The 57671-nt window shown below is 31.8% G+C and carries 54 protein-coding genes, 1 pseudogene and 1 other annotated feature (1 of these 56 running past the window's edge); of the genes and pseudogenes, 50 read left to right on the top strand and 5 right to left on the bottom strand.

All coding sequences use genetic code 11. From position 1 onward, the window contains the following. Positions 1–86 precede the first annotated feature (86 nt). The 7 genes from Q6H37_RS27805 (at position 87) to Q6H37_RS27775 (ending at position 3629) form a co-directional block, all read left to right on the top strand. Positions 87–248 (top strand): hypothetical protein, encoded by a 162-nt coding sequence (locus tag Q6H37_RS27805; protein WP_318738195.1) that lies wholly within the window; start codon positions 87–89, stop codon positions 246–248. A gap of 6 nt (positions 249–254) precedes the next feature. After that, on the top strand, positions 255–755 hold the full coding sequence (locus Q6H37_RS27800; protein ID WP_318738193.1) for a hypothetical protein: 501 nt from the start codon (positions 255–257) through the stop codon (positions 753–755). Between the two features lie 18 nt (positions 756–773). Next, positions 774–1211, top strand: coding sequence for a hypothetical protein (locus Q6H37_RS27795; protein WP_318738191.1), 438 nt, complete (start codon positions 774–776; stop codon positions 1209–1211). Between the two features lie 45 nt (positions 1212–1256). After that, positions 1257–1433: a DUF4176 domain-containing protein gene (locus Q6H37_RS27790; RefSeq protein WP_318738189.1), complete on the top strand. Its 177-nt coding sequence runs from the start codon at positions 1257–1259 to the stop codon at positions 1431–1433. A 12-nt stretch (positions 1434–1445) separates the two neighbouring features. After that, positions 1446–1913, top strand: coding sequence for a hypothetical protein (locus Q6H37_RS27785; RefSeq protein WP_318738187.1), 468 nt, complete (start codon positions 1446–1448; stop codon positions 1911–1913). A 132-nt stretch (positions 1914–2045) separates the two neighbouring features. Then, positions 2046–3056: an aldo/keto reductase gene (locus Q6H37_RS27780; RefSeq protein WP_318738185.1), complete on the top strand. Its 1011-nt coding sequence runs from the start codon at positions 2046–2048 to the stop codon at positions 3054–3056. 210 nt (positions 3057–3266) lie between these two features. Continuing rightward, positions 3267–3629 carry a DUF1540 domain-containing protein gene (locus Q6H37_RS27775; protein ID WP_318738183.1) on the top strand — a complete coding sequence of 121 codons (363 nt, stop codon included), beginning with the start codon at positions 3267–3269 and terminating at the stop codon, positions 3627–3629. A gap of 28 nt (positions 3630–3657) precedes the next feature. Here Q6H37_RS27775 and Q6H37_RS27770 read toward each other — a convergent pair whose 3' ends face one another. Beyond that, positions 3658–4275: a LysE/ArgO family amino acid transporter gene (locus Q6H37_RS27770; RefSeq protein WP_318738181.1), complete on the bottom strand. Its 618-nt coding sequence runs from the start codon at positions 4273–4275 to the stop codon at positions 3658–3660. Positions 4276–4437: 162 nt separating this feature from the next. Next, positions 4438–5868 (bottom strand): PLP-dependent aminotransferase family protein, encoded by a 1431-nt coding sequence (locus tag Q6H37_RS27765; protein ID WP_318738179.1) that lies wholly within the window; start codon positions 5866–5868, stop codon positions 4438–4440. A gap of 198 nt (positions 5869–6066) precedes the next feature. Between Q6H37_RS27765 and rlmD the strand changes: the two genes are divergently transcribed. The 3 genes from rlmD to Q6H37_RS27750 all read left to right on the top strand — a co-directional run bounded on the left by rlmD (position 6067) and on the right by Q6H37_RS27750 (position 8378). After that, positions 6067–7443, top strand: coding sequence for a 23S rRNA (uracil(1939)-C(5))-methyltransferase RlmD (gene rlmD / locus Q6H37_RS27760; RefSeq protein WP_318738177.1), 1377 nt, complete (start codon positions 6067–6069; stop codon positions 7441–7443). 17 nt (positions 7444–7460) lie between these two features. Next, positions 7461–7652, top strand: coding sequence for a YwbE family protein (locus tag Q6H37_RS27755; protein WP_318738176.1), 192 nt, complete (start codon positions 7461–7463; stop codon positions 7650–7652). A gap of 168 nt (positions 7653–7820) precedes the next feature. After that, on the top strand, positions 7821–8378 hold the full coding sequence (locus Q6H37_RS27750; protein ID WP_318738174.1) for a nitroreductase: 558 nt from the start codon (positions 7821–7823) through the stop codon (positions 8376–8378). Between the two features lie 305 nt (positions 8379–8683). On the opposite strand, the gene Q6H37_RS27745 is transcribed toward Q6H37_RS27750, so the two are convergent. Together Q6H37_RS27745 and Q6H37_RS27740 are read right to left on the bottom strand one after the other, a co-directional pair. Further along, entirely contained in the window at positions 8684–9631 is a 948-nt protein-coding gene (locus tag Q6H37_RS27745; protein ID WP_318738173.1) for an NAD(P)-dependent oxidoreductase, read from the bottom strand. Between the two features lie 74 nt (positions 9632–9705). Further along, a complete protein-coding gene (locus Q6H37_RS27740; RefSeq protein ID WP_318738172.1) occupies positions 9706–10821 on the bottom strand; it encodes an alkaline phosphatase family protein in 1116 nt (371 codons plus the stop codon). 129 nt (positions 10822–10950) lie between these two features. Between Q6H37_RS27740 and Q6H37_RS27735 the strand changes: the two genes are divergently transcribed. The 13 genes from Q6H37_RS27735 (at position 10951) to Q6H37_RS27675 (ending at position 25656) form a co-directional block, all read left to right on the top strand. After that, positions 10951–11847, top strand: coding sequence for a LysR family transcriptional regulator (locus Q6H37_RS27735; protein WP_318738171.1), 897 nt, complete (start codon positions 10951–10953; stop codon positions 11845–11847). 281 nt (positions 11848–12128) lie between these two features. Beyond that, positions 12129–13544, top strand: coding sequence for a rhamnulokinase (rhaB, locus tag Q6H37_RS27730; protein ID WP_318738169.1), 1416 nt, complete (start codon positions 12129–12131; stop codon positions 13542–13544). Further along, complete coding sequence (gene rhaA, locus Q6H37_RS27725; protein ID WP_318738167.1) at positions 13545–14801, top strand: L-rhamnose isomerase; 1257 nt, start codon at positions 13545–13547, stop codon at positions 14799–14801. A gap of 8 nt (positions 14802–14809) precedes the next feature. Beyond that, a complete protein-coding gene (rhaD, locus tag Q6H37_RS27720; protein ID WP_318738165.1) occupies positions 14810–15631 on the top strand; it encodes a rhamnulose-1-phosphate aldolase in 822 nt (273 codons plus the stop codon). Between the two features lie 25 nt (positions 15632–15656). After that, entirely contained in the window at positions 15657–16817 is a 1161-nt protein-coding gene (fucO, locus tag Q6H37_RS27715) for a lactaldehyde reductase (RefSeq protein WP_318738164.1), read from the top strand. A gap of 81 nt (positions 16818–16898) precedes the next feature. Continuing rightward, a complete protein-coding gene (gene rhaM / locus Q6H37_RS27710) occupies positions 16899–17213 on the top strand; it encodes an L-rhamnose mutarotase (RefSeq protein ID WP_318738162.1) in 315 nt (104 codons plus the stop codon). A gap of 18 nt (positions 17214–17231) precedes the next feature. Further along, positions 17232–18494 (top strand): MFS transporter, encoded by a 1263-nt coding sequence (locus tag Q6H37_RS27705; RefSeq protein WP_318738160.1) that lies wholly within the window; start codon positions 17232–17234, stop codon positions 18492–18494. 341 nt (positions 18495–18835) lie between these two features. Next, positions 18836–19843: an AraC family transcriptional regulator gene (locus Q6H37_RS27700; RefSeq protein WP_318738158.1), complete on the top strand. Its 1008-nt coding sequence runs from the start codon at positions 18836–18838 to the stop codon at positions 19841–19843. 651 nt (positions 19844–20494) lie between these two features. Next, positions 20495–22561 (top strand): methyl-accepting chemotaxis protein, encoded by a 2067-nt coding sequence (locus tag Q6H37_RS27695; RefSeq protein WP_318738156.1) that lies wholly within the window; start codon positions 20495–20497, stop codon positions 22559–22561. A gap of 436 nt (positions 22562–22997) precedes the next feature. Next, positions 22998–23264: a hypothetical protein gene (locus Q6H37_RS27690; RefSeq protein ID WP_318738154.1), complete on the top strand. Its 267-nt coding sequence runs from the start codon at positions 22998–23000 to the stop codon at positions 23262–23264. A 312-nt stretch (positions 23265–23576) separates the two neighbouring features. Continuing rightward, entirely contained in the window at positions 23577–23927 is a 351-nt protein-coding gene (locus tag Q6H37_RS27685; RefSeq protein ID WP_318738153.1) for a metalloregulator ArsR/SmtB family transcription factor, read from the top strand. A 90-nt stretch (positions 23928–24017) separates the two neighbouring features. After that, the gene (locus Q6H37_RS27680) at positions 24018–24992 is read left to right on the top strand and encodes an MBL fold metallo-hydrolase (RefSeq protein ID WP_318738150.1); all 975 of its coding nucleotides are present in this window, start codon (positions 24018–24020) and stop codon (positions 24990–24992) included. 220 nt (positions 24993–25212) lie between these two features. After that, positions 25213–25656 (top strand): CGGC domain-containing protein, encoded by a 444-nt coding sequence (locus Q6H37_RS27675; RefSeq protein ID WP_318738148.1) that lies wholly within the window; start codon positions 25213–25215, stop codon positions 25654–25656. Positions 25657–25765: 109 nt separating this feature from the next. On the opposite strand, the gene Q6H37_RS27670 is transcribed toward Q6H37_RS27675, so the two are convergent. Beyond that, positions 25766–26317 (bottom strand): PadR family transcriptional regulator, encoded by a 552-nt coding sequence (locus Q6H37_RS27670; RefSeq protein WP_318738146.1) that lies wholly within the window; start codon positions 26315–26317, stop codon positions 25766–25768. Positions 26318–26495: 178 nt separating this feature from the next. Between Q6H37_RS27670 and Q6H37_RS27665 the strand changes: the two genes are divergently transcribed. The 27 genes and pseudogenes from Q6H37_RS27665 to Q6H37_RS27535 form a co-directional block, all read left to right on the top strand. Continuing rightward, on the top strand, positions 26496–28490 hold the full coding sequence (locus tag Q6H37_RS27665; protein ID WP_318738145.1) for an FAD-dependent oxidoreductase: 1995 nt from the start codon (positions 26496–26498) through the stop codon (positions 28488–28490). Positions 28491–28791: 301 nt separating this feature from the next. Continuing rightward, positions 28792–31188, top strand: coding sequence for a PAS domain-containing sensor histidine kinase (locus Q6H37_RS27660; protein WP_318738143.1), 2397 nt, complete (start codon positions 28792–28794; stop codon positions 31186–31188). An 83-nt stretch (positions 31189–31271) separates the two neighbouring features. Continuing rightward, positions 31272–31492 (top strand) — a binding site (T-box leader). A gap of 168 nt (positions 31493–31660) precedes the next feature. After that, positions 31661–33097 (top strand): proline--tRNA ligase, encoded by a 1437-nt coding sequence (gene proS / locus Q6H37_RS27655; protein ID WP_318738142.1) that lies wholly within the window; start codon positions 31661–31663, stop codon positions 33095–33097. A 231-nt stretch (positions 33098–33328) separates the two neighbouring features. Continuing rightward, complete coding sequence (locus Q6H37_RS27650; protein ID WP_318738141.1) at positions 33329–34513, top strand: amidohydrolase; 1185 nt, start codon at positions 33329–33331, stop codon at positions 34511–34513. Positions 34514–34608: 95 nt separating this feature from the next. Next, positions 34609–36450: an ATP-dependent zinc metalloprotease FtsH gene (gene ftsH, locus Q6H37_RS27645; RefSeq protein ID WP_318738139.1), complete on the top strand. Its 1842-nt coding sequence runs from the start codon at positions 34609–34611 to the stop codon at positions 36448–36450. A gap of 17 nt (positions 36451–36467) precedes the next feature. After that, positions 36468–38600 carry a HelD family protein gene (locus Q6H37_RS27640; RefSeq protein WP_318738136.1) on the top strand — a complete coding sequence of 711 codons (2133 nt, stop codon included), beginning with the start codon at positions 36468–36470 and terminating at the stop codon, positions 38598–38600. A 70-nt stretch (positions 38601–38670) separates the two neighbouring features. Continuing rightward, positions 38671–39711: a [FeFe] hydrogenase H-cluster radical SAM maturase HydE gene (hydE, locus tag Q6H37_RS27635; protein ID WP_318738135.1), complete on the top strand. Its 1041-nt coding sequence runs from the start codon at positions 38671–38673 to the stop codon at positions 39709–39711. Between the two features lie 99 nt (positions 39712–39810). Further along, positions 39811–41289 (top strand): annotated as a pseudogene (gene malQ, locus Q6H37_RS27630) (4-alpha-glucanotransferase). Positions 41290–41531: 242 nt separating this feature from the next. Next, on the top strand, positions 41532–42674 hold the full coding sequence (locus Q6H37_RS27625) for a 1-propanol dehydrogenase PduQ (protein WP_318738133.1): 1143 nt from the start codon (positions 41532–41534) through the stop codon (positions 42672–42674). Between the two features lie 136 nt (positions 42675–42810). After that, positions 42811–43635 (top strand): MerR family transcriptional regulator, encoded by an 825-nt coding sequence (locus Q6H37_RS27620; RefSeq protein WP_318738132.1) that lies wholly within the window; start codon positions 42811–42813, stop codon positions 43633–43635. Between the two features lie 469 nt (positions 43636–44104). Beyond that, the gene (locus Q6H37_RS27615) at positions 44105–45199 is read left to right on the top strand and encodes a hypothetical protein (RefSeq protein ID WP_318738130.1); all 1095 of its coding nucleotides are present in this window, start codon (positions 44105–44107) and stop codon (positions 45197–45199) included. A 1-nt stretch (position 45200) separates the two neighbouring features. Further along, positions 45201–45464 carry a hypothetical protein gene (locus Q6H37_RS27610; protein ID WP_318738129.1) on the top strand — a complete coding sequence of 88 codons (264 nt, stop codon included), beginning with the start codon at positions 45201–45203 and terminating at the stop codon, positions 45462–45464. A 37-nt stretch (positions 45465–45501) separates the two neighbouring features. After that, on the top strand, positions 45502–46608 hold the full coding sequence (locus Q6H37_RS27605; RefSeq protein ID WP_318738127.1) for a hypothetical protein: 1107 nt from the start codon (positions 45502–45504) through the stop codon (positions 46606–46608). Further along, positions 46595–46861, top strand: coding sequence for a hypothetical protein (locus tag Q6H37_RS27600; RefSeq protein WP_318738125.1), 267 nt, complete (start codon positions 46595–46597; stop codon positions 46859–46861). The genes Q6H37_RS27605 and Q6H37_RS27600 overlap by 14 nt, the downstream gene beginning before the upstream one ends. A 68-nt stretch (positions 46862–46929) precedes the next feature. Continuing rightward, complete coding sequence (locus Q6H37_RS27595; protein WP_007059296.1) at positions 46930–47226, top strand: BMC domain-containing protein; 297 nt, start codon at positions 46930–46932, stop codon at positions 47224–47226. 27 nt (positions 47227–47253) lie between these two features. Next, positions 47254–47556, top strand: coding sequence for a BMC domain-containing protein (locus Q6H37_RS27590; protein ID WP_007059297.1), 303 nt, complete (start codon positions 47254–47256; stop codon positions 47554–47556). 27 nt (positions 47557–47583) lie between these two features. Next, positions 47584–49053: an aldehyde dehydrogenase family protein gene (locus Q6H37_RS27585; RefSeq protein ID WP_318738123.1), complete on the top strand. Its 1470-nt coding sequence runs from the start codon at positions 47584–47586 to the stop codon at positions 49051–49053. Positions 49054–49102: 49 nt separating this feature from the next. Continuing rightward, the gene (cutC, locus tag Q6H37_RS27580) at positions 49103–51643 is read left to right on the top strand and encodes a choline trimethylamine-lyase (protein WP_318738122.1); all 2541 of its coding nucleotides are present in this window, start codon (positions 49103–49105) and stop codon (positions 51641–51643) included. 127 nt (positions 51644–51770) lie between these two features. Continuing rightward, positions 51771–52724, top strand: coding sequence for a choline TMA-lyase-activating enzyme (gene cutD / locus Q6H37_RS27575; RefSeq protein ID WP_318738120.1), 954 nt, complete (start codon positions 51771–51773; stop codon positions 52722–52724). A gap of 111 nt (positions 52725–52835) precedes the next feature. Then, positions 52836–53189, top strand: coding sequence for a BMC domain-containing protein (locus Q6H37_RS27570; RefSeq protein ID WP_007059301.1), 354 nt, complete (start codon positions 52836–52838; stop codon positions 53187–53189). Beyond that, on the top strand, positions 53186–53632 hold the full coding sequence (locus tag Q6H37_RS27565) for a EutP/PduV family microcompartment system protein (RefSeq protein ID WP_318738119.1): 447 nt from the start codon (positions 53186–53188) through the stop codon (positions 53630–53632). The genes Q6H37_RS27570 and Q6H37_RS27565 overlap by 4 nt, the downstream gene beginning before the upstream one ends. 39 nt (positions 53633–53671) lie before the next feature. Beyond that, entirely contained in the window at positions 53672–54373 is a 702-nt protein-coding gene (locus Q6H37_RS27560) for a cobalamin adenosyltransferase (protein ID WP_318738117.1), read from the top strand. Continuing rightward, positions 54355–55200 (top strand): ethanolamine utilization protein EutJ, encoded by an 846-nt coding sequence (gene eutJ / locus Q6H37_RS27555; RefSeq protein ID WP_318738116.1) that lies wholly within the window; start codon positions 54355–54357, stop codon positions 55198–55200. The genes Q6H37_RS27560 and eutJ overlap by 19 nt, the downstream gene beginning before the upstream one ends. An 18-nt stretch (positions 55201–55218) precedes the next feature. Then, positions 55219–55521, top strand: coding sequence for a BMC domain-containing protein (locus tag Q6H37_RS27550; RefSeq protein WP_318738114.1), 303 nt, complete (start codon positions 55219–55221; stop codon positions 55519–55521). Then, complete coding sequence (locus Q6H37_RS27545) at positions 55518–55781, top strand: EutN/CcmL family microcompartment protein (protein WP_318738112.1); 264 nt, start codon at positions 55518–55520, stop codon at positions 55779–55781. The genes Q6H37_RS27550 and Q6H37_RS27545 overlap by 4 nt, the downstream gene beginning before the upstream one ends. 62 nt (positions 55782–55843) lie before the next feature. Further along, entirely contained in the window at positions 55844–57172 is a 1329-nt protein-coding gene (locus Q6H37_RS27540) for a 4Fe-4S dicluster domain-containing protein (protein ID WP_318738110.1), read from the top strand. Position 57173: 1 nt separating this feature from the next. Continuing rightward, positions 57174–57671 carry the 5' portion of a BMC domain-containing protein gene (locus tag Q6H37_RS27535; protein WP_318738108.1) on the top strand. It continues 51 nt past the right edge of the window, so 498 of the gene's 549 nt are visible here — the first part of the coding sequence; its start codon is at positions 57174–57176; its stop codon lies off the right edge, out of view.

Here is a 57671-nt window from a genome sequence, read left to right as displayed (position 1 = left end):
ATAATGAAGGTTTAAAAATGCCTATACTTTCTATAAAATAATGATTTAATGACTCCTTTAATCAGTATTGCAGTGGTGTTAAAACAATGGAAAGCAATATATGTTCAGCATTTGGGAAGATATCTGGAATAACTGATGGGATATCTAAACTTAGAGGAGTTTCTGTTATTTCAGAAGGTGGACAAGTAGATAAGGATAAAGTATCTCAACTACTGTTAAAGAATCCTAGTGGCTTAACTAATGAGTAAAAAGAGATGTTAGCATATTTACAAAAAGTATTAGAAGGTAATAAACCAATTACATTTGATGATGTAGCAACATCACCATGGACAAGTGGTGTATTAGGAGGAATAGATAAGCGTATAAGTCAAAAGATCGATGGAATGGCTTATAATCAACTGAGCGAAAAATTAAAGCAATTTGGTTATGATCGTACTTATAGGCGGAATTTAATGAGAAGTGTTAAGAAAAAATTTGGAGACCTTAAAATTGGAGATGAACTTCCAAAGGGGGTAAAATTTGAACCTCCAAATTGGCTAAAACTTGCTAAAGGTTTTGGAGTTGCATCAACAGCATTAGCTGGAGTTACTGGCACTATTGCTGCTGGTGTTACTGCTGTTGCTGGTGTATTTCTTGCTCCAGAAATTGCAGCAGGAGTAGGAGTCGCAGTAGCTGGTGTGGCAGTTGCAGCTGTAGCTTGTGGTGTAGCATCATATGCAGCAAGTACAGTAAAAGGTTGGTTTGGATTAAAATAGATGAGGAGATTAGTAGACATGGATTCGAAAAATAAAAAGAATATAGGAAGCATAGCAGGTTTTATGTCTATTTTGATGTTTTACATAATGAGTCATTCATCCCCTTATGCAAAATTGATAATGATTGGGGTATTTGTTACAATTATTTTATTAGTTTTTATACAGGGCATTTGTACTAAAAAACTTGGCAATTCAGCAGGACCAATGTTCATTCTTTTACTAATGGGTGTTGTGGCTATGCTAGGTAATTATTTAGATTTAAAAAATATTGATGATAATTTTCTACTTATAATAGCAGCAATTCTTTTTCTTGCACTTCCTATTATGACATATAGGACTGCTGTTAAATCAGGTGATGTAGAATCAATAAGGAAGAGCAAGCAATTTTTTGTAAAGATTTCTCTGGCTATAGGATTAATGATAGTAGGTATTATTGTTGCAATAGTTTTTAAGTAAATGAGGATGAATTATAAAAAATATATATAGAAGGAGAATGGGTTGATGGAAAAGTATTTACCAATAGGATCAATAGTGCTATTAAAAGGTGGACAGAAGAAATTAATGATATATGGAAGAAAACAAATAGATAGTGGAACAAAGAAGGAATGGGATTATGTAGCATGCATTTATCCAGAAGGAAATATTGACTTAAAGTATAATTATTTGTTTTGCTATTGAAAGGAGGTCTCAATGTTTTATTATAATTATATATGTGGTTTAATATTTTTCTCAAGCTTACCATTTATAATTATATATAGTTTAATATATGTAATGTATTGTAAGCTTTGTCATATTGAATATAAAAAATACGATATAAATAAGCATAAACCAAAATATAAAGTAAATAAATATGTATCTTCAGTATTTTTTTTGGCATTACTTATTTTTTGCACTGTAAAATGTATTCCATATTTAGCTGACATTCCAAGAGTAGTAACTGGTAATTATTCTGTTACAGATGGAATAGTTGAAAAAGAAGAAGCTAAATATGGAAGAAGTAGAGCTATAATAGACCATATGGATATAACCATAAACGGCACAATATATTCATATTATGGTAAATACTATCCTAAAATAAATGATAAAATTCAAATATCATATTTACCATACACTAAAATGATATATGATATAGATATAGATAATGTTAATTTGAAGTAAACCCTGAAACTCTCACAACTAAAGTTGATGGCATTATGAGTTGAATTTTAAATTCGTCTTTATTGACATTCATTGAATGTAATAGTAAAATTCCCATTAAGTAAATTATTAAATTGGTAAGGAGAAAAGGGTATGAATTATAGAAATTTAGTTAATTCAGGATTAAAAGTTTCAGTAATAGGTTTTGGAGGAATTCCTGTACAGAGAATAGATAATGAAAGTGCTAAGGAGGTTATAATAGCTGCAGAAGAAAAAGGAATAAACTTTATAGATACAGCTAGAGGTTATTCTGTATCTGAAGAGTACATAGGTGAAGCATTATTGGGAAGAAGAGATAAATGGATTATTGCTACTAAATCTATGTCTAGAGACAAGCAATCTATGACTAATGATGTAAATAAAAGTTTAAGCAATTTAAAAACTGATTACATAGATCTTTATCAATTACATAATGTAAAAACTATGGAAGACTATAATAAAGTTCTAAGTGAAGATGGAGCGTATGAAGCTTTATTAAAATTTAAACAAGAAGGGAAAATAAAGCACATAGGAATAACTTCTCATAGTCTTGAAATTTTAGAACTTGCCATTGAAAGTGGAAAGTTTGAAACAATAATGTATCCATATAATATAGTAGAGGATCAAGCAGAAAAGCTTTTTAAAAGAGCAAAAGAATTAAACATAGGAATAATAGCTATGAAGCCAATGGCAGGTGGGGCTATAAATAATGGAACATTAGCATTGAAATATATATTACAAAATGAAAATGTAACCTGTGCTATACCAGGAATGGGAAAAATAGAAGAGGTAGAAGAAAATGCTGCGGTTGCTTCAAATGATATCAAGTTAACAGAAGATGAAAAACTAGAAATTAAGAAAATATCAGATGAGTTAGGTACTGAATTTTGTAGACGATGCGGATATTGTGCACCATGTACAAAGGGAATAGATATACCAGGAATATTTTTGTTACAAGGTTATAAAGAAAGATACAACTTAAAAAAATGGGCAGAAGATAGATATGAGGCTTTAAATGTTACTGCAAAAGATTGTATAGAATGTGGAAAGTGTGAATCTAGATGTCCATATAATTTACCAATAATGAGGATGTTAAAGGATGTTAAGAGAACTTTTGAAAAATAAAATAAATTTTCATAAAAATTTTTCTTGAAAATTTACATGAAATTATGTATAATAAAATGATTTATGGTTAAAATAACATGATAGAGAAATAAGAGGTAACTGATTCTATTCCTAGCACCTTTGTTTAAAAGGTGCACTTTTTTTAGGTATAAAATTCCTTCAATTAACAAAACATATAATAAATTTATTAATAATTTGGAGGGATATTTAATGAGTGGAAAATTAAGCTGTAATGCAGAAAAGTGTGTAAATAATATAAATGGTCTTTGTTCTGCTAATAATATACATATAACAGGAGATGAATCCCACAGCAGTAGAGAAACTGGATGCGAAACTTTTTCGCCAAAAGGTGTTATAAATGCTATGTCTAATTTTACAAATATGAATTTGGTTGGACAGTTTAAACAGTTATTTAGTACGGAGTCCATAGAAATGAGTCCAGAAATAAAGTGTGAAGCTGAAAACTGTATTTATAATGTAAATGAATTATGTACAGCAAGTAATGTTCAAGTATATGGTCCTGAAGCAAGAACTACTAGGGAAACTGAATGTGAAACTTTTAAAGAACATTAGAATAAGCGGGCTTATCCGCTTATTTTAATTATATAGCTTTTAAAAAGGAATATAATAATTTAATTCCATAAAACATAACTACACATCCACAAAGTATGTTTATTTTTTTTAGAATTTTTTCATTAAAAATATTTTTAAATATAGAAAAAAATGCAGCCAAAGAAGTGAACCATACTAAAGAAGCAGTACATACTCCACCAATAAAAAAGTTGTAGGTATTTAGTGGGAGGGATGCTCTAAAACCCCCTAATAACAGTGTACCATCTAATATAGCTTGAGGGTTAAGCCAAGTTACAGTAAAGCATGCAAGAGCTACTTTTGATATTGGTATATTTGTATCTGTAGAGGCTTGGGTTGATAAACTGGGCTTAGATTTTATAAGGCATATTCCAATGTATGAAACAATAATGCTTCCTAGTAGTAATATTGTTAATTTGAGAAAATTAAATTTGTTTATAAGCAAGCCTATGCCAAAAAAACTTGAAAGAGATAAACTTATATCAAAAAATATAGTTATAAAGGCCACTTCATAAGCTCTTTTTTTATTCATAGATATAGATGAGTTTATTACATATAGATTTTGCATTCCAATGGGTGCAACATAGCTAAGACCTAAAATAAATCCTTGAATTAAATATTTTATCATAGATATTATCCTCCTGAATTAAGATTTCTAATGTAAATTATAGTGTTAGTTAAGGATAATATCTCCAACCAAAAGCATAAAAGTTTTACCAACCAAAGAAAAGCAAGTGGTGTATATATAGAATACAGCAGATTTTTATTTATATTTTCATGAAACTTCTAACTATATGTGATAGTTTTTTAAACCTATTTTCATTTCTTCTAAGGAAGCATAAGAATAAGATATTCTTAAATTTTGATTATTAAGAGAATCGTATATATTTCCTGGATTAATAAGTATATTTTCTTTTACTGCTTCGGAGAATAACCTATTCATTGCTATAGGTGAATTTAATTTTAACCATATATAGAAACCTCCTTTAGGAATATTCCAAGTAGCTATATCGGCAAAATTTTCATTTAAAGTTTTTAAGGCATTATCTCTTTGAATTTTTAATTTAAACTTTACATTATTAAGATGTTCACTATAAAGTCCACTCCTTATCCATTCTGCTAATATTAGTTGAGATAAGGAACTAGAACCGTAGTCTGTTTGCATTTTTATATCGGCTAACCTTTCAACTACTGGTTCAGGACCAATAAGCCATCCAATTCTAAAACCTGGTGCAAGGGATTTTGACACGCTTCCAAGGTAAAGCACATTTCCGTTTTTGTCCCAGGATTTTAATGGTAGAGGAGGTATTTCATCTAACCATAATTCTCTGTATACATCATCTTCAATAATAGGAATTCTATGTTTTTGGCATAAATCTAATATTTCCATGCGCCTATTTTTAGTCATTACAATTCCTGTAGGATTGTGAAAAGTAGGAATTGTATATAATAAAGTATTGACCTTATTATTAATTTCTTTTAGTATTTCAGCAGGAATAATGCCTCTGCTATCCATTTTTGTTCCAATCATATTCATACCCATTGATTGAAATATATGCAGGGATTTTAAATAGGATGGTTTTTCCATTAAAATTTTAGAACCTAAAGGCAAAATTGATAAAGCTATTAATTGTAAGGCTTGAAGTGCTCCAGAAACAATAAGAATGGAAGAGGGTTTAACATTTATCCCATAAATTTTAAGATATTCACTTAAAACAGTTCTTAATTCCAAAAGACCTTTACCTTCAAGATAGCCTAAGGACATAATTTTATTTGAGCATTTATTTAATATTTTATCCATCATATTTTTAGGAAACAATTGAGGTCCAGGCTCACCAGTGCCTAATCGTATAATATCTTTTTTATATTCTAGCTTATTAACCATTTGAATAGTATGAAGATTAGGTTTGTGTATACTTCCTTCAATATAATTTTGCCAGTTCAACTTAGATTTTGATGAAAGAAGGGACCAGGTGCTATTTACTATTCTAGTACCACCGCCGCCGTTCCCTTCAATAAAACCCTTGCTTTTTAATTCATCAAAGGCTTCTACTATAGTACTTCTATTTACCTTGAAGTCTTCAGCTAATTGCCTTTGTGAGGGAAGTTTAGTACCTACAACCCAATTGCCAGTGGATATTTCGTTTATTATATAATCTACAATTTGTTTGTATAAAGGTTTAGAGTTGTTTTTTTGAGGTTTCCAGTTAATGTTTATCAAAAATTAATACACCTCCTGTATAATATATAAAGTTTTTGCTTATCAATAGGTTTCAGCCAATTCCATATAAAAATAAAATATCCTTTAAATTATATTTTAATAGTTAATGTCAATAAAAACAAAATAAAAAACTTAATAGACAAATTTAATACTAAACTGTAGAATAGTGAAAGAAGATTTAATATGGTAGGTGAAAGAATGAATAAAAACATTTCTATAAATAAAAATGAAGAATATGATATGAATATAACAGGAATGGGGTATGAAGGCGAGGGAGTAGGTAAAATAAATGATTTTACAGTCTTTGTGCCTGGTGCTTTATTGAATGAGAGGGTTAAAGTAAAAATAGTTAAAGTAAACAAGAATTTTGCTTTTGCAAAACTTGTAGAGGTTATAGAAGCTTCTGAACACAGAACTGAGCCAGTTTGTAGTATATATAAAAGATGTGGAGGATGTCAGCTTCAACATTACTCTTATCAGGCTCAACTAGATTTTAAAAAGCAGAGAGTTAAAGATTGTATAGAAAGAATAGGAAAACTAAAAATATCAGAATTGATTTTACATGATACTATTGGCATGAATGATCCTTATAGATATAGAAATAAAGTTCAGCTGCCTGTAGGAGAAAAAAGTGGAGAAGTTAATATAGGATTTTATGCTCAGAGAACTCATGAAATAATAAATATGGATACTTGCAATATACAACATGAAGCAGCAGATGAGGTATTAAAATTGATAAAAAGTTGGATGAAAAAATATAATATAAAGCCTTATAATGAGCAATTACATACTGGGACCATAAGACACATAATGGTTAGGAAGGCATTTAAAACAAATGAGGTTATGGTTGTTGTTGTTACTAGAAGTAATGAATTGACTCATAAAGAAGAGCTTGTAGAAATGCTGCTAGAAAGTAAGGAGAATATTGTTAGTATTATACAAAATGTAAATAGCAAAAAAACTAATGTAATTTTAGGAATAGAATGTATAACTTTGTGGGGAAAAGATAATATAAGCGATTATATAGGTGATTTTAAATTTAATATATCTCCATTATCCTTCTTTCAAGTAAATCCAGTACAGACAGAAATTTTATATAATAAGGCATTACAATATGCTTCATTAACCGGAAATGAAACTGTGTTTGACGCATACTGCGGTACAGGTACTATATCTTTATTTTTATCTCAAAGAGCCAAAAAGGTATACGGAATTGAAATAGTTCCACAAGCTATAGAAAATGCCAAGATAAATGCAAAGCAAAACAATATTAATAATGCTGAATTTATAGTAGGAGAATCCGAAAAAGTCATACCTGAATTAATAAAAAGCGGAGTAAAGGCAGATGTAGTGGTTGTAGATCCACCAAGAAAAGGCTGTGAAAAAAAACTTTTAGAGGCTATGGCAGAAATGGCACCTGAAAGAATAGTATATGTTTCTTGTGATCCAGGAACTTTAGCTAGAGACTTGAATATATTAGATGAATTAGGATATAAAACTGTTGATGTTCAACCTGTAGATATGTTTCCACAAACGAGTCATGTGGAAACTGTGGTTAAATTATATAGAAAATAAGAAAGAATGGTAATACTATGGATGGAACGATACGAAAAGATATAAAAATAGGAACGAAAGTATTAGTTGTACAAAAACAAGATCAGCGTTCAGGAAAGTTAACTGAGGGTGTAGTACAAAGAATCCTTACAAACTCAGCGGTTCATCCTCGTGGTATCAAAGTTATGCTTGAGGGTGGAATTGTAGGAAGAGTTAAAAAAGTAAGGTGAATTTTGGTATAATAAATGGTATGTAATTTTTTAAATAAACATAACAAGTATTTAGAAAGAAATATTACTGAATTTGATTACAAATAAAATTTTCATATATAATGAAATTCATTTAAGAACTTGACTGAGTTTAAAAGAATTTAACATATACTGAAAGGAGAAATAAAAATGGATATTTTAGAATGTATTAATAGTAAAAGAAGCATTAGAGCGTATACTGATGAAGTTATATCAGAGGAAACGTTGACAAATCTCATTGAACTTGGCACAAAGGCGTCAACAGGTTCAGGAATGGAACCTTGGGGATTTGTAATTATTAGAGATAAGAATGAAATAGATTCTTTATCTGAAATGACAAAAAAGTATTTACTAGACAACCTTGAAAAGTATCCTTATCTAAATCAATATGAAAACTGGCTAAAAAATCCTCAATATAGTATTTTTAATCATGCAAATACTTTATTAATCGTTTATGGAAATACAGAATCTCATTGGTATGTTTATGATTGCAGTCTTGCTGCTGAAAATATAATGTTAGCTGCTCACAGCATGGGTATTGGAACTTGCTGGATTGGATTTGCAGAACATACTTTAAATACAAAAGAATTTAAAGAAAAGTACGGAATACCAGAGAAATATGAGTTAGTTTGCCCTATGAGTATGGGCTATATGAAAACTAAGCTTACACCACCAAAAAGAAAGTTACCTATAATATTCCACAAGTAAATTATTACAATTTTTTATTTTCTTGGCATTCTTCGTAATCTTCTTATTTAACACAACAACTAAAAAACGAACTATATGCAAAAACACTTCATTATTCAAAGTTGAATTATGTGGTGTTTTTGCGTCACATTACAAATATAAAATGTACTTATTGTAAATTTTAAATAATTTCCATCTTTGCCCCAATAAGTTAATGTATAACCCATAGAACATACTGGTTGAAAGTTTTCATTCAAACTACTTTTCAGTATATGACACTCAGATACAAAATAGAATAAAGGGCGCTTATTTCTATTATATTAAAACTATAATAACTGATTGAGATTGTTTTCAGGTTTTTCACCATTCTCTACGCGTTTTATATTATTCACAAAGAAATCATACCTTTTTTTGTGGAATTTGAGGCCGTCAGGCATGCCTGCCGTATGTGGAGTAAGTATAACATTGCTAAGATTCCGGAGCTCACTATCAATTGGAAGCGGTTCAGATTCAAACACATCCAGGCACGCGCCTGAAATGTCCCTGTTTTTTAATGCATCTATCAAGTCTCTTTCATTGACAATCCCGCCTCGGGCTGTATTGATAAAAAGTGCGGTATTTTTCATTTTCTTGAATACTGCTTTGTTGATCAGCTGTTTGGTCTGCTGATTTAAGGACACATGTACACTTACTATGTCCGATGCGTTTACAAGGGTATCGAAATCCGTCATTTTCACAAAACTGTCAGACTGTACAACGGCATTTCTAGCATAAGCCAGCACATTTATATCAAAAACCCTGCAAAACTCAGCTACTTTTTTACCGACGGAGCCCAAGCCGATAATTCCAATGGTTTTGCCTTTTAATTCACTCCCTGTATAGTCCAATTGATTTTCATCCATCTTGTTTTTCATAAAAGAATCAAGAAACGGTATGTTTTTATAATAAGACAATATCAGTGCCATTACGTGCTCAGCCACTGCCTGTGCATTCACTCCTGCAGCATTGGCCACCCAAATTCCGAACTGCGTGCAGGCATCGATATCTACATTATCAAATCCTGCACCCGTCTGTACCAATTTTAATTTTTTTGCTATAGAAAGCAGGCTGCTGTCCACTTTAATATGTTCAGGTATGATTACCTGACAATCTTCAATATGATGCAGCATTTCTTTTCCTGGAGGGACAATTACAATGTTCCAGTCTTTTGGAAAATGCTTTACAATATTTGATTTTGAGGTCTCGGTAAAATATCCGACTATGAGAATCTTCATTGCTAAACCACCTTTCATGACAATCTATATTTATAAAATTCATCCATTTGATAATTGCTATTTTCACTATACTACTACCTAGATAACAATTGCAAAAGAATTGAAGTTATATCTTTACTGAATTGATACTTTTCTTTTGACGCAGCAGGATTAATTGCTGCTAAAGGTATTTCCCTTTCATAAAGGGAGCCATGAGTTCGTACGTTTTTCGTATTTAAATAAATACCTTTAATTTCGGCAAACGCATAATCTTGAGAGGCAAAAATAACGTAGTCTCCTATACTATTTATTGGCAAATGATAAAGTTCAGCAGCTTCTTCCTTGTTTAAAATTTTGTCAACTGATATTTGAGCAGACACAAATTGAAGATACGTTTCCATTTCATCTGCATTTTTCAGATATACATAAAGTGTTCCGCCTTCCTGATACTCATGGTTTTCAATATATCTATCTTTAATGGGAGGCACGCAAACAACATGAAACCCTGCTTGTTCAGACAAGTTTTGAAAATTTACAAGAGTAGTTTTTTTATTCATTCCATGATCAGCAGTAATATAAATCTGGCGATTGGGTTCCAATCTGTGTATTTTTTTGATACAGTCATCAATGTCGTTTAGTTGCTTCTTAGCCTGTTCAGAGTTAGGTTCATAATGATGCATTATATAATCGTTAGTAGTGCAATACACTATTTCAGGAGATTCTTTTTGTATGCATGTATAGGCTGCATCTAAAACCCATTTGCTGCTTTCTACACTTTGCATTTTTGGCGGCATAGAAATGCCTAGCTGCTCTAAAAGGGTAAGGTTAGGCTTTTCAGCACTTATACCTAAATCAACATTTTCTCCATATACCTCAAGAATTTTCCCTTTTACTGTCAATAGAGCTGTTTTACCACCAATACTTTTGAAGTGCTGCAATATTGTAGGAGCTTTCATAAATCCTTTTTCCTGTACAAATCCAGATTTTCCTGTTGCATGATCATAAAAGAAATTGCCTACCATTTGTGTCTCATTTGGCCAAAGTCCTGACAGAATAGAGGCATGGTTAACGTTGGTTACTGTAGGAACTGAGCCATAAATATTTTTAACAAATCCTCTTTGCTCACATAAAGCATAAATGTTGGGGGCATTTTCCAAAGTAAAATATTCTGGAGAGCACCCATCAATGACAAGAATCATTATTTTTTCCATGATTTACATCTCCTTTAATCAAGACATTTATTCGTATTTAGGTTATCATCAACATAACACTTTGTAAAACATGAATAATATTATATAATCATTAGTAAATACTTAACTATACGGAATGAGGGATTTAAATTGACAATTCGTAATTTAGAGATATTTGTAGAAGTTTGTACTCAAATGAGTATGAGTAAAGCCGCGCAAAAATTATATATATCACCATCATCCATTAGTCAGGCAATATCAGAGCTAGAGAATGAATATGATACAAAGTTATTTGAGCGATTATCGAAAAAACTATATTTGACTTACCATGGAAAGGAATTACTTTTCCATGCAAAACAATTATTATATGATTTAGAGCAAATGAACTTAAAAATGAAAAATCTGTCTTATCAAGGACTTATACGTATTGGGGCTTCTACCACAATTGGTTATAAACTGATTTATCCAATATTAGAGAAATTCCAGAACCTTTATCCTTCTGTCAATGTTCAAGTTGAAATTGGAAATAGCTCCTACATAGAACAAAAGATATTATCATATGATTTGGATATAGCTATTATTCAAATGGATTCTCCTTGCTGTGAGTTAACATATATTGATTTTTTAGATGATAAACTAATGCTTGTTTGTCATCCTGAAAATCCTCTTGCTGGACAAACAGTTAGAATTAAGCAATTGTGTTCAGAACCAATAATAGCCCGTGAACATGGAAGTAGAACTCAAAAAATGATTCAAGATATTTTTGATGAATCACATATTACTCCTAATGTTACATGGGTTTGCAAAAGTATTGATTCTATAAAAGAAGCTGTAAAGCATAATAAAGGAATAGCGCTTTTATCTCAATACGTAATACAAGATGAGCTGAAAAACGGAAAAATCTCAAAAATAAATTTAAAAGAATCTAATTTCATAAGGAAGTTCTATGTTTCTTACCATAAAAATAAAAACTTAACAGAATATATAAATAGTTTTATAACGTTGTGCAGCACGATAAAAGAGGAGATTCCCAAAAGGGCACGATAGCACTCTGGCTATTATTAGCTATATATTGAATTGCTGCACTTGCATTCATTTTTTTATCCTCGTCATTTTTATTTATGTATAAAGAAAAGCATAAAAGGTAAGTATACCCGCGGTGGTGTACCTCTTTTTATGCTTTTTTAAACTCGCATAAAAGATAAATATTGAACGGATTTTGATAATGAGTAAACCTTTTTATGATACTGTGATAACGATTAATTGAAGATATAATTGAATTCAGAGAGTGAAATTTATTATGTATTTTCAATAAGGAGTTATAAGTTATGGAATATTATTTGGGTATAGATATTGGTGCCTCCAGTGGAAGACACATTTTATCTCATATAGAAAATGGAAAATTAAAAATTGAAGAAATATATAGGTTTGAAAACGGAATAAAAAAAATAAATGGTGAATATTGCTGGGACGTTGAGAGATTGTTCAGTGAAGTTAAAAATGGAATAAAAAAATGCAGAACTATTGGTAAAATTCCAAAGACTATAGGAATAGATACTTGGGGTGTTGATTTTGTGCTGTTGGATGAAAAGGATAACTTAATAGGAAATGCAGTATCATACAGGGATGACAGGACTGAAGGCTTTATGGAAAAAGCTTTTGAAAAAATACCAAAAGATATGCTCTATTTATATACTGGAATTCAATTTCAGAGATTTAATACATTGTATCAATTGCTTTCTATAAAGGAAAAACATAGTGATTATCTTAAGAGAGCAAAGACCTTTTTGATGATTCCTGATTATTTAAATTTTTTACTTACAGGCAAAAAAACGGCAGAGTATACTAATGCCTCTACAACTCAGCTTTTGAGTTCTTTTGATAAAACTTGGGATTACAGTATTTTGGATACCTTTGGAATAAATAAAAATATGTTTCCTGAAATAAGGCTTCCTAAAACAAAATTGGGAGGGCTAAGAAAAGAATTTGTTGAAGAGTTTGGCTTTGATTCAGAAGTTATATTGGCAGCATCACATGATACAGGATCAGCTTTTATAGCTTCAGTATGTAATGATGATGACAGTATATTTTTAAGCTCTGGAACATGGTCACTCATCGGTGTTGAAAACCATTTCCCTATATGTGTTCCCCAAGCTATGGATTATAATTTTACAAATGAAGGTGGAATCGATTATAGATATAGATTCTTGAAGAATATAATGGGTCTTTGGATTATTCAAGAAGTTAGGCGAAATATTGATAATAAATACAGTTTTGCAGAAATAGCAGAGATAGCTAGAAAATATAGAAATTTTAAATCAATAATCAATGTAGATGAGGATAGATTTCTGAAACCTAAAAATATGATCCAGGAAATAAAGAATTATTGTTCTGAGACAAATCAAGATATTCCAGAGGATATAGGTGAAATTGCATTTTGTGTTTTCAATAGTTTGGCTTACAGTTATAAAGCTTCAGTAGAATCTCTAGAGGAAATATTTGAAAAAAAATTTAAAAGAATAAATATTTTTGGTGGAGGTTGTAAAAATGATCTGTTAAATGAATTAGTTGCAGAGGTAACTGGAAAAGAAGTTTTTGCGGGACCATCAGAAGCAACTGCAATAGGAAATATTTCAGCACAGATATTAAGTCTTGGGACATGTAAAAATTTAAGTGAAGTAAGAGAATTAATAAAAAAATCTTTTGATATAAAAAAATTCAATAAACAATTGGAGGTAAATTAAATGAGTATTAAGGAAAAATATGAATTGGCAAAAAAGGAATATGAGAAATGGGGAATAGATGTTGACAAAGCTTTAGAAGATCTTAAAAAAGTAAAAATATCAATACACTGTTGGCAAGGCGATGATATTGCAGGATTTGAAGTAAACCAAAAAGAATTGTCAGGAGGAATTGCAGCTACTGGAAATTACCCAGGTAAAGCAAGAAATGCAGAAGAACTTAGAAAAGACCTTGATAAGGCTCTTAGTCTTATTCCTGGAAAACATAAAGTCAATCTTCATGCAATATATGCTGAAACTGATGGAAAGTTTGTAGATCGAGATGAGATAAAACCTGAGCATTTTGGAAACTGGGTTTCATGGGCCAAGAAAAATGGATTGGGACTTGATTTTAATCCTACAATATTTTCTCATGAAAAAGCAGACGATGGTCTTACACTTTCTCATCCAAACAAAGAAATTCGTGATTTTTGGATAAGACACTGTATTGCTTCAAGAAAAATTGGAGAATACCTTGGAAAAGAACTTGGACAACCTTGCTTAACAAATCTATGGATACCAGATGGATATAAAGATATTCCAAGTGACAGACTTGGTCCAAGACAGCGTCTTAAAGATTCTTTAGAACAAATATTCAAGGAAAAAATAGATAAAAAATACAATCTTGATTCTGTAGAATCAAAGGTTTTTGGAATAGGAGCTGAATCTTATACAGTTGGTTCAAGTGAATTTTATATGAACTTTGCAGCTAAAAATGATGTATTGTGCTTAATGGATACAGGGCATTATCATCCAACAGAAGTAGTTTCAGATAAAATTTCATCAATGCTTTTATTCTCTGATAAAATTGCTCTTCATGTAAGTAGACCAGTTCGTTGGGACAGTGACCACGTTATAGTTTTGAATGATGAGCTTAAAGAACTTGCAAAGGAAATAGTAAGAAATGATGCTCTTGATAAAGTAATAATAGGTCTTGATTTCTTTGATGCAAGCATAAACAGAGTAGCTGCATGGATTATGGGAACAAGAAATATGATAAAAGCACTTTTAAATGCAATGCTTCTTCCAAATAAAAAATTAAAGGAACTTCAAGATGAAGGAAATTATACTGACAGACTTGCCTTAATGGAAGAATTCAAGACATATCCAATAGGTGCTATATGGGATTACTATTGTGAGATAAATAACGTACCTGTTAAAGAATCATGGTTGGATGAAGTTAAAAAGTATGAAAAAGAGGAATTATCAAAGAGAAAGTAGGGATAAGAATGAAAGTTGAAAATGCAAAATTTGTAAAGGATTATATAAAGATAACTTATGATGCATGGCTTAAGGGATGGCATGAACGAAATGGAGGAAACTTGAGTTATAGGATAGGAGAAGATGAAATAAAAGATGTGAAGGATCAACTTAGCGAAAACTCTGAGTTTGTTCCAATAGGAGTATCTGTTCCTAATTTGGCTAATGAATACTTTCTTGTAACTGGAAGCGGAAAATATATGAGAAATGTAATACTTGATCCTGAAGCTAATATAGGTATAGCAAAGATAGATGATAAAGGTGAAAACTACAAGATAGTTTGGGGACTTTTAAATGGTGCAAAACCTACAAGTGAATTTCCTTCTCATCTTATGAGCCATTCAGTAAAGAAAGAAGCTACAGGCGGAAAAAACAAAGTCATATATCATTCTCATACTACTAATTTGATTGCACTTACTTTTGTTTTGCCACTTGATAGTAAGGTGTTTACAAGGGAACTTTGGGAAATGGCAACAGAATGTCCTGTAGTATTTCCTTCAGGAGTTGGAGTAGTGCCATGGATGGTTCCTGGTGGAGCAGCAATTGCAAGAGAAACTAGCAAGTTGATGGAAGAATTTGATGTAGTAATATGGGCTCATCATGGAACTTTTGTTGCAGGTGAAACTATGGATCTTGCTTTCGGCCTTATGGATACAGCGGAAAAATCAGCCGAAATCCTTGTAAAAGTATTGTCAATGGGTGGAAAAAGACAGACTATAACTGCAGAGAATTTTAGAGATCTTGCAAAAGAATTTCATGTCACTTTACCTGAGAAATTTTTATATGAATAACTAATTTAATAAGGAGAGATTGTAGATGATAAACCGTATAGTTCTTAATGAAACTTCTTATTTTGGAAAGGGCGCTATAAGTGTAATTACAGAAGAAGTTAAAAAAAGAGAATTCAAAAAAGCTTTTGTTGTTACAGATAAGGATTTACTCAAATTTAATGTAGCACAAAATGTAACCAAAAAACTTGAAGATTCAGGAATTCCCTATGAAATTTATGATAATGTTAAGCCAAATCCTACAATAGAGAATGTTCTTACTGGAGTTAAAAGTTATGCAGATTCAAAAGCTGATTTCATTATTGCAATTGGCGGAGGATCTTCAATGGACACTTCAAAGGCAATAGGCATCATAACAAATAACCCGGAATTTTCAGATGTGAAATCTCTTGAAGGAGTAGCAGAAACAAAAAATAAAGCTGTTCCTATAATAGCAGTCCCAACAACAGCAGGTACAGCTGCAGAAGTTACAATTAACTATGTCATTACTGATACAGAAGCTGTTAAGAAAATGGTATGTGTTGATCCTAAAGATATTCCTATAATGGCAGTTATTGATCCTGAGATGATGGCTTCAATGCCTAAGGGACTCACTGCTTCAACAGGTATGGATGCTCTTACTCATGCTATAGAAGGATATATTACAAAAGGTGCATGGGAACTTACTAATATGTTTGAGCTGAAAGCAATAGAACTTATATCAAAAAATCTTGAAACTGCAGTTTTTGAACCTAAAAATATTGAAGCAAGAGAAGCAATGGGAGTTGCTCAATACATTGCAGGTATGGGATTTTCAAATGTAGGACTTGGAATAGTTCATTCTATGGCACATTCACTAGGTGCATTTTATGATACGCCTCATGGAGTTGCCAACGCTCTTCTTTTGCCGTATGTAATGGAGTATAATGCACCGTCAAGTGGAGAGAAATATAGGGAAATAGCACGTCAGATGGGAGTTTTAGGCGTAGATGAATTAACTGTTGATGAGTATAGAAAAGCAGCTGTGGATGTAGTGAGAAACTTATCTAAAAAAATAGGAATTCCACAGACCTTATCTGAAATTGGAGCAAAGGAAGAAGATCTTCCAAAACTTTCAGAAATTGCTTTCAAGGATGTATGTACCCCTGGAAATCCAAGGGATACTTCTGAAACTGAAATTCTTAATATATACAAAAAAGCTTTTAAATAAATAGTTTTATATTCTGCATCATGTAGTGTGATGCAGAATACTATTCAACAATTATGAAATTAAAAAATTGGAGGGATAAAATTGGTTAGAAAAGGAATTGTAATGAAAGTATATGAAGGTTTTCATGAAGAATATCAGAGAAGGCATAGTCAAATTTGGCCTGAAATGGTTAACATGATACATGAATATGGTGCAAAGAACTATTCCATTTTTCTTGATAAAAAAACTAACACTTTATTTGGTTATCTTGAAATAGAAGACGAGGAAAAATGGAATAAAAGTTCAGAAACAGAAATATGCCAAAAATGGTGGGCTTATATGAAGGACATAATGAAAACGAATGCAGATAACAGTCCTGTATCAGTTGATTTAAAAGAAGTATTTCATATGGATTAATAATTGGGGGGGATTTAAGTGGCTAATGAAAAATCTAAATTTAAGGAAACAATAACTGTTTCTATGTCAAATTTTTTAGATGCAGGTGCAATTGTAGCAGGTGCAAGTGGATTAACGTTATGGATGAATTATTTACATTTAAATGATATGGCACTTGGGCTTTTAGGAGCAGTTAGTGCAAATGGATTTGGCGCAGCACTTGGAGCATTAATAGGTGGTCCTTTATCAGATAAATATGGACGAAAATTTATATATAGATATGATTTAATTGTATATATGATTGGAGTTTTACTTATAACGTTATCAATGAATTTTCCTATGCTTTTGATTGGATATATTATTACAGGTATAGCAGTAGGTGCAGTAGTTCCTGCCTCATGGAGTTATTTAGGAGAACAGGCTCCATCAGGAAAACGTTGTGCAAACATTGGATGGGGGCAATTTTCATGGGGATTTGCACCTATGACTATATTTATTTTATCCATCTTTTTAAACAAACATGGACTTTTAGGAAACAGAATTATGTTTGGAATATTATTTGTAATTGCACTTATTACATGGATTCTACAACAGCAGATTGAGGAATCAAAAATTTGGACAGAACAAAAAGAAAAGGAGAAGTCCACAGATTTCGTAAAAGCTCCTACTAGTGAAATATTTACAATAAAAGCAAACAGACAAGCATTTATTCTTGCTGCAGGTACTTATACTTTATGGAATTTAGTTGCTGGACTACAGGGATATTTTCTACCATTCATTTTCAGCAAAATAGGCAATTTAAATAATTTGCAATCAAATGCATTAAATATACTTATATGGTTCTTAACAATTTTATTTACTTATTTGGTATTCATAAGAAAAGGCGATGAATGGAATCGTAAAGTGGTATTTTCAGTTGCATGTGTTATGGAAGTTTTAGCGTGGGCTGTTCTTGTATTTGCACCTATGGGTTGGGTTTCACTAATAATTTTTGATATTTTATGGGGAATTTCAGCAGGATTTAGTGCACAATGTTTCTTTGCATTATGGAGCGTTGAACTGTTTAAAACTCAATATAGAGGAAAAGCTCAAGGTATTATATTTTTCTTAGTACGTGCTGGAGTTGGTATAGTTTCATTAGTTTTTCCAACTATGTTGACTGCATTTGGATTTCAAAAAACTGGATTGTTTTTGATTTCCGTTTTAGCTATCCAATTAATTATTGGACTAGTTTATACTCCTGAAACTAGAGGAATGAGCGTTGAAGAAATAGAAAGACAAAGATATGCAAGCGGTTATTAATAATTTATATTTTAAGTAACTAAGTATAAAACTCTAGTACTTTATGTTAATGTTATTAAGAGAATAAGATTAATATAAAGTACTAGAGTTTAATTAAAGGTTAACTTTGATTATAGTTTTATATACAACAATATAGAACTATAATCAAAATTATACAATTATTCAATTGCTTTTTTAAAATTTTTTATTATTTAGAGTTTTAAAATTCAAAAAAATTCAAGAGACACTATGACACAAATTTAAATTTTAGTGATAGAAAAAAATAGTTTTAATAAAGTTAAGCAAATGAGTGTCTTAGAAGTAAGATAAAGGCTAATAATTTATATTAGTGGGGTGATATTTTGAATATTAAGGATCTTGATAAAAGTCTTAGAGAATTGAGTCCAAGCGAAATAAAACTTAAAAAATTATTAAAAAATAAGAAAGATAAGGCAAAAATTGAAGAGTGTTTTTCAAATGAAGCATTAAAAGACTATTGGGTTATTAATAACTCTAAACTTATGAAAAATTCAGAAGATATATCGATACATAAACATGATAGGTTTATTGAATTTAAGAAACACAGCCATGATTATCTTGAAATGATGTTTGTTTATTCAGGAAGTATAAAGCAAACTATTGAAGATACTGATGTGGAAATAAAAAAAGGCGAAATACTTCTTATGGATATGAATGTGGAACATAGCATAAAAGAAGCACAAGAAAATGACATAGCAATAAATGTTTTAATAAAAGAAGAATTTTTCAATTGGATATTTATGAATCAAATTGCAGATAATGATTTAATATCAAACTTTATTGTAAAAGCGTTGTATAATAAAAACAAATTCAGACAATTTCTATGTTTTAAAACTTCTAAAAATAAAAGAGTATGGGATTTTATGATAAATATATTAATTGAGTATTATGAAAATAAAAATGGCATGGAAACAGCTATAAGATCTTATATAGTACTAATTTTTAATGAACTTTTAAGATGTTATAATGAATATTTACCATCAAGTGTTATTAATAAAGTAGAGTCTAATATATATGTAGAAATAGTTAAGTATATAGACAAAAATTATAATGATTTAAATCTTAAAGATTTGGCTAATTATTTTAGTTATAGTACAGATTACATGGGAAAATTAATTAAAAAAGTTACTGGCAGTACGTTAACAGAATTACAGAAAAAGATAAAATTGGATAAGGTAAAATATTTATTGAAAAATTCTGATTTTCCAATAGAAGAAATAATCAGAAAAGCAGGATACTCCAACTTAAGCTATTTTTATAAACAATTTAAAGAAGATGTGGGTATGACCCCTGATAAATATAGAAAAAATTCTATAACCCTTAATATATAAAAAAGATTTAAAAAATAATGTAAAAAACTTTATACTAACTAATTTATGATATAGCACAATATAATATAAAGTAAGCCCCTTGTTTTACAGAGAAAATCTTGTTGAACAAGTGGCTTTTTTTATAAATTTTCTTTTTAAACTGATAGCTTGTCTTTATACATGTGGAGGCGGTAGTTAGGATGTCAAGAATAGATAAGTAAACTGTAGAAAAATACTGATAAATAAAAGGTTTTTATGCAACAAAAAATCCATATGATTTTCTTAAAATTATTCAATTGCATATAATGGCTAGTATAGAAAAATTGATAAATCAGGATTTACTAGCTTATAAGATAACTTATGAATCTTAAAAATTCAATAATATTTGACAATAAAAAGAACATAAATTTTTTTATTGGTATAATTTACAAAAAAATGAGAGAAAATTCTGGAAAATGACATATTTGCGTTGACAAAGACAAATATTAACATTATAATTTTAAATAATAATATAAGTGTCTACTTACTTTATTTAAAATATATTGAGTATTCTTAAGCATTTCTTTAGGTTCCTGCATTTTATAACTTTAATTGTCTGAATTTATTGAAAATAAGAAATAGAACAAAAAATGATAAAATATAAAAACTTAGTGAAATAAGGGAGCTGGTATTATGAATAAAAAGGCTATTGGAATAAAGGGAAGAATTTTACTATCTTCAATGGTAGTTCTTTTGATAACCTTAGTAAGTATTAGTAGTATTCTAATCTATCAAATTAATAAAAAGGCTCATGAAGATTATTTTACTAACTCTAACGAGCAAATGAAGATCGTTTCTCAAGCAATTAACATTTTTTATGATCAAATTGACAAAAATATTGATATGCTAACAACAAACCCATCAATAATGATGGCTGATAACAGTATTACAACCTATAAAAATACAACTCAAGATACTCCAATGAAACCTTCAGCTAAAGCAGGAATTGAACAGGAAATTTATAAAGTGTTCGAGCAATATGCAAACAGCCATAAAGGTACAAGCTATGTATATTTAGGAACACAAGATGGAGGATATATACAATGGCCAGAAGAGAGTTTACCAGCAGGGTTTGATCCTTCCAAAAGACCTTGGTTTAATGATGCAATGAGTAAAAAGGGAAGTGTTATTAGAACAGCTCCATACAGTTATAAGTCCCAACTGCTTACAAGTAATGCTCGTACATTTACTGATAAAAATGGGGAAATTATAGGTGCCATAGGAATAGACGTACAGCAAACTAATATTAGCGATATGTTAAATAAGATGAAGATTGGTAAAACAGGATATTCAATGATTGTACATAGTAATGGTCTTATAATGGCAGATGGAAAAAATTCTAAAAACAATTTTAAAAAGGTTGGAGAAGTTGGTATTAACGGATTAGATAAGCTTCTAGCTAAAGATCTAAAATCATTTGATGTTGTTGTTGATGGTGAAAAGTATATTGTTAATCCTTATAAAGTAGAAGGAACTGATTGGATACTAGCATCATTTATGACAGAAAAAGAGTTAAGATCTGGTGCAAAAGAAATAGTAAATATAGTGATATTTTCTGCAGTGGCCATGTTAATATTGGCAACTATTTTATTTAATTTTCTTTCCAGTAGTATAACAAAACCTATCTTAGCAGTGACAAAAAGAGTAAAAGATTTTGCTAATTTGGATTTTTCAGTAGATGAAAAGGCAGACACACTAAAATACTTAAACAGGAAAGATGAAGCAGGAGATATGATAAGAGCCTTTGTAAGTATGAGAGAGAATGTATCAGAATTCATAATGAAAACTGCACATTCAACAGAAAAGGTTGCAGCTTCATCAGAAGAATTAACTGCTACTTCGGAGCAAGTAGCTACTGCATCAAATGAAGTAAGTAAGGCTATTGAGGAAATTGCAAAAGGAGCTACTGATCAAGCTAAAGATACCCAAATGGCAGCCCATAATGTAGAAGATTTAGGTAATTTATTAGAACAAGATTTAAATTATATCGAAGAATTGAATGTTGCGGCAGTTGAAATTGAAAGGCAAAAATCAGAAGGATTTTTAATTTTGAAAGAACTTGTTGAAAAAACTAAGAAAAATAATGATTCTGCAAACAATGTTTATCATATTATTATGAGTAACAATGAAAATGCAGAGAAAATTGAAAATGCTAGTACTATGATTCAAAGTATTGCAGACCAGACAAATCTTTTAGCTTTAAATGCTGCAATAGAAGCTGCAAGAGCAGGAGAAGCAGGTAAAGGCTTTGCAGTTGTTGCTGATGAAATAAGAAAGCTTGCAGAACAATCAAATAGCTTTACAAATGACATTAAAACAGTAATAACTGAGTTAAAGATAAAATCACAAAATGCAGTTGATTTAATGCAGCAAACTAAGCAGATAATTGAGGAACAAGCTTCTAGTGTTGGAGAAACTGAAGGGAAATTTGAAGGGATAGCAGAAGCAATAGATTCTATAAAATCTGTAGTTAATAAACTTAATAATTCTGCCAATTTAATGACAGAAAATAAAAACAAAATCATTGAATTAACTCAAAATTTATCTGCAATTTCTGAAGAGAATGCTGCTGGAACAGAACAAGCATCATCATCTATGCAAGAACAAGTCACTACAATTGAACAAATTGCCAAAGCAGGAGAGAGCTTAGCTACAATTTCAGAAGAATTAAGAGTGTTAGTAGAAAAATTTAAGGCCTAGTTAAAAAATTTTTATACGAATTATATTTAAATCAAGTTTTTGTACTTTTTACATTAATTAATTGCAGAATCTTAAGAAAATTGAATATTTAAAAATTTGCTAATGCTATTTGTGAATTGACTTTTAAATTGTTTTTTTAATTCCATACAGAAAGGGGACAAGAGTAGAAAACTCAAGTCCCCTTTTGTGAATCTAGTTATATTTTCACTAATGATAGTATACCTTGGAAATGCTTTGCGATTATTTCCAAGGTTATTATAGGATTAATGCATATAAATATTACAACATTTTCAGTTGAATTGAGAGTTGTTGCCATAAATATGCCACTCATTTATTAATATTTTATTTATGTGGTATATGCAATACTCTTGCTAAAAGTTATTTTTGTTTAGAAGTTCAGCGATACTTTTATATGATAGTAATAAGGAGGGGTATTATGTCAAAGAAAAAAATTTGGGAAAGCATTGACAGAAATAGTCAAATGCTAACGAAAATGGCCCGAGATATCTGGGAAAATCCCGAAGTCTCACTTGAGGAAGTATATGCTTCAAATCTACAGGCAAAAGTCCTGGAAGATGTGGGATTAAAGGTAACGCTCGTCCTTAATGGTTTACCAACAGCGTTCATAGCTGAATATGAAAACGGAAAACCAGTCATTGGCATCCATCATCAAACAACACCCCTTGGCGTGTGCCATGTCTAGCATCTACTTCTATAGTGTTCAGCTTCAAGGGACTCATGCACCGCAGGCGCATTTAGGTCGCAGCGCTGTTGATGCAGTTGAATTGATGAATGTTGGTGCAAATTATCTGCGTGAGCATCTTCCGCGCGAGGTTATGTTACATTACTCAGTACTTGGCAATGGTAGTGATCCAAACACCGTACCTGACAGATGTCAACTAAAGAAGTTCGATTGCTATCGGACTTCTACATTTAAGTATTTACCAAATTTTACTTGACACAATCTGTACATTATAATATTATAATTATAAACTTATAATTAAGAGGTGTATTAATGAAAGATCATTTAAAAAATACGGCTGAAGTCCTTAAATCCCTTGGTGAGGAGAAAAGACTAAAAATAATAAAAATGCTTGCTTCCAATGCTAATGAAGTCTTTTGTGTTTCAGATGTAGCCCAACAACTTGGTATCTCTCAACCTGCCGCGTCTCAACATATAAAGATTTTAAAGAATATTGGAATTCTCGAGGAGAATCGCAAAGGTTTTAGAGTCTTTTATACAATTAATTTGGGTGTGTTAATTGAATACAAAAAGGATATAGATGACCTGTTTAAGAAAGCCTTTGAGAAATGCCAATATGATTTTTCTTGTGATAAATGTCCATATAATAACAAGTGTAAATAACTACAATATGCCATCCTGACTATAAGTGTATGCTTATTGACTTATTGAAAAACGCAGTAAAAATCAAGAGGAGAGGAAGTGAAGATGTTTATGAAAAAAGACAATCCATTATTAGAAGTTGATGAAGTAAAGATAACGATACTCATGGATAATACCATTGACGCATTTATGACAGGTAATGAAATTGTGCATAGATTTAATATGTCTAAAGCACCACTTATTGCAAAAGATGGTTTTTCAACACTTATAGCAGAGCATGGGTTTTCAGCGATAATCCAGGTTAAATGTGGGAAAAAACAAGCGACTGTATTATTGGATGCAGGTATGAGTTCCAATGGCATCTTACATAACACAGACACATTGGGGATTGATGTAAATGATATACAAGCAATTATACTCAGTCATGGTCACGTTGACCATACCATGGGCTTACCTAGTCTGATTGAAAAATTAGACTCACCTCAAGTACCTATTATATTTCATCCTGACGCTTTTTTAGATAGAAAACTAATAATGCCAGGCGGGTATGAAGTGAATGTTTCCGCTCCAAAATTAACCGCTTCGCAACAGAAAAAAATTGCCTTGGTTAGCAAAACCGACCCAACCTTTCTAGTTGATAACATGGTTCTCGTTTCTGGTGAAATTACTCGAACTACGGACTTTGAAACTGGGTTCCCTGTACACTATACTAAACGTGACGGCCGATGGGAAAACGATCCATTAGTAAAGGATGATCAGTGCGTCATTGTAAATGTCCGTGGAAAGGGGCTGGTTGTGATTACTGGGTGTTGTCATTCTGGGCTTATTAATACTATTAACTATGCTCAAACATTGACTAATTGTCAACAAGTTTATGCCGTATTAGGAGGTTTTCACTTAACAGGTGGGATTTTTGAAAAAATTATTCCTATAACAATCGATGAATTGAAAAAAATCGGGCCAACCTACTTGATGCCTGGCCACTGCACTGGATGGTCTGCTATCCACCAAATTGCCCAAGCAATGCCTAAAGCATTTATACCAAACAATGTTGGTACTACATTAGCATTTCAAGCTGGCCATTGACTTACGACATGCTGTTTGGTTCAGAATTTAGGTTATAACAAAAATCTTCCTAATAGAGACAGATTACACCTCACCGAGGAGTTTTTTGCAGCTGAAGATTTTATAGCCAGTGCTAACCATCGTTAGCTTTAGCGTATCTCTCACAGATATAATATCATTAAATAAATTTTGGAAAATATGACATTGAAATTATCAAATATAAAAAATGGAGGAATAGTTTATGGCTAGAATAGCAATTATAAGTTGCAACAATATAAAGAATGAACTTAGTTGTGCAGCGGCAGGCTGTTTTAAATCATTCAATGAGCGTAAGGGAATGTTTGAGCGTTATAAGGATAATCAAGAATCACAAATTGTAGGTTTCAGCACTTGCGCTGGTTGCCCAACACTCTATGCTTTTGAAAAGATTTTAATTAAAGTAAAACCCCTGGTTGAAATCAGTAAAGCAGATACCATTCATTTTTCAAGTTGCATGGTTAAACTCTGTCCATTCGTCCAAAAGTATAAAAGTGTAATTAATGAAACATATCCCAATGTAGAAGTGGTTATGGGTACAGATGAATCTACGCCGCTGGAGACGATGAAGATAATGTTAAAAAGTATACTTACTGATAACAGCCATGGTATTACTGAAGAATTTAAAAGAAATATGCCATCAGGTTAATACAAGGGGCTAGTGCATTAAGGATAAATACTTACAATATAAGGGAAAAAATAAAAAACGCTGCCACGTTAGCATGCTTTTTATGCTAATGAGACAGCTCTTTGTTATCTTAAGCTTCATTTGTAATTTTTTTTATGCAGTCCTCAAGCCAATCTATATAATTTCTTTCTCTCATAATGGCACCATTTAAAACAATATAGTCACCAAAATCAGAAGAAGATACTTCAGATACATCTTTTTTCTTTAAAAGCTCTTCCATAGAATTTTCTAGATAATTCAGTCTTTCATTATGTTTATTTAATTCACTTTTAAATTGCTTTAATAAAGTATCAATATCCATTTCATCACAAAAATAAGCTTTAAGTCTGAAAATATCTTTAGGTGTTGGTTCTAAAGGTTCATCTTCAGCAAGCCATTTTTGTAAATCCTTTTTTCCACTTTCAGTTATTGTGTATAATTTTTTTTCTAGCTTTTCTCCCTGTATTACTGTCTCATAAGAAATAAGTCCTTCATCTGTGAGCTTTTTCAGTTCGGGATATATTTGACTGTGTTTAGCATACCAAAATTCTACTAAACCCTCGTTAAATTCTTTTGTTATATCATAGCCAGTTAATGGTTTTCTATTAATAAGCCCTAGAATTGCATATTTTAAAGTCCTCATATTATGTAACACCTCATTCTTTCTATACAGTTATTTTATCATTACTTTATAGAAAGTAAAATACAATATGAAAAAACAAACATGTAATCATTGATATGATAGATTGTTAAATATATAATTATCTATATATTAATTAAACGTTTAATTACCCATATTATGTGAAATTAGGAGTGGTTTTATGAATAAGTATAAAAAACTATTTGAACCAATCAAAATTGGAAAGTGCGAAATAAAAAATCGTTTTGCATTAGCGCCAATGGGACCATTAGGATTAGCTGACAGCGAGGGTGGATTTAATCAAAGAGGAATTGATTACTATACTGAAAGAGCAAAAGGCGGTACAGGTTTAATTATTACAGGAGTTACTTTTGTAGATAATGAAGTTGAAGAACACGGTATGCCAAATTGCCCATGTCCTACACATAATCCTGTTCAATTTGTTAGAACTGCAAGAGAAATGACTGAGAGAATACATGCATATAATGCTAAAGTATTTTTACAAATGTCAGGTGGATTTGGTAGAGTTACTATACCAACTAACCTTGGAGAATTTCCGCCAGTGGCACCATCCCCAATTCAACATAGATGGCTTGACAAAACTTGTCGTGAACTTACAGTAGATGAAATCAAATCTATAGTTAAAAAATTTGGAGATGGAGCTTATAATGCAAAAAGAGCTGGTTTTGACGGAGTGCAAATTCATGCTGTTCATGAAGGATATCTTATAGACCAATTTGCTATTTCATTGTTCAACCATAGAACAGATGAATATGGTGGAAGTTTAGAAAATAGACTTCGTTTTGCACATGAAATAGTTGAAGAAATTAAAAATAGATGTGGAGAAGATTTCCCAGTAGCTCTTAGATATTCACCAAAGAGTTTTATTAAAGATTTAAGAGATGGAGCACTTCCAGGTGAAGAGTTTGTTGAAAAGGGAAGAGATTTAGAAGAAGGAATTGAAGCTGCTAAATTACTTGTATCTTACGGATATGATTCATTGGATACAGACGTTGGGTCATATGATTCATGGTGGTGGAGTCACCCACCAATGTATCAAGAAAAAGGACTATACAGACCTTACGCTAAATTAATGAAAGAAACTGTAGAGGTTCCTATTATATGTGCAGGAAGAATGGATGATCCAGATATGGCACTTGAAGCTATTGAAAATGGAACATGTGACATGATAAGTCTTGGAAGACCATTACTTGCAGATCCTGATTATATAAATAAGCTAAGAAGTAATAATTGTAAATCAATTAGACCTTGTATATCATGTCAAGAAGGATGTATGGGAAGAATTCAACATTATTCAATGCTTAACTGTGCTGTAAATCCTCAGGCATGTAAAGAAAAAGATAATGCACTTCTACCTATATTAAAGAAGAAAAAAGTTTTAATAATTGGTGGTGGAGTAGCAGGCTGTGAAGCAGCAAGAGTTTTAGCACTTAGAGGACATGAACCAGTAGTTTATGAAAAGAGTGATAGATTAGGAGGCAACCTTATTCCAAGTGGAGCTCCAGAATTCAAAGAAGATGATATTGCTTTAGCTAACTGGTATGCACATATATTAAAAGAATTAAATGTAGAAGTAAATTTAAATAGTGAAGTTACTAAAGAACAAGTTTTAAATTCTAGTGCAGATAGTATAATAATTGCTACAGGTTCTACACCAAAGGTATTTTCACTTGGAGATGATGATAAAGTATTTACAGCAGCAGATGTGTTAGTAGGAAAGAAAGACTGCGGAAATACTACTGTTGTAGTAGGTGGTGGTTTAGTTGGATGTGAGACTGCACTTGATCTTGCTAAGAAGGGTAAAAAGGTAGTTATAGTAGAAGCATTAAATAAAATACTTGCACTAAATGGACCTTTATGTTCTGCAAATAGTGAAATGCTTGAAAGACTTATTCCATTCAATGGTATTGAGGTAAGAGCAAGTTCAAAAGTTAAATCATATAAAGATGGAATTTTAGAAGTTGAAACAGAAAAGGGAATAGATAAGATACAATGTGATTCAGTAATACTTTCTGTTGGATATAAAGAAGAAAATTCTTTATACAGGGAATTAGAATTTGAAGTTCCAGAAATTCATCTTTTAGGTGATGCTCGTAAGGTTGCAAATATTATGTATGCTATTTGGGATGCTTATGAAGTTGCGAACCATATATAGAAAAACACAGAAAAAAGTAGTTAGTATATATTAAAATCAAGTTCAATTAAATAATAAAGTCCCAATCTTAATAATAGATGGGGACTATTTGTTTTAAGTAAAATACTTGTTAATTAGTGTGTTTTTATAACCGATACAATAGATAAACTTGATATATTGTATAAGATTTCATAATTCTGTAGTTATACAATTATAGTAAAAGTTTTAAAATAAAATGCATTATGGTAAAATATAGTTAAACAATATACGATAAATAAGTATGAAAATGATTATTTATTAATAAACCATGGGGGACTATTCTATGAAATGTACTTTGAAGGATAGAATTAACTTAATTGAGCAGCTTAATCCAAGTAATAAAACTGCAGTTGCTATATGCAGTTTTCCAGATTTAATTGTTTTAGAAACAAATCAGAATTATTTAAATTTCTTGAATAATTCACATAATAAAATTGATAATATTATAGGCAGAAAGCTTGAAAGTATAGCAGAGTGTTATAAGGAAAGCACTTTAGAAAAGGCTTTTAAAAATGTTATTAAAAATGGTAAACCATATTATGTTAATGAATTTAATTTTAAAGAAGAAGTTTATTGGGATTTATCTATAGTTCCGGTATATACTAATGAAAAAATAGAGTATATAATTCAAGCTTATGTGGATGTAACAGAAAGAGTTTTGAACAGGAATATTATAGAAAATCAAGAAAGGATTATTAAAGAACAAAAACAAGAATTAGAAAGTATTGTTGAAAATATGTTTGATGGGGTGCATATTTTTGATAGAAATTATAACTGCTCTATATTAAATAATAGTGGAAAGAAAATATTCTATAATGAAGATTTAATAAAAAACAGTGAGAATGCACTAAAGTGCACAAATTATTATGATTGTGAAGGTAATTTAATTGAAGAGGAAGACTTACCTAGCAGGAAAGCTATAAAAGGAGAACGACTTAAAGGGTACAGATTAATGTGCAAAAAACCAGATGGAGTTTATTATTACGATATAAATTCAAGTCCTATTTATGATAAAGATGGTAACATTATAAAAGCTATTTTTTGTTCACATGATATAACGGAACAGGTAAAAAAAGATGAATTGATAAGGTATCAGAAAGAAAAACTAGAAGGTATTATTGAAAATATATCTGATGCTTTAGTAATTTTTGATGTAAATGGTGATTTTACAATAGTTAATAAAGCAGCTAGAGATTATTTGTTTTATAGTAAGGTACTGAATAATGTAAAAGAAGTTTGTGAACAAGTTGAATGTACTGATACAGATGGAAACTTGATTTCGAGTGAAAACTTACCTGCTGAAAGGGTATTAAAAGGGGAAAAGCTATCCGCATATAAAATTTTTATGAAAATTAATAACAAAAGAGTCAATATTGAATTAAATGGGACTCCAGTATACAATGAACAGGGTGATTTTGTTGCAGGTATATTGTGTTTTCGCGACATTACTGAAAAGGTAAAAAGTGAAGAAGATTTATTAATAAAAACTCAATATGGCTTGTTAAATAGAATGGTGGAAAATTTAGATTTGCCTGTTATAACTTTGTCTTATCCAGATTTAAAAATTACGCATATTAATCAAAAGGCTTATAAGTTTATTAGTGGTTTAAAGCCTGGTATAAAGTCGATATCTTCACTTAAAGGGAAAAATTATTTTGACATTATAACTAATTTTAATAAGTATATGCTGCTTAAGCATATTAAAGATATAGTGAATAAGAAAGAAACTTCTTATTTAAAATATATAAGGTTGGTAGTAGATGGGGAAGAAGTGTTTGTAAAAAAACTATATCAACCGGTTTTGGGACTTAATGGTGAACTAGCACAAGTAGTTGTAATTTTTATGGATGTGACTCAAGAGATAGAGGCTAAGCTTAAAATGGAAAGAACCCTCAAAATGCATGAACAATTTTTAACTAACATATCTCATGAACTTAAAACACCATTAAATGTAATATTTAGTTCTGCTCAACTACTAGAGTTATATTTGAAAAACAAGTCTGTAGCAGAGAATAAAGAAAAAATCATTAAAGATACTTATTTTATAAGACAGAACTGCTATAGGCTTATAAAGCTTATAGGAAATATAATAGATTTGTCAAAGATTGAATCTGGTTTTTTTAAACTAAATTTATCTAATGAAAATATAGTAAGTGTAGTTGAAGATATCGTTCAATCAGTATCAGAATATGTTGAGAGCAAAGAGTTAAGTATTATTTTTGATACAGATGTGGAAGAAAAAATTATTGCTTGTGATCCTGATAAAATTGAGAGAGTTATACTTAATCTTATCTCTAATGCAATTAAATTTTCTGATCCAGGAGATGAAATCTATGTAAATATTGCTGATAAAAATGAAGCTGTTGAAATATCGGTAAAAGATAATGGTATAGGAATTGACAAAAATCATTTAAATGCTATTTTTGAAAGATTTAATCAAGTAGACAAGTCTTTTACTCGTAATGCGGAGGGAAGCGGAATTGGATTATGTTTAGTAAAATCAATAGTTGAATTACATGGTGGAAAAATAAGTGCTGAAAGTAAACTAGGTGAGGGAAGTACATTTAAAATAGAGCTTCCATTAAAGATAATAGAAAATAAAAAAAGTACTGCGGAAAACAAATGTAATAGTAAAATTGAAATGATAAATATTGAATTTTCTGATATATATTCAATGTGATTTTAGAAATATTATCATTATTCTATTGACAATTAGGTTTTTATATTTTATCATATAAAATAAGTTTAAAAAGTAAAAATATTATAAATACAAAGAAAAGGATTAGTAAAAGTGTCAATCTTTTTGAAGAGAGGGAATGGTTGGTGAAAAATTCCTAGAAGATCATTTTGAACCTACCTTGGAGTTCTGTACTGAAGTAATAGTAGGATACAGCGGGTAATAACCGTTAATAATTAAGAGTGAATATGTTTTATAGAAATGTATTAAACAGGGTGGTACCGCCGATATAGTCTTGGTCCCTTATTGGGATTAAGGCTTTTTTTAGTTTAAAAAATCTATAAACGTTCTTCATATTTTTAGAAAGTAAAAAATAATATATAATGCATTATTTTTATTTTAGTTGTCAAGGATGTTAAAGTAAGAAATTAATAGTTATTGAATAAACTTATCATAATTATAGGAGGGTATTAAAATGGAAAAAGATAAGAAATTAGTAGAACAAATTACACCAATGGATGAAGATTTTGCACAATGGTATACAGATATAATAAAAAAAGCAGAACTTGCTGATTACTCAAGTGTTAGAGGTTGTATGATTATACGTCCTTATGCTTACGCAATGTGGGAAAATATTCAAGGTGATTTAGATAGAAGATTTAAAGAAACAGGACATGAAAATGTATATATGCCTATGTTTATACCAGAAGGGCTACTTCAAAAGGAAAAAGACCATGTTGAAGGTTTTGCACCAGAAGTTGCATGGGTAACTCAAGGGGGAAATGAAGAATTAACTGAAAGATTATGCGTACGTCCTACATCAGAAACATTATTCTGTGAGCACTATGCTAAAACAGTTCAATCATATAATGATTTACCAAAACTATACAACCAATGGTGTTCAGTTGTAAGATGGGAAAAAACTACACGTCCTTTCCTTAGAACTACAGAATTCTTATGGAATGAAGGTCATACTGTACATGCAACTCAAGAAGAGTCAGAAGAAGAAACAATTAGAATGCTAAATGTGTATGCAGATCATGTTGAACAAATGCTTGCAATTCCTGTTATAAGAGGTGAAAAAACTGAAAAAGAAAGATTTGCAGGTGCAATTGGAACTTATACTATAGAAGCTTTAATGCATGATGGAAAAGCACTTCAAGCAGCTACTTCTCATAATTTTGGAACTAACTTTGCTGAAGCTTTTAACATGCAATATACAGATAAGAATGGTAAATTACAATATGTTCATCAGACATCATGGGGAATAACTACACGTTTAATAGGTGCAATAATAATGGTTCATGGAGATGACAGTGGTCTTAAACTTCCACCAAGAATAGCACCAATTCAGGTTATTATAGTTCCTATAGCTCAACATAAGGAAGGCGTTTTAGAAAAAGCAGCTGAGTTAAAGGCAAGAATATCTAAGATAGCTAGAGTAAAAGTAGATGATAGTGACAAAATGCCAGGTTGGAAATTTGCTGAATATGAAATGAAAGGTGTTCCAATCCGTTTAGAAGTAGGACCTAAGGATATTGAAAAGAATCAAGTTGTACTTGTAAGAAGAGATAATGGAGAAAAGATAACAGTTTCAATGGATGAAATAGAAACAAAAATACCAGCACTTTTAGATGATATACACAATGCTATGTTTGAAGCTGCTAAAAAAGTTAGAGAACAAAAAACTAGTTCAGCAGTAAATATGGAACAATTTAAAGATATAGTTGAAAATAAAACAGGTTTTGTTAAAGCTATGTGGTGTGGAGATAGAGCTTGTGAAGATAAGATTAAGGAAGAGACTGGTGCAACATCTAGATGTATTCCATTTAAGCAAGAAAAGGTATCAGATACTTGTGTATGCTGTGGTAAAAAGACTGATAAAATGCTTTACTGGGGAAGAGCATACTAAAGATAATTTAAGTATTATAAAATAAAATGTATATTAAAAAGTCTACTGCAAAATATTAAACAGTAGGCTTTTTAAATGCAGAATTTAAAGTTAATCAAGTAATTATTTTTCAACTTGGACCTTTGAATGTTTAAAAAGCTTTTATATAATGTAAAGTATTATTATAATTTAAATATAGGGTATGTAAAAAATGTATTTTGAATACCTAATAAAAGTCAAGGGGAGAATTTTATGTTTAAAAGTGTAGTATTGGAAAAGGCTGAAAAGTTAAAAGATAAACTTATAACAATTAGAAGAGACATACATGCTCATCCTGAAATAGGTATGCACGAAAATAGAACAGCTAAGGTAATAGTAGATAAGTTAAAAGAATATGGAATAGAAGTTCAGGAACATGTAGGTGGTACAGGAGTTGTTGGAATATTGAGAGGCAAGGAGCCAGGAAAAACTGTACTTTTAAGGGCAGACATGGATTGTCTTAGATTAAGAGAGGAAAATGATATAAAGTATAAGTCACAGTACCCTGAATTTATGCATGCTTGTGGACATGATGCGCATATATCTTGGCTTATTGGGGCAGCTTCTATTTTATCAGAGCTTACAGATGAATTTAGTGGAAATGTTAAGTTCTTGTTTCAACCAGCAGAAGAAGGTGCTGGTGGAGCGGAAAAAACTATACATAGTGGAGTTTTAGAAAATCCAAAGGTAGATGTGGTAGTAGGTGCTCATGTATGGCCAGGAATAGCAGCAGGAAAAATAGGTATAAAACCAGGACCTCTTATGGCAGCTTCAGATAATTTTAAGATAGTAATACATGGAAAAGGTGGCCATGGAGGTCAGCCGCAAAAATGCATAGATCCTATAGCTGTAGCATGTGAAATATACATGGCACTGCAAACTGTAATAAGTAGAAAAGTAGATCCGTTGGAGCCAGCTGTTATAAGTATTGGAAAGTTTAATGCTGGTTCGGCTCATAACATAATACCAGATAAGGCGGAATTAGAAGGAACAATAAGAACGTTAACCTATGAAGTGAGAGAAAAAATGCCAGCAATGATAGAATCTATTATAAAAGGGATAAGCGAAGCTAATGGAGCAGAATATGAATTCAAGTTTACTCCTTATCATGCGCCCGTTGTAAATGACTATGAAATTACTACTATGTTAGGAAAAGCTGCTAGTAGAGTAATAGAAACCAAAAATGTAATAATAGTAGATAAACCAACTATGATAGGTGAAGACTTTTCCAGCTTTGAAGAAAAGGTTCCTGGAACATTTTTTTGGGTGGGAAATCTTAATAAAGAAAAAGGGATTACAGAGCCACTTCATAGTCCAGAATTTAATGTAGATGAGGATATAATATACAAAGCTGCTGCCATATTTGCACAATTTGCACTTATATATTTAAATGAGTAAAATTAAATAATTGTTTATAAATACTATAGATAAAATGCATTTATTGATATAATATATAGTGTAAAGTTAAAATGATTGTATAGTGGAGGCTAGATATGTTTAATAATAAAAAGTTCGATGGCAATAAGTTAAAGTATGGTATTTATTATGCCATTGTTGTAGCTATTGTGATCTTTATTTTAAATGATTACGTAGTGAATTTGAAAACACAGCATATTCAATATAGTGAATTTATAAATTATATAAATTCAAACAAAATTGAAGAAGTGCAAATTTCAAAAGATAAATTAATAATTATACCTAAGGTTAAAAGTGGAGAAAGCAAAAAAACATTATATACAGAAAGATTAGATGATAATGATTTAGTAAAAAGACTAGATAATGCAAAAATTACATATGGTGGATTACCTCAAGAAAACAGTCCTATAAGGAGTTTCTTTATAAATTGGATACTGCCGATTGCAATTTTTATATTTTTAGGAAGACTTTTATTTGGAAAACTAGATAAGAAAATGGGAAGCGGTGTTATGTCCTTTGGAAAGAACACGGCTAAAATATATGCAGAAAGTGAAACAGGTGTAAATTTTAGTGATGTGGCTGGTCAGGAAGAAGCTAAAGAATCTTTAATAGAAATAGTTGATTTCTTGCATAATCCTAAAAAGTATACGGATATAGGAGCAAAGTTGCCTAAAGGAGCTCTTTTGGTAGGGCCTCCAGGAACAGGTAAAACACTATTAGCTAAAGCAGTAGCAGGAGAAGCTAAGGTACCCTTCTTCTCAATATCAGGTTCAGCTTTTGTAGAAATGTTTGTAGGCATGGGTGCTTCAAGAGTAAGGGATTTATTTGAACAAGCACAGCAAAAGGCACCATGTATAGTGTTTATAGATGAAATTGATGCTATAGGTAAGAGCAGAGACAATAATGTTAGTGGAAACGATGAAAGAGAGCAAACACTAAATCAATTATTAGCAGAAATGGATGGCTTTGATTCTTCTAAAGGAGTAGTAATTTTAGCAGCAACTAATAGACCTGAAATATTAGATAAGGCTCTTTTAAGACCAGGAAGATTTGATAGAAGGGTCATAGTAGATAGACCGGATCTAAAAGGAAGAGAAGAAATATTAAAAGTACATGCTAAAGGAGTTAAAATAGCTAATGAATCTGATTTGAATTCTGTTGCAAAGGGTACTCCAGGTGCAGTAGGAGCAGATTTAGCTAATATAATAAATGAAGCAGCGCTTAGAGCAGTTAAAAATAATAGAAAAGAAGTAATTCAAGAAGATTTAGAAGAGGCAATAGAAGTAATCATTGCAGGTAAAGAAAAGAAAGATAGAATATTATCAGACAAGGAAAAAAGATCAGTTGCTTTTCATGAAGTTGGTCATGCACTTGTAGCTGCTTTATTAAAAAATACTGATCCAGTACACAAAATAACTATTGTACCAAGAACTATGGGAGCTTTAGGATATACTATGCAGCTACCGGAAGGTGAAAAGTATCTTACAACTAAGGAAGAAATGATGGATCAAATATGTGTAATGTTAGGTGGAAGAGCTGCAGAGGAAATAGAGTTTAATACTATATCTACAGGTGCAGCTAATGATATTGAAAGAGCAACTTCATCTGCAAGAAGCATGGTAACTATGTATGGAATGAGTGAAAGATTTGACATGATGGGACTTGAATCTATTCAAAATAGATACTTAGATGGAAGACCTGTGCAAAACTGCAGTGCTGAAACAGCATCAATAATTGATGAAGAGACTTTAAAAATAATAAGGGCAGGTCATGAAAAATCTAAAAAGATACTTGCAGATAATAGAGAATTGCTTACTAAAATATCAAATAGACTTATGGAAAAAGAAACTCTTATGGGTGATGAGTTTATGGCTATAGTGGAAGAAGAAAAAAATTTAAATGAATCATCATTAGATTAGAATTGGTGGAGAATATTATGGAAAACAATGAACTTGAAAAAGAATTAAAAAAGGAAATAGAATTAAATTTAGAAAAAGAAAAGTTAGAAGAGACTCTTGAGGAAATAAAAAGTGAGACTTTAAATTTTACACAAAAGAGAAAATATATCTCAGACTATATAGTTAGCTTCAGAAAAAAGAAACTTGAAGAATATAAAGATGATGAAGATGAAATAGTAAAGTATTTTGATCATGAAATATTTGTAAAAGAAGAAGCGTTTAAATTTATAGATAGAAAACTCAGAGAGCTTAATATTCTTAGTGTTTCTCCTTATTTTGGAAAGATAATTTTTGAAGATGAATATGGTACTGAAACTGTATACATTGGAAGATTTGGTATGGATAAAGATGAAGATTATGAACCAATTATTGTGGATTGGAGGTCTCCTGTAAGTGCTTTGTTTTATGCAGGAACTTTAGGGGAGGCAGTTTACAAGGCACCAATGGGTGAAATAAAAACTAATATTTTATCTAAGAGACAGTTTATAATAAAAAAGGCTAAACTATTAGGATTATTTGATTCTAGTATTGATGTTAAAGATGAAGTACTTCAAATGGTATTAAGCAAAAATGCTGGTGAAAAGTTAAAAGATATAGTAATGACTATACAGAAGGAACAAGATGAAATAATAAGGCAGTCTAGAAAAGGGACTGTAATAGTTGATGGAGTAGCTGGTAGTGGTAAAACTACTATAGCACTTCATAGAGTTGCATATCTTTTATATAATTATAGAAGTGCATTAGAAGATAAAGTTTTAATACTTGGTCCCAATAGCATATTTATGGACTATATTTCTACAGTTCTGCCAAGTTTGGGTGAGGTTGGAGTAAAACAGTTTACCTTTAAAGAATTTGCAATGGAGCTTTTAGATTTAAATTGCATAATGGATTTTAAAGAATATATGGAAAAAATATTGCAAGAAGATAAAAGTTTTATTGAAGATGTAAAATATAAAGGGTCTGTAAAATACATTGAAGAACTTGATAATTTGATTAAAAAGTTAGATTATCAATATTTTAAAATAAATGAAGTTAAATTTTATGATAAGGTTATAGCAAATAAAGAAGAAATTGAAGAAATGTTTAGTGTCTATTTTAAAGATATGCCTCTATTTAGAAGAAGCAAAAAAATAAAAAGAATATTAATATCTAAAATTAAGGATGAAAGAAACGATTTAGTTAGAAAAGTAGAAAAAGAGTATAAGGAATCAATTGAAAAATTATCTAAAGATGAATTGGCAACTGATCAGAATAACTTAAGCTTCATAAGAAAAAATAAAATAAGAGATATTATAAGACATGTAATAGAAATAAAAAATGAAATGAAGTGGATGAAGGCCCCAGATACTATTGAAATTTATAACGAATTTAACAATAATGAACAGCTTATTTATGATGATTTAGCACCTATATTGTATTTAAAAATCAAGCTTGAAGGTTTAAAATATAAAAAAGAAGTAAAGCATATTGTTATAGATGAAGCACAGGATTATTCAATGCTGCAATTTGAAGTATTAAAGCACCTTACAGAATGTAAATCATTTACTATAGTTGGTGATAGCAATCAAAGAATAGTTCCTGTAGAAGGGGATATTGCTATGCTTCAAATGGATAAAGTATTTAGTGATTTGGATATTTATAATTTCAATTTAAATAAAAGCTATAGGTCCACAAGAGAAATCATGAGTTTTGCAAATAGGTATTTAAAAAGCAATAAAACTATTCCTTTAGTGAGGAACGGTGAGAAAGTTCTGGAAAAACAGGTAAATAACATAAATAATTTAGTAGACAAAATAGTAGAAAGTGTTGTAAAATTAAAGGAGAAAGAATATGAAAGTATAGCAGTTGTTTGCAAAGATTCGGGTACGGTAGAAACTTTGGGGAGACTCATAAAAGAAAGAATCCATATTTCCATATTAAATGAAGAAAATAGGATTTACTCTGGAGGAGAAGTAATACTACCATCTTATTTTGCTAAAGGTTTGGAATTTGATGCTGTTATATTAATAGATGATGAAAAACTTAATAATAAAGAGGACAAATTAAAATATGTAATGGCCACAAGAGCCTTACATGAATTATATGTATATAGAACTTCCTCGATAAAATAAAAAAGCTTTCAATATTTATTGAAAGCTTTTTTACAATATAAAAAGATATAAGAAAGGAAATGATCATCTAATGAATAAAAGTTTGGAATTGATAACAAAAGCTGAAGAAAAGCATAATTTAAGCAAAAGTGAAATAGTGAGCTTACTTAAGGATAATGATTGTAACGAACAACTTTTCAGCGCAGCAGATAGAGTTAGAAAAAAATATGTTGGAGATGAAGTTCATTTAAGAGGTCTTATAGAATTTTCTAATATATGCAAAAGAAACTGTTTATATTGCGGTCTCAGAAGTTCTAATAAAAATATAAAAAGATATAGATTGAATGCGGATGAAATAATAGGTTTAGCTAAGAAGGCTACAGACTATGGTTATAAAACTATAGTGATGCAGTCAGGTGAAGATGAATATTATACAGTGGAAAGATTAAAGTATATAATATCCAATATAAAAAAATTAGATGTAGCTATTACTTTAAGTATAGGCGAGAAAACTATGGAAGAATATAAAGTCTATAAAGAAGCTGGAGCAGATAGATACTTAATAAGAATAGAAACTACTGATAAAAAATTATATGAGGATATGGACCCTGGTATGAGCCATGAAGAAAGAAAAAGGTGTTTAAAAGATCTGAAAAGTTTAGGGTATGAAGTAGGAACAGGATGCCTTATAGGTCTTCCAGGTCAAACTATAGAATCTTTAGCAGATGATATTTTATTTTTTAAAGAAATAGGAGCAGACATGCTGGGAATAGGTCCATTTATTCCTAATGAAGATACGCCTTTAGCTAAAGAGAAGGGTGGAGAGTTAGAGCTTACATTAAAAGTTATGGCAATCATCAGGCTTCTTATGCCAGATACTAATATACCTGCAACTACTGCTATGGAGACAGTAAATAAAAATGGAAGAATTATAGCACTTCAAAGTGGAGCAAATGTAGTTATGCCAAATGTGACAGAAGGTGAATATAGAAGATTGTATGCGCTATATCCTGGAAAGATATGCGTAGGTGATACTCCAGCTCATTGTAGAGGATGTATTACTGGAAGAATAGAAGCAATAGGAAGGACTATCTCAAAGTCAAAAGGCTTTAGGGTTAAAAGAACATTTTAGTAAAATGAATAATAAAATGATTTAAGAAATTAAATATAGAATAGTAATCTTGTACGTTAGGAAAGAAAATTTGTTGATAAAAAGTAAATGAGTAAGAGAATGATTAAAAGAAGTAGTGGTGTTTTAATGCATATTACATCTTTGCCAGGATCATATGGAATTGGAACTTTTGGAAAAGAAGCCTACAAATTTGTGGATTTTTTAGAAAAGTCATCACAAAGTTATTGGCAGGTTTTGCCTTTGGGCATTACTGGAGAAGGTGATTCGCCTTATCAATCATTTTCAGCATTTGCAGGTAATCCTTATTTTATAGACTTGGATTTTCTTACCGAACAAGGATTGCTTAGAAGAGAAGATTATGAAAATGCGGACTTTGGCAGCAATTATACAAAAGTGGATTATGAAAAGATATTTAATAATAAAATGCCTATTTTGAGACTTGCTTTTGAAAGAAGTAAAGGAATATATGAAAGTGAAATAAGTAGGTTCAGACAGGATAATAAATTTTGGGTAGAAGATTACTCGCTATATATGGCTATCAAGTACAAATTTGGATTGAGCTCCTGGCAGAGTTGGGATAGATCTATAAAAGTAAGGAACAAAGAAACAATAGATAATTACAAAGAAGAATTAAAAGAGGAAATAGACTATTGGATATTTTTACAATACTTATTCTTTACCCAATGGTTCAATTTGAAAAAGTATGCCAATGATAAAGAAATTAAAATTATTGGAGATATACCTATTTATGTGGCAGAAGATAGTGCGGATACATGGGCAAATAGTGAGATTTTTGTGCTTGATTAAGATAAAAGACCTATAGTAGTTTCTGGATGTCCTCCTGATGCCTTTTCTACTACGGGTCAGTTGTGGGGAAATCTTATATATAATTGGATTAATTTGGAAAAGATTAATTATAAATGGTGGGTGGAAAGAATTAAATTGAATAGCATTCTATATGATGTAACAAGGGTAGATCATTTTAGAGGATTTGAATCCTTCTGGGAAGTACCTTATGGAGAAAAGACAGCGGTAAATGGTAAATGGGTGAAGGGATCTGGAATAAAACTGTTTGATACAGTGAAGAAAGCTTTAGGAGAAGTAGATATTATAGCGGAAGATTTAGGATATATAACACAGGAGGTTATAGATTTTAGAAATGCCTCAGGATTTCCTGGTATGAAAGTATTGGAGTTTGCTTTTGATACTAGGGAACAAAGTAACTATTTACCGCATAATTATGACAAGAACTGTATAGTTTATACTGGAACTCATGATAATGAAACTGTAATGGGATGGATGGAAAATACCAAAAAAGAAGATGTGGATTTTGCTAAGAAATATTTTAAATTAGATGAGGAAGAAGGATACAATTGGGGATTTATAAGAGGTGCATTAAGCTCTGTAGCCAATTTAGCCATAGCTCAGTTTCAGGATTATTTGGGGCTTGGAAATGAAGCTAGAATGAATATTCCATCAACTATAGGTGGAAATTGGCAGTGGAGAGTGGAGGAAGAAATGTTAACTGATAAATTAGCTGAAAAGATAAATAATATAACAAGATTATATGGAAGGTAGCTTGTAAAAACAATTAGCAACAAAAACTATTAAATAGTTAACAAATAGTACCTTATTAATGTTAAAATTTCAATTATTTATACTTAAAAAGGATTGTATTATTAATATAATATTGGTATAATATTTAACAAAGTTTGTTATAAACTTGTTTTGATTGTTATAATTATGGGATAATTTTATTTTTAAATTAAAGGACAACTAATTCATTCATATCTTAAACTTTTTAATAGGAGATTAAGTATATGAAAGAATTTAGTATCAATACGGAAGTTTATTTTGGAGAAGGCTCTTTAGACAGATTAAGTGAAATTAAAAATAAAAGAGTACTGATTGTATGTGATAAGTTTATGGAAACTTCAGGTATGACTGCAAAAGTGCAAGGAAAACTTGTTGATTGTGAAGTAGCAGTATATAGTGATATAGTACCTGATCCATCTGTAGAAATCATTGCAAGTGGTATTCAAAAGCTACAAGGTTGTAATGCTGAAATTATTATAGCTCTTGGCGGAGGTTCATCAATTGATGGAGCTAAGGCAATAAGAGAATATGCAAAAAAAGTTACTGGAGGAGTTTCTTCTATAAAAGAATTTTATGCTATACCTACTACAAGTGGTACAGGCTCGGAAGTAACAGAATATGCAGTAATTACAAATAAACAAGAACAATTAAAATATGCACTTGCGGATAAATCTCTTCTTCCAACAGTTGCTATTCTTGATCCGGAATTGGTGAAGTCTGTTCCTAAGGCTATAACTGCTGATACAGGAATGGATGTAATAACACATGCCATAGAGGCTTACGTTTCAAAGAATGCTACTGATTTTTCTGATGCCCTTGCAGAGAAAGCCTTTACTTTAGCTTTTAGATTTTTACCACAAGCTTATGCTGATGGAAATGATTTAATGGCAAGAGAAAAGCTTCATAATGCATCATGTCTTGCTGGAATAGCTTTTAATGCTGCTGGACTTGGAATTACTCACAGCTTAGCTCATGCTGTGGGAGGAAAATTACATGTTTCTCATGGTAGAAGCAATGCTATTATACTTCCTCATGTTATTGAATATAATGCTAATTTAAATAAGGGTACTTTCAATGTTGAATATGGGATAGCAGCTAAGAAATATCAAAGGCTTGCTAAATTATTAAAGTTGCATGCACCGAATGTAAGTATTGGAGTTAACAATCTAATTAAAAGTGTTGGAGAGCTTCAAAAGACATTAATGGTTCCAACAACTTTAAAGGAACAGGGCGTTGATATGGAATTAGCTAAGTCATATAGAGAAGAAATTGTTAGTGCAGCTTTTAAGGATATATGTACAACAGCAAACCCTAGGGAAGTAACAAGTGAAGACTTGTTAAATGTTTTAGATAAGGTTTTTGGTTAAAATATTGTATTTTAAACCACTCTTTTATGAGTGGTTTTTTGTGGTACAAAAAAATGTTGAGAAAATGTTTGAAATAAAATGTATTTTTTATTATAATTTAAATTACAATAAAAATTTTAAAAAAAGGAGAACAATTATGGCTGGGGAACTATATTCTATAGGGAAAGTTGAAGAAATTTGTAAAATAACCAAAAAGGCACTAAGATATTACGATACAATGAATATATTATCACCAGATAAAGTAAGTAATGAAAATGGCTATAGATATTACAGCAAGGAAAATTTATTGACTGTACCTGTTATAAGATATTATAAGCAGAGCGGGTTTAAATTGGAGGAAATGAAGGCTTTTTTAGAAGGGACAACCTATGATTTCGTCGACAAAAGCTTCAGGAAAAAGATTGACGAATTAGAAGAACTTGATAAAGAGATAAACTTAAAAATAAGATCAGTGAAAGATTGGCGTGATCTTATAGTTGAGGCACAGATGGTACTTGAAAATAATGTTTGCGATGTGGCTATAAAGTATATAGATAACAAAAAATTAGTATTTTTAGATCAAGATTTTCAATATGATTATATGGATTCTATAATTAATATAGAGTTTAATAATTATATAGATAGTATAAATAATGCAATAACAGGACCTGTGATCATAAGTTTTCCATCATATAAGGACAAAATGAATGGAAAATGCAATAAGATGAGAATAATGCAGCAGAATATTTTAAAATGTAAAGAGGAAGAAACCATTGAGTATGGTGGTTGGATGGTAGCTTGTTGCTATCATATAGGGGCTCATCAGGACATTGATGAAACATATAAAAAGATAGAAAAGTGGACTGAAGAACATGGTTATAAATGCTCTGAGGAATGTTATGAAAGATATGTAACAGATTATTGGACTACTAAAAATACTAGTAAATATGTAACAGAGATTATGATTAAAATTAAAAGATAGAAGGCATAAGCGGTAAATAATCATCTTAAATGATTGCTTACCGCTTATGTTTTTTTATGGAGTATAGTAAAAACATTAACCGTAGGGGAAAGTATATTTATGAAATCTGCTTAGTATTGTGAAAAATATACCAATATTATATCCTATAAATTTCATAGAATGGATGATAATGGGGTTGAAATCGATTAAAAAATTCAAATATAACACTAAATATAGCGGTAAATGTAGAATTTTAGATTTTGTTAGAATATTCTTGTGAAATATGTATTGACTTTGCCCTATAGGGAAAGGAATATAATTTACTTACATAAAAAAATAATCAAAAGATATGAATGAAGAGTTGTTTAATAATTTAAAAACTTGAAATATCCCGAATTATGACAATCATAAAACATTCCCATTACAAGGTTCTATTTTAAAGAACACAGTATAAAAAATATCAATTGAATAGATGAAAGGGGTTCTATTTATGGACAAAGTTTCAAAGGCTATGACCTCAGAAACGATTATTGCAAAAAATAAGTTAAAAGCTAATTTTCTTAAAAAAGGTATTTCAATAGCTCTTTTTTCAGGTCTTATGTACGGATTTTATTCAGCGTTTTTAACCATGGGAATGAAGAAAGGAATATGGGCTGATTGGTATGGTGACAATAGAGCAGGTTTATCCGCAATCGTTATAACATACGTATTAGCTGCACTTGGTAGTGCGGTAAACGATACCTGCAGTGCTCTTTGGGCAGTAGGGTATGCAACTTTAAAGGGCAAACTTGGAGACTTCTTTAGATGTCTTAAGACTAAGCCAGGTGCTGTGATGATATTAGCAGCTCTTATAGGCGGGCCTATCTCAAGTACAGCTTATGTAGTAGCCTTACAAATGGCAGGCTCCATTGTTATTCCGATTACAGCACTTTGTCCAGCAATTGGTGCTATTCTAGGAAGAATATTATTTAAGCAAAAGTTAAACAAACGTATGCTTGTTGGTATTGGCATTTGTGTTTTATCTAGCTTTATGATTGGTAGCACTAGTATTGGAGGCGATGCTCCAAAGGGAATGTTCCTAGGACTTTGTATTGCTTTTATAGCAGCTCTTGGATGGGGATTTGAAGGCTGTGTAGCTGGATATGGTACATCAATGATTGATTCAGAAATTGGTATTACAATTCGTCAAGCAATATCTGGACTTTCAAATTTATTAATATTAGTACCTTTCTTTGGTTTGGTATTTGGTAATGGAATTAAATTCTCAACAGACTTAACTATTCAGGCTTTTACAAGTGGGCCTGCAATGATATGGTTTGCATTAAGTGGTCTTTGTGCTTTTGTTTCTTATATGAGCTGGTACAACGGCAACAGTATGTGTGGTGCTGCTCTTGGTATGGCATGTAATGGTACATATTCCTTTTGGGGACCATTTTGCTGCTGGATAGTTCTTGGAGTAATGGGTGGTATGCAAGGATGGACTTTACCTCCAATAGTCTGGATTGGAGCTGTAATAATGATGTTTGGTATCCTCATAATAGCTATGAATCCAATGGATTTATTTAGCAAAAAGGAGGCAGCATAAAATGATATCTCTTGATTTTGCGGTATTAAAATACTTTACAAAAGTTAAAGAGGCTTGTGCTCAGGATATCACAAATGCTTTAAAAGATGAGTATGACAGTTTTAAGGACTTAAATAAGGGATCAGTAATGATGACTTTAATTACAGCAGAGGCATTTGGTGCTATTGAGAAAACAAAATTTCAGTTAGATGAAAACGGTGAAATAAATGTTTATTATCGGGCACAAGAAGATGATGCTGCAAATTTAATATATAAAAGTAACTAATATATAAAAAAGATTAATTGAAAGGAGTTTTAATTTTATGAAAGAAGTTTCAAAAGCAGCAATAATTGCAAAGAACAAATTAACGAGTAATTTCTTCAAGAAAGGTATATCACTGGCTTTATTTTCAGGACTTACCTATGGAATGTATACAGCATTCTTAACCATGGGAATGACAAAAGGAGTATGGGGAGATTGGTATGGGGCTAATACAGCAGGATTATCAGCATTTGTATTAGCATACTTAGTTGCAGCACTTGGTAATGCAATAAATGACTCAATTAGTGCTGTATGGGCAATTTTGTATTCAGTAATTAAAGGTAAATTTGGAGACTTTATAAGATGTATTAAAACAAAACCAGGGCGTGTCATGATATTAGCAGCTCTAATTGGAGGACCTGTAGCTGGTACAGCTTATGTTATAGCTCTTCAAATGGCTGGCTCAATAGTTGTTCCAATATCAGCACTATGTCCTGCTATTGCAGCAATACTTGGTAAAGTATTATTTAAACAGAAATTAGATAAACGTATGGCTTTTGGTATTTTAATATGTGTATTTGCTAGTTTCGTGATTGGAAGTACAAGCTTTGCGAATGGTGCTGCTTCAACAAAAACTTTTGTTGGATTCTTTATAGCTATTATAGCAGCTCTTGGATGGGGTTTTGAAGGTTGTGTAGCTGGATATGGTACAGCAATGATTGATTATGAAATTGGTATTGCTATTCGTCAAGTAACATCAGGTATAGCAAATTTATTTATTGTAGTTCCAGTTCTAGGAATAATGTCTGGTAAAGCTGGTATTTCTTTTAATCTTGCAGCACAAGCATTTACAAGTGGTCCAGCAATGGGATGGTTTATATTAAGTGGTCTTTTATCAGTTATTACTTTTATGACATGGTATGCTGGAAACAGTATGTGTGGAGCAGGACTTGGTACTGCATGTAATGGTACATATTCCTTCTTTGGACCATTATTCTGCCTACTATTATTAGGAGTTTATGGAGGCAAGGATGGATGGGCATTACCTTCAGTTGCTTGGATTGGAGCTGTAATAATGATGTTTGGTATCCTTACAATATCTATGAATCCACTGGATTTATTTAGAAGAAAAAATGATATGGGAGGTTTTACAGATGAAGCCGCTTAATTATGCTATTTTGAAACATTTTACTAAGGTTGAGGAAGCTTCTGCTGATAATGTTATAGAAGCATTAAAAGGACAATATGGAAGCTTTAGAGCTCTAAAAAAGAAGGCTGTAACTAATGCGATAATGACAGCTGAAGCAAATGGTCTTATTGAAGAAACAAGATTTGAATTAGACGAAGCTGGAGAATTAGTTGTTTATTATCATGCTCATGAAGATGGGGCTGCAACAATAAATAAATATATTAAAGATTAATAAAAGTTAGTTTAGTTGTTTAAATAATTAAAAACATATGTATCGCAAAATAGGGAGGAGAAGATGTAATGAGATATTACGGAGAAGAAGCATTGGGTCTTATTGAAACATTAGGGATGGTTCCTGCAATTGAGGCTGCAGACAAAATGTTAAAGGCAGCTAATGTTGAACTAATATCATATGAAAACGTTGGTTCTACGCTTGTTACAATTATGGTAAAGGGTGATGTTGCTGCTGTTAAGGCTGCTGTAGAAGCAGGAGCTGCTGCAGCTTCAGTAATAGGAAAGCTCACAGCACAAAATGTTATGCCAAGACCAATTAAGGATATTGGAGACATTGTTTCAATATATGATATTGATCTATAAAAATAAATTGGGAGAGAGGAACTATATATGAGCAGATACAAAGCTTTAGGTTTAATAGAAACATTTGGTATAGTCTATGTTTTGGAGGCAGCAGATGCAATGTGCAAAGCTGCAGATGTTGAATTAATTGGTTTTGAAAATGTAGCTTCTGGCTATATTTCAGTGTTAGTTCGTGGAGACGTAGGAGCATGCAAAGCAGCTGTAGAAACTGGTGTAAAAGCCGTTGAAGATATGGGTTCTGAAGTTTACAGCTCAGTTGTTATTGCAAGTCCTCATGAGGATCTTGACAAAATAATAAAACGCTATTCACTTGAAACTTTGAATCCTTAATATAAAACTGAAAAGGGAGAGAGAAAAATGAGAATTATTGATAATGATTTGCTCTCCATGCAAGAAGCGAGAATTCTTGTTGAAAATGCTCGTGAAGCACAAAAAAAGTTAGCAACTTTCTCACAGGAAAAGCTTGATGAGATAGTTGAACGTATGGCTGAAGAGATTGAAAAACATTCAAAGGAACTTGCTAAGATGTCTAATGAAGAAACTGAATATGGAAAGTGGGAAGATAAATATATCAAAAACCGCTTTGTATGCAGATATCTGAAAAATAGACTTAGAGGCATGAAGTGTGTAGGTATAATTAGTGAAGATAAGGTAGGAAAGACAACGGAAGTTGGAGTGCCAATGGGTGTCATTATAGCCTTTTGTCCATCAACTAGTCCTGTTTCTACAACTATATATAAAGCGTTAATTGCAATTAAATCAGGAAACGCAATTATATTTTCACCTCATCATAGAGCTAAAAATACAATTGGTAAAACAATTGACATTTTAATTAGAGCTGCAGAGGGAGTAGGGCTTCCAGAAGGCGCTCTTGCATATTTACACACGGTAACTCCAAGTGGTTCATTAGAGCTTATGAATCATAAAGATACTTCTCTTATAATGAATACGGGAGTTCCGGAAATGCTTGATGCAGCTTATAAATCTGGCAAACCAGTAATTTATGGTGGCAATGGAAACGGTCCAGCCTTTATAGAGCGTACAGCAGATATAGAGAGAGCCGTTAAAGATATTATTGACAGCAAAAATTTTGATTATGGAGTTGTATCCAGTGCAGAGCAATCAATTGTCGTTGATAGTTGTGTTGCAGCTGAAGTAAAAGAAGAACTTCAAAGAAATGGTGCATACTTTATGACAGAAGAGGAAGGCGAAAAATTGGCAGCTACCTTCTTAGAGACGAATGGAAGCATAAATGTGGATATAATAGGTAAACCACCACAATATCTTGCAAAAAATGCTGGGTTCACTGTTCCGGAGGATACAAAGCTTCTTATCTCTAAGCAAAAGTTTGTTTCGCCAAAAAATTCTTATTCAAAGCAGAAGCTATGTCCTGTGTTGGCCTTTTATATAGAAGACGACTGGATGCATGCTTGTGAAAAATGTATAGAATTATTGCTTAGTGAAAGACAGGGACATACCCTTATTATACATTCCAAGGATGAAGAAGTTATTCGACAATTTGCACTAAAAAAACCTGTTGGTAGGGTGCTTGTTAACACTCCAGGTACTTTTGGAAGCATGGGAGCAACTACAAATCTATTTCCATCAATGACATTAGGTAGTGGTTCTGCAGGGGATGGAATGACTTCAGATAACGTTTCACCTATGAACTTAATATATGTACGTAAAGTTGGATATGGAGTTCGCAGAGTAGATGAAATTATTAAAACAGTAGACATTGAAGAAGAAAAAGTAAATTCAAAAGAAATAGACAACATTAAGCTATTAGAGAGTATTTTGAAGAAAGTTATGAAGGACTTAAAATAAAAATCATATTTAAAATATGAAATATCTTAAAGAATGTGAGGTAATAAATTTGGATATTCGTGAATTTTCAAGCAAATTTATGGAAGCCACTAAAAACATGACTGAAGAAGAACGTGCAAGTTTAATGAAGATGTTTTCAAGTGTTTCTAAAGAAATAACAAAAGAAGAACCAGCTCATACATGTGTTACAGGTGATAATAATGGTCAAATTCCAGATGGAATAACAGAGCGTTTAGTTAAGTTAAAGGAAACTTACTTAAAACACGTTCCAAGTATAACAACTCACCGTGCAAGAGCTATTACTAAAATAGCTAAAGAAAACCCTGGTATTCCTAAATCAGTTTTACGTGGTAAATGTTTTAAACACTGTTGTGAAACTGCACCGCTAGTAATCCAAGATAACGAACTTATTGTTGGAGCACCAAATGGACAGCCTCGTGCAGGTGCATTTTCTCCTGATATAGCATGGAGATGGATGGTGGATGAAATTGATACAATAGGAACTCGTCCACAAGATCCATTCTATATATCTGAAGAAGACAAGAAGGTTATGCGTGAAGAGTTATTCCCATATTGGCAAGGTAAATCAGTTGATGAATACTGTGAAGATCAGTATCGTGAAGCTGGAGTATGGGAACTTTCAGGAGAATCCTTTGTTTCAGATTGTTCATATCATGCAGTAAATGGTGGAGGAGACTCTAACCCAGGATATGATGTTATCTTAATGAAAAAAGGTATGCTTGACATAAAGAGAGAAGCAGAAGAGAAATTAGCTGAGCTTAATTATGAAAATCCAGAAGATATAGATAAAATCTATTTTTATAAATCATTAGTTGATACTGCTGAAGGTGTTATGATATATGCTAAACGTATGTCAGACTATGCAGCTGAACTTGCTGCAAAGGAAACTAACCCTAAGCGTAAAGCAGAACTTCAAAAGATTTCTGAAGTAAATGCTAGAGTTCCAGCACATAAACCAAGTACTTACTGGGAAGCAATTCAATCAGTTTGGACTATAGAATCATTACTTGTAGTTGAAGAAAATCAAACAGGTATGTCAATAGGGCGTGTTGACCAATACATGTATTCATTCTATAAAGCTGACATTGAAGCTGGACGTATGACTGATTTTGAAGCATTTGAACTATCAGGTTGTATGCTTATAAAAATGTCTGAAATGATGTGGATAACAAGTGAAGGTGGTTCTAAATTCTTTGCAGGTTATCAGCCATTTGTTAACATGTGTTTGGGTGGCGTTACTAGAGAAGGACGTGATGCTACAAACGACTTAACTTATCTCTTAATGGATGCAGTTCGTCATGTTAAAATATATCAACCATCTTTAGCATGTCGTATACACAAAGCATCACCACAGAAATACCTTAAGAAAATAGTAGATGTTATCCGTGCAGGTATGGGATTCCCAGCATGTCACTTTGATGATGTTCATATAAAAATAATGTTAGCTAAAGGTGTTTCTATAGAAGATGCAAGAGATTACTGCTTAATGGGATGCGTTGAACCTCAGAAGGCAGGAAGATTATATCAATGGACTTCTACAGGATATACTCAATGGCCTATATGTATAGAACTTGTTCTTAACCATGGTGTACCACTATGGTATGGTAAGCAGGTGTGCCCAAATTTAGGAGACTTAGGAAGCTTTAAAACTTATGAACAGTTTGAAGCTGCTGTTAAAGAGCAAATTAAATACATCACTAAATGGACAAGTGTTGCTACAGTAATTTCTCAACGTGTTCACAAAGACCTTGCACCAAAGCCACTTATGTCTATGATGTATGAAGGCTGTATGGAAAAAGGTAGAGGAGTAGAAGCAGGCGGAGCTATGTATAACTTCGGACCTGGAGTAGTATGGAGTGGTCTTGCTACTTATACAGATTCTATGGCAGCTATAAAGAAATTAGTATTCGATGAGAAAAAATATACATTACAACAAATGAATGAAGCTTTAAAAGCAGATTTCGCTGGATATGAACAATTAAGAAAAGATTGTTTAGAAGCACCTAAGTATGGTAACGATGATGATTACGCAGATTTAATTGCTGCTGATTTAATCAACTTTACTGAGCAAGAGCATCGTAAATATAAGACATTATATTCAGTGCTTAGCCACGGTACTTTATCAATCTCAAACAACACTCCATTTGGACAACTTACTGGAGCTACTGCAAATGGACGTAGAGCATGGACTCCATTATCAGATGGTATAAGTCCAACTCAAGGAGCAGATTATAAAGGACCTACTTCTATAATTAAATCTGTTTCTAAGATGAGCTGTGAAGACATGAATATAGGTATGGTTCATAACTTTAAGTTAATAGCTGGTCTTCTTGATACACCAGAGGGTGAGCAAGGAATCATTACACTATTACGTAGTGCATGTGCTCTTCAACTTGGAGAAATGCAATTTAACTATCTAGATAACAAAACTTTACTTGACGCACAAAAACACCCAGAAGAGTATCGTGATTTAATAGTTCGTGTTGCTGGATATAGTGCATTCTTTGTTGAGTTATGTAAAGATGTTCAAGATGAAATCATAAGCAGAACTGTGCTTACACATTTTTAAGCGGATAAGCAGACATCCAAAATCTTTGATTTTGTGATGGTCGCTTACTCATTCTACTAAAAGGAGAAGGAGTTTCATCTAAATATATATTAAAAATCAATGTGGATAAAATTGGAGAATGAAAAGTATGAGTAATGGAAATTTAGGCATAATTGAACGAAAAGCGACGATTTTTAATATACAAAAATACAATATGTATGATGGAGATGGAGTAAGAACTCTAATATTCTTTCAGGGATGTCCTCTTAGATGTAAATGGTGTGCAAATCCTGAAGGCTTGATTAGAAAGAATAAAGTTATGTTTAAAAGTGATTTATGTGTTGACTGCGGGGCTTGTGTTTCCGTATGCCCCGTAGGCATACACACTATAAATAGCAAAACTTTAAAACATGAAGTTAATCGTGATATTGATTGTATTGGATGCGGTAAGTGTAAGGATGCCTGCCTTAAATCTGCTATATCAATAGTTGGAGAAGTAAAAACCATCTCTGAACTTTTAGAAATCGTAGAGGAAGATAGAACTTTTTATGAAGTTTCTGGCGGAGGAGTTACATTAGGTGGTGGTGAAGTTTTAATGCAGCCTGAAGCTGCAAGCAGTTTATTAATGGCATGTAAGCATACGGGTATAAACACTGCAATTGAAACTTGTGGTTACGCAAAACTGGAATCAGTACTTAAAGTTGCGGAGTTCACAGATTTATTCCTATTTGACATTAAGCATATTGATTCTGATAAACACTTTCAATGGACTGGGGTCAGAAACGAACAGATTTTAGAAAACCTTCAAGAATTACTTCGCCGTAAATATAATGTAAAAATTCGTATGCCATTACTTAAAGGCGTAAATGATCAAAAAGAAGATATTGAAAAAACAATGGAGCTTTTGAAGCCTTATAAAGATTACAGAAACTTTAAAGGAATTGATTTACTTCCATATCACAAAATGGGTGTAAATAAATACAAACAATTAGGAATAGAATATCCAATAAAAGATGATCCAAGTTTGACTAATGAAGATTTAAATAGAATAGAAGAATGGATTAAACAGTACGATTTATCTGCAAAAGTAATTCGTCATTAAGCAGAGAACCAAAATCTATGATTTTGTGTGAATCGCTTACTCATTCGACGAAGGAAAAGGAGTTTCATTAAATAATTTTCAAATAGATAATTAAGATGGAAGGTAAGATTTATGGGAGATTTTTCTGATAGGAATATACAGCGTATTATACAGGAATCTGTTCCAGGAAAACAGATTACTATAGCACATGTTATCGCATCACCTATGCATGATATATATGAACGTCTTGGAATTGATGAAAAAGGAGCAATAGGTATTTTAACTCTTTCACCTTATGAAACTGCTATTATTGCAGCAGACATTGCCACAAAGACTGCTGATGTGGAAATTGGATTTCTAGATCGTTTTACAGGGTCTGTGGTAATAAATGGTGATGTTCAAAGTGTTGAAACAGCACTTAATGCAGTAAATGATACGCTTAAAGATATGCTTGGATTTACTCCTGCTCCCATCACAAGAACATGAGAAAAAAACGGATAATGGTAATTGGTCCATCAAGATGTGGCAAAACTACTTTAGTTAACGCATTAAATGATTATGATGGTCAATTAAGGAGAACACCAGATTTGATTTATGGCAAAAATACCATTGATGTTCCAGGCGCCTATATAGAGAATGCGTGGATGTATAAACATATAATTGCAGCAGCTCAGGATGCAGCTTATGTGCTTATATTGGTTGATCAGTCTAATTGTACTGAAATATACTCCCCTGGATTTGCAAAATTATTTAGATGTCCAGTAATTGGAGTTATAACAAAATGTGATCTTATGCCTGAAAATGAAGAAAAGTGTGTAAGGCAGCTAAAGAATATAGGAATATTGGAGCCATATTTTCATATTAGTTTCAAAGTGGGAACAGGAATTGATGCCTTAAAGAAGTATTTATCCGATGAATACACACTCTAAGAATTCTGTTTATTTGAAAAATGTAAGGAGTAAAGGGTGATGATCAAATTTATTACCGAAGAGTATTTAAGAGATTTATACAGAAAAGAACCTTTTGATACCTATAAGTTACAACAGGGACAACGGCTTACACCTGGTGCAGCTCAATACCTATCTGATAAAAGAATAAAATTGATTAATGATGATTCAAAGGACAAGGATCATAATCAAGTAAAGGATGAGAAACAGGTAGAAGCGGTAGAGCAAGAGGAAAAAACTAATTCGAATTTAAATTTGAGTTTAAAAAAGAAGCTTTGTTGTAAATTGAAATCTATAGAGGCAACATTTCTTGTTACTAGCAGTGAAATATTAAAGGAAGATATTATTTTAGCACAAAATATTATAAGTTTAGGTAGAAAAATATCAAATATAAGAAATGTTGTGGAAGGAAAAGGTACACTTGAACCTGTTTTCTTTAAAGAGTGTACTAGCATGAATTCATTAAATTTCACAATTGGGTTTGAGGATTGTTTTGAAATAACAGAATTTCATATGCAGCTTAATAAAAGCAATGTAATATTAAAAACCCATATACTTCGTTGTGCTTTAAGGGAAATACACTTCGAAATAATTGATGCTTATGAAAATGATGATGACGATTTAAAAAATAGAATTATAAATAATGTTAATTCAATAATTAATTCGCTGTCACAATTGATTTGTTCAGCAGTAGGAGGAAAGCAATGTCAGAGAAAAATCTAACTTTCGAATATTGTGACCAAATGGTTCAAAAGTTTGAAGAAGTTGTAGAAAAACCAATACGTAATAACTCTTCTGTTTATTATACAGGTGTGGATTTAGGAACTGCATGTGTAGTGCTAGCAGTTTTAGATGAAAACTATGAGCCTGTCGCAGGCGCATATAGATATGCAGATGTAGTTAGAGATGGTATGGTTGTTGATTATATTGGAGCAGTAAAGCTTGTTAGAGAGCTTAAACAGGAAATTGAAGAAAAACTTAATACAGAACTTCTTTATGCTGCTGCTGCAATACCACCAGGAACAGATTCCTTAGATGGTGGAGCAATTAAAAATGTAGTTCAAGCTGCAGGCTTTGAACTAACAAACCTTTTAGATGAGCCTACTGCTGCAAATGCTTTACTTAAAATTGAGAATGGTGCAGTTGTAGATGTTGGCGGCGGAACAACTGGTATATCAGTTCTAAAGGATGGAAAAGTTGTTTATGTTGTTGATGAGCCTACAGGCGGCACTCATTTTTCACTAGTTGTTTCAGGTGCATATGGAATGCCTTTTAAAGAGGCAGATAAATTCAAAAGAGATAATAAGAACCATAAAGAAATTTTACCAGTATTAAAACCGGTAGTTGAGAAAGTAGCATCAATTATTAATTATAATATTAAGAATTATGATGTTAAGGAAATTTCTTTAGTAGGTGGTACTTGTTGTTTAACGGGAATTGAAGAAATAATTGCAAAACAAACAGGAGTTTATACGCATAAGCCTAAGAATCCTATGTTTGTCACACCACTTGGTATAGCCTTAAGCTGCACTCAAGATGTTATTGAGTAATGAGGAGAGTGTTTAAAAGTGGATTTTAGAATAATAAAATCGCCTTCTGAAAGCACTAAAGACATTCTAAGAAGACGAATGGGTGGAAACTGTAAGACAGATTTAGATAGCAGTGATGCAATAGGACTTGTTCAGGGGAAGCTTATTGATATGATTTATGCTGCAGATATTGCTGAAAAGGCTGTTGGAGTTACCGTTGAAGATATAAGAGGAACATGTCCTCAACATATGGTCTTAATTGGAATTTTCGGTGACACAGCATCTGTACAATCTGCATTGGATGAAATTAAATTTAGAATGAAAGAGGTAAAAGCAATATGATAGCAGCAAGACTTATTGATAATATATGGGCAACTAGGAAGGCAGACTCTCTTAATGGACTTAAGTTTATGCTTGCAGAGGAAATCGGAGGAACAGATGCAGGAAGAAGATTTATTGTTGTAGATAATATTGGTGCAGGTATTGGAGATAGGGTTATAGTTAGTACTGGCTCATCTGCACGGAGGATGTTGGGAAATGAGGATATTCCTGTAGATGCAGTTGTTATTGGAATGATTGATGAAGATTGTAATTTTGGGTAAGTTCAGAATCTATAAGAGTTAATAAGTTACTTGGATCACAGAGAACTACAAGGGAGGTAAAAATGAATCTTCTTGAAATGGTGAGAGAAGCCGGCGTTATTGGTGCAGGTGGTGCAGGGTTTCCTACACATGCAAAGCTAACATCAAAGTCGGAATATATATTACTTAATGGAGCTGAGTGTGAACCTTTGCTGCGAGTGGATCAGCAGCTCATGGAGTTGTTTCCAGATGAAATAATTAAAGGATTCGAAGCAGCAGGAAAGTTTGTTGAAGCTAGGAAAGCTATTATAGGTATTAAAGGAAAGCACAAAAAAGTGATCTCAATTCTAAGAGAAAGAATTGAAGCACTGCAGGTAGGCGATTTTGTTGAAGTAAAAGAGCTTCCAGATATTTATCCAGCAGGTGATGAACAAGTTCTAGTTTATGAACTTACAGGAAGAGTTGTTCCTGAAGCAGGTATTCCGATACAGGTTGGCTGTGTGGTAGTGAATTCAGAGACAGCATTAAATATTTACCATGCTTCTAGGGGACAATCAGTTACAGAAAAGTACATCACAATTGCAGGAGACATTCCTAAACGATTAACTGTAAAAGTACCAATAGGAACACCTATTATAGATGTATTAAAGCTTAGTGGAATAGAAAATTTTGAAAATTATGCAGTTATTGATGGTGGCCCTATGATGGGACCTGTAATGAATAGTATAGATGGATATATTACAAAGAAAAACAAGGGATTTGTAATCTTGAAAAAGGATCATTTCCTTATTCGTAAAAAATCTATGAATATAGAACAGGCAAGAAGAGTAAACAGAGCTTCCTGTGAACAGTGTCGTATGTGTACAGATATGTGTCCTCGTTATCTCATTGGACATAATACACAGCCTCACAAGATGATGAGGGCTTTAAACTATAAATTAGAAGATATTGAAGGACAGAAAAGTGCACAACTATGTTGTCAATGTAATTTATGTGAATTGTTTTCATGTCCAGCGGGACTTTATCCTAAAGCTGCAAATCTCTATTTTAAAGGGAAATTGGCAGAAGAGAATATAAGGTATAAAGCGATAAAGTCAGAGTTCACTGCAAGCAGAAATCGAGAATATAGATTAGTTCCAAGTAAGCGTCTTATAGTTAGATTAGGTTTACATGATTTCGACAAGTCTGCTCCTATGACAGAAGTTGAAATAAAATCTGAATTGGTGCATATTGCAACAAGACAGCATGTAGGAGCACCAACAGTCACTGTTGTTTCTGTTGGAGATCATGTGGAACTAGGGCAGCTTATCGGCAAAATTCCTGAAGATAGTTTGGGTGCTGCAATTCATGCAAGTATTTCAGGAACAGTTGTGGAAAATGGAAATGATTTTATTACGATAAGGAGGGATTAATATGTCAAAAGCAATAGGTATGGTTGAGTTTACAAGTATTGCACGTGGCATATATGCAGCAGATCAAATGGTAAAAACCGCTGATGTGGAAATAGTAACTGCAAGTTCTGTTTGCCCAGGAAAATATATAGCTATTGTTCAAGGTGATGTTGCAGCGGTTCAGGATTCAGTTGGTGTTGGTGAAAGTGCGGCAGAAGAATTTTTAGTTGATTCTATTATTATACCAAATGTTAGCCCTGAAGTATTCCCAGCAATAACAGGCACAACAATGCCGGATAGAATTCAGGCACTTGGAATTATAGAATTTTTCTCCTTAGCAACAATGGTTATTGCTGCTGATGCAATTTTGAAAGCTGCTGAATTACAGCCTTTAGAGCTTAGACTAGGAACAGGACTTGGGGGTAAGTCATTCTTCACTTTTACTGGAGATGTAGCTGCAGTTCAAACTGGTATTGAAGCTGGAAAAGCTGTTGCAGGACAAAAAGGTATGTTGGTAAAT

Source organism: Clostridium sp. JS66 (genome assembly GCF_033561535.1).
In the GTDB taxonomy this organism is placed as follows: Bacteria; Bacillota; Clostridia; order Clostridiales; family Clostridiaceae; genus Clostridium_AM; species Clostridium_AM carboxidivorans.
This window is presented reverse-complemented; position numbering and strand designations above follow the sequence as displayed.

Coding starts and splice junctions, on each gene's coding strand:
- Q6H37_RS27605 (WP_318738127.1), top strand. CDS start 45,502: ATGAAAGAAGTTTCAAAAGCAGCAATAATTGCAAAGAACAAATTAACG.
- Q6H37_RS27770 (WP_318738181.1), bottom strand. CDS start 4,275: ATGATAAAATATTTAATTCAAGGATTTATTTTAGGTCTTAGCTATGTT.
- fucO (WP_318738164.1), top strand. CDS start 15,657: ATGATAAACCGTATAGTTCTTAATGAAACTTCTTATTTTGGAAAGGGC.
- Q6H37_RS27805 (WP_318738195.1), top strand. CDS start 87: ATGGAAAGCAATATATGTTCAGCATTTGGGAAGATATCTGGAATAACT.
- Q6H37_RS27625 (WP_318738133.1), top strand. CDS start 41,532: ATGAAAGAATTTAGTATCAATACGGAAGTTTATTTTGGAGAAGGCTCT.
- Q6H37_RS27780 (WP_318738185.1), top strand. CDS start 2,046: ATGAATTATAGAAATTTAGTTAATTCAGGATTAAAAGTTTCAGTAATA.
- Q6H37_RS27665 (WP_318738145.1), top strand. CDS start 26,496: ATGAATAAGTATAAAAAACTATTTGAACCAATCAAAATTGGAAAGTGC.
- eutJ (WP_318738116.1), top strand. CDS start 54,355: ATGTCAGAGAAAAATCTAACTTTCGAATATTGTGACCAAATGGTTCAA.
- Q6H37_RS27675 (WP_318738148.1), top strand. CDS start 25,213: ATGGCTAGAATAGCAATTATAAGTTGCAACAATATAAAGAATGAACTT.
- hydE (WP_318738135.1), top strand. CDS start 38,671: ATGAATAAAAGTTTGGAATTGATAACAAAAGCTGAAGAAAAGCATAAT.
- Q6H37_RS27800 (WP_318738193.1), top strand. CDS start 255: ATGTTAGCATATTTACAAAAAGTATTAGAAGGTAATAAACCAATTACA.
- Q6H37_RS27695 (WP_318738156.1), top strand. CDS start 20,495: ATGAATAAAAAGGCTATTGGAATAAAGGGAAGAATTTTACTATCTTCA.
- Q6H37_RS27565 (WP_318738119.1), top strand. CDS start 53,186: ATGAGAAAAAAACGGATAATGGTAATTGGTCCATCAAGATGTGGCAAA.
- Q6H37_RS27540 (WP_318738110.1), top strand. CDS start 55,844: ATGAATCTTCTTGAAATGGTGAGAGAAGCCGGCGTTATTGGTGCAGGT.
- Q6H37_RS27585 (WP_318738123.1), top strand. CDS start 47,584: ATGAGAATTATTGATAATGATTTGCTCTCCATGCAAGAAGCGAGAATT.
- Q6H37_RS27790 (WP_318738189.1), top strand. CDS start 1,257: ATGGAAAAGTATTTACCAATAGGATCAATAGTGCTATTAAAAGGTGGA.
- rhaD (WP_318738165.1), top strand. CDS start 14,810: ATGAAAGTTGAAAATGCAAAATTTGTAAAGGATTATATAAAGATAACT.
- proS (WP_318738142.1), top strand. CDS start 31,661: ATGGAAAAAGATAAGAAATTAGTAGAACAAATTACACCAATGGATGAA.
- Q6H37_RS27745 (WP_318738173.1), bottom strand. CDS start 9,631: ATGAAGATTCTCATAGTCGGATATTTTACCGAGACCTCAAAATCAAAT.
- Q6H37_RS27740 (WP_318738172.1), bottom strand. CDS start 10,821: ATGGAAAAAATAATGATTCTTGTCATTGATGGGTGCTCTCCAGAATAT.
- Q6H37_RS27620 (WP_318738132.1), top strand. CDS start 42,811: ATGGCTGGGGAACTATATTCTATAGGGAAAGTTGAAGAAATTTGTAAA.
- Q6H37_RS27600 (WP_318738125.1), top strand. CDS start 46,595: ATGAAGCCGCTTAATTATGCTATTTTGAAACATTTTACTAAGGTTGAG.
- Q6H37_RS27615 (WP_318738130.1), top strand. CDS start 44,105: ATGGACAAAGTTTCAAAGGCTATGACCTCAGAAACGATTATTGCAAAA.
- Q6H37_RS27775 (WP_318738183.1), top strand. CDS start 3,267: ATGAGTGGAAAATTAAGCTGTAATGCAGAAAAGTGTGTAAATAATATA.
- rlmD (WP_318738177.1), top strand. CDS start 6,067: ATGAATAAAAACATTTCTATAAATAAAAATGAAGAATATGATATGAAT.
- Q6H37_RS27610 (WP_318738129.1), top strand. CDS start 45,201: ATGATATCTCTTGATTTTGCGGTATTAAAATACTTTACAAAAGTTAAA.
- Q6H37_RS27640 (WP_318738136.1), top strand. CDS start 36,468: ATGGAAAACAATGAACTTGAAAAAGAATTAAAAAAGGAAATAGAATTA.
- ftsH (WP_318738139.1), top strand. CDS start 34,609: ATGTTTAATAATAAAAAGTTCGATGGCAATAAGTTAAAGTATGGTATT.
- Q6H37_RS27670 (WP_318738146.1), bottom strand. CDS start 26,317: ATGAGGACTTTAAAATATGCAATTCTAGGGCTTATTAATAGAAAACCA.
- rhaA (WP_318738167.1), top strand. CDS start 13,545: ATGAGTATTAAGGAAAAATATGAATTGGCAAAAAAGGAATATGAGAAA.
- Q6H37_RS27680 (WP_318738150.1), top strand. CDS start 24,018: ATGAAAAAAGACAATCCATTATTAGAAGTTGATGAAGTAAAGATAACG.
- Q6H37_RS27650 (WP_318738141.1), top strand. CDS start 33,329: ATGTTTAAAAGTGTAGTATTGGAAAAGGCTGAAAAGTTAAAAGATAAA.
- Q6H37_RS27785 (WP_318738187.1), top strand. CDS start 1,446: ATGTTTTATTATAATTATATATGTGGTTTAATATTTTTCTCAAGCTTA.
- Q6H37_RS27545 (WP_318738112.1), top strand. CDS start 55,518: ATGATAGCAGCAAGACTTATTGATAATATATGGGCAACTAGGAAGGCA.
- Q6H37_RS27685 (WP_318738153.1), top strand. CDS start 23,577: ATGAAAGATCATTTAAAAAATACGGCTGAAGTCCTTAAATCCCTTGGT.
- Q6H37_RS27690 (WP_318738154.1), top strand. CDS start 22,998: ATGTCAAAGAAAAAAATTTGGGAAAGCATTGACAGAAATAGTCAAATG.
- Q6H37_RS27560 (WP_318738117.1), top strand. CDS start 53,672: ATGATCAAATTTATTACCGAAGAGTATTTAAGAGATTTATACAGAAAA.
- Q6H37_RS27750 (WP_318738174.1), top strand. CDS start 7,821: ATGGATATTTTAGAATGTATTAATAGTAAAAGAAGCATTAGAGCGTAT.
- Q6H37_RS27755 (WP_318738176.1), top strand. CDS start 7,461: ATGGATGGAACGATACGAAAAGATATAAAAATAGGAACGAAAGTATTA.
- rhaB (WP_318738169.1), top strand. CDS start 12,129: ATGGAATATTATTTGGGTATAGATATTGGTGCCTCCAGTGGAAGACAC.
- Q6H37_RS27795 (WP_318738191.1), top strand. CDS start 774: ATGGATTCGAAAAATAAAAAGAATATAGGAAGCATAGCAGGTTTTATG.
- Q6H37_RS27660 (WP_318738143.1), top strand. CDS start 28,792: ATGAAATGTACTTTGAAGGATAGAATTAACTTAATTGAGCAGCTTAAT.
- Q6H37_RS27570 (WP_007059301.1), top strand. CDS start 52,836: ATGGGAGATTTTTCTGATAGGAATATACAGCGTATTATACAGGAATCT.
- cutD (WP_318738120.1), top strand. CDS start 51,771: ATGAGTAATGGAAATTTAGGCATAATTGAACGAAAAGCGACGATTTTT.
- Q6H37_RS27590 (WP_007059297.1), top strand. CDS start 47,254: ATGAGCAGATACAAAGCTTTAGGTTTAATAGAAACATTTGGTATAGTC.
- Q6H37_RS27595 (WP_007059296.1), top strand. CDS start 46,930: ATGAGATATTACGGAGAAGAAGCATTGGGTCTTATTGAAACATTAGGG.